Consider the following 57,671-nt stretch of genomic DNA (forward strand, 5'->3'; position numbering starts at 1 on the left):
ATAAATTTAAGCCGCGTTATGTTTAGACAGCGCCCCGCCAAAATATCTAAAAGGCGGGGCGCTTGTGGTTTTTCGTGTGGAAAATGGCGCAGCTCCACACGAACTAGAACAAAAGCCCTTTTAAGCGTAGCGGTTCTAGCCCGTAACATAATGGGATTTATGGGTGGTATTTTCTTTGATTGTTGTAACTTTATTCAAAGTGTGTATACTTTAAGAATAATGTAACGTTAATCAAAGGTGTTTTTATGAAAACTACAGTTAAGGAAAAATCAAAAAGAGGTGGTAAACGTGTCGGCGCTGGTAGACCAAAAACCGTTTTTGATGAAAAAAAGGCTGTTAGAATAGACTCAAGAGAGGAATTGCTCATTAATCTTGTTCGCTCAAATGGCAATTTGGAGTCTCTGATTGATGAAAATAATTCTATTTTTATTCACAATATTAAAAATCGTTCGTCTTAACTTGGCGACAGCCGATAGCGAAGCGGAAACCCAACCCATCTAAATTATATTGATATTGTTTTGGCTGCACTGGCTAAATCAATATCACCAAATTAAAATCGCCCCTCTGATAAACCCCTCCGAAAATTGAAATAAAAAATCATGTTTCCGTATTGGTACAGGTTGAGAGTCCACATACTTTAATAGTGGACTCTTGTCCCATTTTGAGACTATTAAGGTTAATCCTTCCTTTTGTTTTTCAGATCTTTTACAGCGTCACTTAGATAGTTATCAATCAAATGTTGAACAATTGTTGATGTTTTAATTGTCTCTCTCGTTGCTATTGTTATTTCTACTGCTGCGTCCTGCAATGACTCTTTTCGCTCTCCATTAATAGCTATAGTGGTGTCTTTGCGCTTTTTCATTTTTAAATTTCTCAATAAATATTCATGCAACTATACAACATTTAAAAAATAATTATGAAATATGTTTACATGTAATAAATATTGAGCCTATACTTAGCCAAATTATTTATTTCGTGTTTACATGTAATGATAGACCTCTTAAGAATAAAGATACCATTTGTTGAATCTATAGTTGCTATATCTCCTGATGGAACTAGCGGGCTTATAGATTTGCGCGAGTGTCAAAAAAGAGGATGTAGAATGGAAGCTGGCGATGTTACTTTTACTGCTAATGATTATCGTCTTGATGCAGAAAATATTTGTATTGCTGAGGTTTCCGCTTTACGTCATCCATTTGAGGCACTTCCCAGCTCTTGGTCTACTTTGAGTTTTAAAGTTTATTCAGGTGGTCAAAATTATTACCCGTTCATCGAATTAAAAGCTAGTCCGGCTAAGTTACTCCAAGGTCATAACGTATTTGGTACGTGTAATGTAATGTTGTGCATTGATTCTTTGCTAACAGCATTTTGCTATGCAATGCCAGATATGGCGGATATTTTGGAATTTAATAACGCTGAATTAGCTCAGATAGATTGTACTTTTACCGCCCATTTGGATACCGAATCAGATAGTCGAAACGTAATTCATGCATTACGCAACATATCAAACGGCCAAACAAAGGGCGCTAAAAGTGCATTTGATACTACTGCATATTTTGGTAAAGGCTCACGCCATAAAAGATTAAAAGCTTATTTGAAACAGTTTGAGTTACAAGACCAAACCGCAAAGGCACAAGCTAAATACGACAAGACAAAAGACCAAGTTTACTTAAATCAATTAAACGCTATGACAGCGCCAGAAGTACAAGAATTCGCTACTAACGCATTAAGACTTGAAGCTAGTGTAATGCCAAGAATGTTAAATCGTCTTGGTATACCTACTAACATTTGGTCATTTGAAGAATACAGCGAAAAATTTGAAGGCTGCTTAATACAGGAATTATGGAATAAATCTTGGTCAGACATTTTTAAAACATTCGAAGGTGCAACCATGCGTACTTTTTCAGACGAAGAGATACAAACTAATTTGAGACAGCATTTTAAAACTGAGACAAAAAAAGGTTTTAGTTTTGCTAAAGCTGATCGCCTCTTTCGCACCTTTAGAATGATTAAACATGAGGGCTACGAGGAAGTTAAAGCAACGACTCCTAAGGCTACTTTTTACCGCACTGTTGAAGAGCTAACAAAAGTTGTTCCTAAAGCTTACCTACAAAATTTACAGGCTACAGCGTCAAACGTTGTCCCTCTAATTAGATTTGTTAACGTTGATTTTTCACGTCAACACCCTTTGAACTGGGTAGAACCGACCCGACTTTCTGAACAATTACAAACAGGTTTAAGACTTGTTTCTTAACTTTTATATTAAGGATTTATCATGCTAGTACGAGTATTAGATACAAATAATGCACACATACCTGAGCCACGCACTTTCCCAGCTAAAGGCGATAGACCTTCACGCACAGTGTATGAACAAAAAGTTTATGCTGATATGGGGGGCATTTTCCCCGTTATGTTTAAGATTTCGCATGATGACCATAATGCAGCATATCCAGTAGGTGAATATGAACTTGCACCATCAAGTTTCAAGATTAACCAATACGACCAACTTGAGTTAGACCGTTACAATATTCGTCTAACTCCATTAAGTAAAAAAGCGGGTTAACAATGGCTGCTAATTACGAATATATCGTAATTTGTCCCGTTGAACCTGTTGAAAAACAGTGTCCAGTGGAATTGGAAGTTGTACACCAACCTCTACCGATTCCGCTAGATTACGAGACATTTCAAAACGAAGTGCTCCCGTCAATCATCGTTGTCCTTCTTACCTGTTATGGGTGGAAGAAATTAAGAAAAATGGTTTTTTAACTTAAGGAATATAACCATGAAAAAATTAACTGCTTTAAAAACAGGCGTTCTAGTTTCTCTTGCCGCTGTTGCTGGCGGTGCTCATGCTGAAGCTGATGCAGGTGTTACTGCTGCAACAACAGGCTTCCAAACATTCTTTACCGATAACGCTAATATTATTGGTGCTGTTTTCTTAACTGCTGGTTTTGTTGCTATCGGTTGGAAATGGTTAAAAGGTATGCTGTTCGGTTAATGTTCATCACATTAGACACAGTGCTAATTGTCTCTGGACTCTTAGCACTTTATATACTTTTCGATGATTAAAACAAGGCGCTCCGATGCGATTACTAATATATATATTGGCGCTAATGAGCGCTTTTTTTGTTTCTGCTGTTGTTATTGATGATGAAAACAGTCCTTATAATGGCTATGAATATATAACAGCAGATTCACAGGAAGGGACACTTTATATTGATGGAACATACGGTACAAGTTGGCCTTCTCCAAAAGCAGGTTTTGATAATTATTTTGATTATGATGCTTTTTCAGCTGGTCTATTAGAGGTCAATGTATTAATTGAACGTGTGAATGTTTCGGGTAGGTATCATTCTTATTATATAAAATATGAAACTTATTCTAACTGTTCAGGTTCTCCATGTAATAGAAACGAACGTGCTTTTACACGACAATTTACTACAGCAGACGGAACTGTTTACTCTTGCCCAGATAGTTATCCAGTCGGCCCTATCGAAATTTCAGGCTCTCACCTTTGTTTGCGTGAAGCCCAGCCGAAAGACTGCCCTGCGGGTTATCACTCTAAAGCTGTTTCTGCTCAAATTGGCGGTACTGAATGTGTTCCTAAAGAATGCCCTCCTGCTGGTTCTGGCGAAAATTTATCTTCTAGTCCTGCGACTGGCGGTGTTCCTTTTTCTGGCGGTGGTATGTATTGCAATGATGGTTGTGCTTATAGCGTACCCTCTTCAAATATCACTTCTCAGGGTTACGCATCTGGAACTTCCCAAGGTGTTTCTTGTGGCGATAAACCATATGATAATAAAAAATTAGCTGACGAAGGTAATGAGGGCGGTTGTAAAACTACAACTGATGAAAGTGGCGTTTCTGTTATGACCTGCGATACCCCAGCAGACCAACCAGAAGGAGAAGGTACTGATGTTGATAATGGTGAAAGCAAAACTGATGATACTCCAACCCCTAAAAAGCCTTTAGAGGATTGTGCTGTAGATGATACTGCTTGTTTACTTCGTAATCTTCAAACCTCCTCTGAGAATAATAATCAAGATGCTATAGATAATGATAATTTGCTCCATAATAAATTAATTGATGCCATTACCAATAATACGAATGTTATCAAAAACTCAGTTGAAAATTTAGATACAACTGTTTACTTGGCTCAGCAAGAGAGCGCTAGAAATGACACTATAAAAATCCAGAAATTAGACGGGATTATTGATGCTATTAGAGGGATAGAAATTACAGGCGGTGGGGGTGGTGGCACTGGTTCTGGTGGCACTGGTTCTGGTGGTGATGATTGCGAAGGTTCAGCAGATGATTGTGTACCTATTCCAGATTCAGAACTACAAGTTGAACAAATTAATTTAGACCAATATGCAGACAAATATGATGACTGGTTACCGAATGCCGAACTCCCACAAGAGAAATGTATAACTCTTACCACTGGCAACACAATGTGTTTAAGCTTTGAATTTTGGATAGTCCTTTTCCAAGCTATTTCGGGTTTAATGGTCATAACTGCACTTTTACATAGCGCAAAAATCATAACAGGAGCGGTCTAACATGCCCTATTTAATACAAGCTTTCTTTGCGGCTTTAGCTGCTTTATTACCTACACTTGTTTCAAAAGTTCTAGTAGGGTTAGGTTTTGGTTATGTCACCTACGAACTAGGCTCTTTTGGAATTGACTATGTTTATCAGCTAATTGCATCTAATGCAGCTGGGTTACCAGTTGAAATAATAGCCGTTCTAAAATACGCAAAAACAGATGTAGCGGTAGGCATTATGCTTGGTTCTTACGCTGCCGCTTTAACTATTAGAGGTTTAACAAGTGCTGGTTCAGTAACTAAATTAGGTGTGAGGTCTGCACCATGATTTATTTAAGAACGGGAGTTCCTGGCGCGGGAAAAACTTTAAATTCACTTAAAGAAATTTGTAATGACCCAGCAGTTACACAAAAGCAAAAGTTTTATAATAATATAAAAGCTTTCCTTCTTGATTTAGATTTTTGTAACAGTTTTCAAGGTTTCTTTTATGGTTCTTATTATCCAACCATACAAGGAACCCCAAAGGCGCAAAGGTATACAAAAATAATTAAAGAAGTACATGCACAGGCGCGAATGATAGAAATAGCAGATGTTCCTTGGCTAGCTCCTAACTATGGCCGTTTTTCTGAAACTGATGTTATAAATCTTTTTGTTAATTGGTGTCGTAAGTGTTACCCAAAATCAAACTTAAAAGCTCTTGATGTATTCTTAGAAGAATCTGAAAATCCAACGGTTGAATCTATCCGTTTATTAAACTATCACTGGACGCATACAGATGATCCAACACGGTGGCCTGAATTACCAAATGGTTCTATAGCTTTATTTGATGAGTGCCAAGATTATTTCCCCCCAATGGCCAATAGTGCTAAACGCCCGTTTTATTACACGCAGTTTCAAAAGCACAGGCATAGCGGGGTAGATATACACTTAGTAACACAACATTACACATTCTTAGATAATGTAATCCAAAAATGTACGGGTATGCACGTACATTATTTTAGGCCGATGGGTGGCGCTGTAATAACAAGATTTCAAAGAGATAAACAGTTCAGTACAGACTACCAAGGTGATTTAGAAAAATGCTCTACCACTACCATAAAACGAGATTCCAACTTCTATGGTGTGTATTGGTCAGCAGATGACCATACAGCTAAATTCAAGTTGCCGCCAAAACTGTATTTAGTATTGTTTGCTATACCATTGGCTATTTATCTTTTTTATACGCTTTTACTTAGTCTTGGCATTGTTGGGGATGAAAGTCCCCAAGGGACAGAAAAAAAATTAGAAGTTATTGAAACAGCAGTTTCACCTACGCAGATAAAACAAATTGAAGATTTGGTTTATAAGCCAAAAAAATTTACACATCCATTAAACGAGATGTGTATAGATTATGAGTATGGTGGTTATGAAATTAAAAAGAAAAATGGGGTTGTATCTGTAGAGCATTTTATTAATTGTGTTACAGGCCAGCAGCTAGACAAGCAAAAAGAATCTTCTTTTCTTACAAGTGAAGGCGAAGAGCAAACACGTTCTGAGGATATACAAGAACCTGAAACAATCTTGCTAAGTTCAAATTACTTAGAAAAGCTAGGTTATTACATCTACCTAAATGAAAATTTACCTATATTGAGATTTAAAGACACAAAAATATATTTACATCAATTCTAGCCCCAGCCAACAGAGAGAGAGAAGGGCGAGCCCCGAGCCCCTCACTCTCTGTGCTGGGCTTTTAACATTAATTTAGTCCACCACTAACAACCCATAAATTACGTTATGTTAAATTGGTTGAGTTTTAATAAAGCGAGCGTGATTATACAAACCAGCTCGCTTTTAGGAGAGTAATTTGGTGGTTAATTAAGCTCTGAATCAACCCAAAACTTAGTTCCTTTTAATACAGCTTGTAGTGCAAGGCCATTTTCGGTTACAGAATATACAGTAACTTGATCTGCAATCGCTTCGGCAACCAATGCACCGCCTTTATCTTCATATTTTGCTGCTGCATCAGCGTTTCCGCCAAATGCCCAACCATGTTCAATAAATCTGTTTAATGCAGCTTGATTATGAAAAACCATTACAACGTTAAAATCTTTAACGCCTAAGCCAAGTCCTAAACCGGCTTCGCCCATATTCATGTAAGTCGATTTACCTGTAAGATTATTTCTAACAACACCGTAACCACCGCCAAAGCTAGCAAGCACTACATTTACATTCGCATTATCGAATACAGCATAACCAGCAGAGTTAGCAATTTGTTTTTTAACATCAGGTTTTTCAGCGTATAATTTATCTAATGTGTTTGCTTTCATACTTTGTACAAGTGAACGTTTTTCGCTTGGTGATGCACTACCTGTAGTAGCACACCCAGTTAATGCAACTGTTAAAGCAAGTACGCTTAGTATAATTAGTTTTTTCATAATGTTTTCCTTAATAAGATATAGCAACCAACAACCATAGAATAATCACGGTATTAAAATAATTAGAGCTTTACTATGTCCAATACTAGACAGTATCGGACTTTAACGTTATTCTGTAAGTCTATTATTTAATTGAATATTTATACATTATGCTTGTTGCTTTGGTTGATACGTTAAAACAATTAAGATATCAAATTGCCCATCTAGATGACGGTACTCTCAATTCAGAATACCCAGAACTTGCATCCTTTATACAGGAAATTGGCTTGACTGTAACTGAATCAAAAGCCGATCTGACATTCTTGTATCAGTTTTTATATGTTTATGGCCGAAAATCAGAAGCCACTTATAGTCGTTTTCGAAATGAGCTTGAACGCTTTTATTTATGGTCATGGTTAATCGCAGAAAAATCAGTATTCGATTTAAAACGTGAAGATATTGAAGCTTACGTTGATTTTATGGTTGAACCCGATAAAGCATGGGCTGCAACTTCAGTGCAATGGCGTTATAAAGATGAACAAGGAATTCGTCGATTAAACCAAAACTGGCGCCCTTTTATGCTTAAAGAATCCATTGCTAGTCAGCAAACTTTATCGTCTATGTTTACAGCATTAAATGTGTTTTATAAGTTTGCCTTACTAGAAGAAAAAACATTTGCTAACTTTGTCCCTGTTGTTAAAAAAAATAGTCCGTACTTAGTTGTTCAATCACAAATTCAAATTCCAGACACATTAAGCGATATTCAATGGGAATACGTTTTTGGTGTAACGCGTGATTTATGCGAACATAACCCTGATTTAGAGCGAAACTTATTTACGCTTGCCTGCTTAAAAGGTCTTTATTTACGAATCTCAGAATTATCTGAGCGCCCACAGTGGTCGCCGGTGATGTCTCATTTTTGGCAAGATAATGATGGTTTCTGGTTTTTACGTATTATGGGCAAAGGTAATAAATTACGAGATGTAACCTTAAGCGATGATTTTGTTGAATATTTAAAACGTTATAGACTATACAGAGGTTTACCTGCCCTTCCCCGTGTTGATGAATCAGATCCCTTGGTTCATAAAATTCGCGGGCAAGGTGGTATGACCGTAAGGCAAATTAGGCGTTTAGTTCAACAAAGTTTTGATTATGCACAGCAATCATTACTTGATGATGGTTTTAAAGATGATGCTGAACAACTTGGCGCTGCAACTGCGCATTGGCTTCGCCATACTGGTGCCACACATGATGCGCAAACCAGACCGCTTAAACATTTGTCAGAAGATTTAGGTCATTCTAAAATTGCGACTACCGATCAAATTTATATTCAAACAAATATTAAAGAGCGAGCAAAGTCAGGACTTAAAAGGAAAATTTAATGGAGTATTTAGTAATAGCATTTATAGGCGGATTATTTTTAATTTATTCTTTAACACTTCGCCAGTTAGAAAAAACAGAAGTAACAGGCCCAATGTTTTTTGTTGTTGGCGGAATATGTTTAGCTTCAATGCTACCCAACGAAGGGCATAAAATAAAAGAAGGCGTTGATCTTTTATTACCATTTATAGAGCTTACGCTAAGTATATTTTTATTTTCTGATGCAGCTAAATCAAAGCTAAGTGTATTAAGGCATAGTTTTCAGTATCCTAGTTTACTGTTGTTTGTTGCCCTACCCTTAACTTTATTACTCGGTATTGCTGTTGCTTTATTTTTCTTTGCTGAGCTTTCACTTATTCAAGCGGCTTTGCTCGCTATTATTTTAACGCCTACCGATGCAGCTTTAAGTAAAGGGCTATTAGCAAGTACACAAGTACCTGAAAAAATACGCGAAGGAATAAATACTGAAAGTGGTTTGAACGATGGATTATGCGTACCCATATTTTTAATATTTATATTACTCGCTAAAAATCCTGATTCAGCTATTACCGCAACACAAACATTAAGTGTGTTTGGACGAGAGCTTGGCTTGGCTTTATTAATAGCTATTACAAGTATTGCTGTTTTTATACCGAGTTTAAACTTTGCAATGAAACGTCATTACTTTGCACAAAATACCAGTCCATTTTTATTACTCGGTTTTGCAATGGCTGTATTTTCTGTCACTCAGTATTTTCATGGCAGTGGTTTTATTGCGGTGTTTATTGCAGGCTTATTATTTGATAAATTTTCGACCGAAGAAGTTAGAACAGAATTAATTGAAGACTCAGAGCACATAGCAGATTTCACATCGTTAATGATTTGGTGCTTGTTCGGGTTTGTTTGTGCTTACTTAGTTATTCCTAAATTAAATACTGAAATTATAATTTACGCTTTGTTAAGTACAACATTGATTAGAATAATTCCAGTTATGCTGTCTCTGCAGTTTACGGCATTGAGTATTAAAGAGCGTTTTACATTTGCGTGGTTTGGGCCAAGAGGATTAGCATCAATTGTTTTTACATTGATGGTGATAGATACGCAAATAGAAAACAAATATCAAATAGCGACAATAGCAATGACGACTATTCTGTTTAGTGTATTTATACATGGTATTAGCACTAAACCTATTGCTGATAGTTTTGTAAAAAAATAATTATTTAAACTAGGTAAATTAAGAATACGTATTAAAAAAGGCGTAACGGTTATTTTCATCACTGATGAAGTTAATCGTTGCGCCTTTTTTTATTTAATAAATAATTTACCAATTTGTATTTAGATAAAAATATTTAAGTACTCTTATATAAGTGATCTTATTTAAGCACTCTTATTTTATAAAGTTATTTAAGAACCTGTGCTAGTAATTCAATTGGGTGTTTTGGTTTAAACTTTTCAAAACGTTTAACTTGGCTACGACAAGAAAATCCCGTAGATAAAAGTTGCTCAGGTTTATTTTTATCTACAATTGGTTTCCAGCTCATTTCGTAAAGCGCACGTGAGTTATCTTGATTTTGTGCTTCGTGGCCATAAGTTCCCGCCATTCCACAACAACCTGTATTTGTTGTTTTTAATGTTAAACCAATATCATTGAAAATTGTTTGCCATACATTTGCTGCTTTTGGCAGCGCAGTTGTTTCAGTACAATGACTCAGTAATGTAAATTCGGTATCTGTATTTTGCTTTGCGCTTAGTGATTTAAACGATTGTGTTTCTAGCCATTCATGAGCAAGCTGCACATTAAATTCGCCACGGTTATTTTCTAAAATTGTATTATATTCATCGCGATAACACATAACGAGTGACGCATCTAAACCGACTAACGGTGCATTAATATCATTTAATTTATTTAAAAACTCGGCTGCATTTTTAGCTGTAACTTTAAATTCATGCAAAAAACCTTTTACGTGTTGCGGTTTACCATTTGGTTTAAAAGGTAATAGCATTGCTTTTTTGCCAAGTTGGGTTATTAAAGTAATAAAACTTTCTACTAGTTCCGCTTCGTAAAAGCTCGTAAATGGGTCTTGTACTATTAATACGTATTCACTTTGTTGCTCTGCATTTAATTTATTTAATAAATCAAAATCAAATTTTTGTGCTTTAGTAATACGCTTCGAAAGCGCAGGAATACTTAACTGTGGTGTATCAACATAGCCAACCGTTTTTTTAATAACATTACTTACTAATGATGTTTTAACAATTGGGTTTATAACTTTTGCAAACTTTGCCATTAATGGCGCGCTGTTTTCTATGTTACCAACAAGGTAATCTTTTAGCGGACGCGCATAATAACTATGATAATAATTTAAAAAGCGTGAACGAAAAGTAGGAACATCTACTTTTATTGGGCAGGCAGTTGTACATGCTTTACACGCTAGACATTCATCCATTGATGCTTTTACTTCGTGAGAAAAATCGTAAATACCTTTGCGTTTTTCGCGACTATGAACAAAACGTTCCCACCAGGTGATTACTTCACCTTTGTTAAGTTGCTTTTCTACTTCGAGTAAATCAACATTTTTTGACTCTTGTAATCGAAGCCATTCGCGCATTAAACTTGCGCGTCCTTTTGGTGAATTACGACGATCGCCAGTTACTTTATACGATGGACACATAGGTGAATTTTCATCGTAATTAAAGCATATGCCATTACCATTACAGGTCATTGCATTGTTAAAACTGGTTTTAACTTCTATTGATATTTGCTTATCGAAGTGAGATCTTTTTTGTCCATCAACACTAACTAGTGAGTCTTCACTATCGATAGGAGTACATATTTTACCAGGGTTAATACGGTTATTAGGATCGAAAGCTGTTTTTATTTTACGAAGTTGAGTATATAAATGTTCACCAAAAAATTCAGGGCTATATTCACTTCGGTAACCTTTACCGTGTTCGCCCCACATTAAACCGCCGTACTTAGCGGTTAGTTTTACTACCTGATCTGAAATAGTTCTAAGTAGTTTTTCTTGTTCTGGGTCACACATATCAAGTGCTGGGCGTACATGTAAAACCCCTGCATCAACATGGCCAAACATACCATACTGTAAATTGTGGCTGTCGAGTAATGCTCTAAATTCGACAATATAATCTGCTAAATTTTCAGGCGGTACTGCGGTGTCTTCTGCAAAGGCGAGCGGTTTTTGGCTGCCTTTTACATTACCTAATAAACCCACTGACTTTTTACGCATTGCGTAAATTTTTAGTATATCGCTTTTATCACTGGTTAACTGATAACCAATAACGCCATTAGTTTGATTTATTACGCATTCGTCTAGAAGCTTGCAAAGCGTGTCTACTTTGTCTTTTATATCATCGTTAGATACTGCATTAAACTCGACCATGTTAAGGCCTTGCATATCTTTATTTGGTACGTCAGTTATTAAGTCCGATACTAAATTCCAAATGATATCTTCACGCGCTAAGTTTAAAACTTTGCTATCAACGGTTTCTACCGATGTTGCGCGTGCATCGACTAAAAATGGTGAATGGCGAAGTGCTGAGTCAAAACTATCGTACTTAATATTAATAAGCGTTTTAAATTCGGCAATAGGCGTTAGGTTTAATTTAGCTTCAGTTACTATACCTAATGAGCCTTCTGAACCCGTTATTAGTCGGCTCATGTCAAAAGTAAGTAAGTCATCACTTATCACATGCTCTAGGTCGTAGCCGGTTAAAAAACGATTTAACCGTGGAAACTTAGCTAAAATAGCAGCGCGTTCATTAACTGATATATCTAAAACTGTTTTATATAAACTACCAATTAGTGAGTCTTGATTAGCTATAATTTGTGCTTTGTCGATGTCTATTGGGGAGGTACACATAGGTGTGCCATCAACTAAATAAGTTGTTAGCCCTAAAACATGATCGCTCGTTTTACCGTAAACTAACGAGCCTTGCCCCGATGCGTCAGTACTTATCATGCCACCAATAGTTGCCCTGTTACTGGTAGATAAATCGGGTGAGAAGAAAAAACCATAAGGCTTTAAAAAGTCATTAAGTTGATCTTTTATTACGCCGGTTTGAACGCGTACCCAGCCTTCCTCTACATTTATTTCGAGGATTTCGCGCATATAGCGAGACAAATCTACAACAATACCAGGTGTTAACGATTGTCCGTTAGTGCCTGTTCCACCGCCACGAGGACCAAAAGTTAATGATAAAAACGGGTCGCGAGATGCTGTTTGCAATGCGAGCTGAATATCTTTTTCACTTTTTGGAAAAATAACACCTTGCGGTATTTGCTGATACACACTGTTATCGGTTGAAGCGGTAATACGCGTTGCATAACTTGCGTCGGCATCTCCGGTAAAACCTTGGTTTGCAATGGTATTTAGGTAGTTTGCGACAAGTTCTGTCGCGGCATCTTGCTGTGTAATTGTTGCTATCATGACGGCGATATTTTAGGGCATTTGACTAATTATATCATGGTGATGGCGAATAGAAATTGAAGATTTTACAGTTTGTAACACTCTTTTAGTCGATTTTAATGCAGCTTAAATTATACTCATACTAACAAGTAATGAGGTGTTTTATATGAAAAAATTACTATTACAGATCAGTGGCGTGTTATTTATTTTGCTAGGATTATTTTTTGCGATCGTCCCTGGCCCATCGCTTATATTTTTTATGGCGGGTTTATTGTGTTTTTCGTTTTACTATCCTAAGGCGCGACATTACTTATCATTTTGTCAAAAGGCGTTAACTAAATCATGTGCCTATTTAGATAAAAAATTAGCCCGTTAATTTACTTTTAATTGAGTATAAAAAAATGCCAGCAATAAATTGCTGGCATTTTTATAGCTTACCTATTTATAGCTTACATATTTATTACTTTGCTAATTTTTTAGCTAGGTATAACCATGTTTCTATTACTGTATCTGGATTTAGTGAAACAGAGTCAATACCCTGCTCTACTAACCATGCAGCAAAATCTTCGTGATCTGAAGGACCTTGGCCACAAATACCTACGTACTTTCCTTTTGCTTTAGCTGTTTTAATTGCCATAGAAAGTAGCTTTTTAATTGCAGGGTCACGCTCATCAAATAAATGTGCGATTAAACCAGAATCACGGTCAAGACCAAGCGTTAACTGTGTTAAATCGTTAGAGCCGATAGAAAAACCATCAAACATTTCTAAAAATTCATCTGCAAGTAATGCATTTGAAGGTAGCTCACACATCATGATTACTTTAAGACCATTATCGCCGCGTTTAAGGCCATGTTCTTCTAGTAATTCAATTACGCGTTTGCCTTCTTCAAGGGTACGTACGAATGGGATCATGATTTCGATGTTAGCCATATCCATGTCGTTTCTTACGCGTTTTATAGCTTCACATTCTAGTGCAAAACAATCGCGGAAGTCTTCAGAGATATAACGGGCTGCACCACGAAAACCAATCATTGGGTTTTCTTCTTCTGGCTCGTATTGCTGACCGCCAACTAGGTTTGCGTATTCGTTTGATTTAAAATCAGACATACGAACAATTACACGCTCTGGTGCAAATGCACACCCTAGAGTAGAAATACCTTCAACCAGTTTTGTTATGTAAAACTCTACTGGTGATTCGTAACCGGCAATCATGTCAGTAATTTCTGCTTTTAATGCATCTGTTTGAGCATCAAAATTTAATAACGCTTTAGGATGAACGCCAATCATACGGTTGATAATAAATTCAACTCGCGCTAGGCCAACACCTGCATGCGGTAAGCGTGCAAAGTCAAATGCACGATCGGGGTTACCCACGTTCATCATAACTTTCATTGGTAGTTCTGGCATTTTATCAACGCGTGACGTTAGTATTTCAAAATCTAAAATACCTTCGTAAATAAAGCCGGTATCGCCTTCGGCGCACGATACTGTTACTTCTTGTCCCGCTTTAATTAAATCAGTTGCATTACCACAACCTACAACAGCTGGAATACCAAGTTCGCGTGCAATGATTGCCGCGTGACACGTACGTCCACCACGATTTGTAACAATCGCTGCTGCACGTTTCATGATTGGTTCCCAATCAGGGTCGGTCATATCGGTTACTAAAATGTCGCCTACTTGTACCTGATCCATTTCTTTGATTGAATCAAGAACACGAACAACACCGCTACCAATTTTGTGACCAATTGCACGGCCTTCAACAAGTACATTACTTGTGCCATTTAATTGAAAACGTTCCATTACGTTTGAGTCTTCGTTTGAGCGTACAGTTTCTGGACGTGCTTGAACTATATATAGTTTGCCGTCGTTACCGTCTTTTGCCCATTCGATGTCCATAGGACGACCATAATGTTTTTCGATGATTACAGCTTGCTTGGCAAGTTCTTGCACTTCTTCATCTGTAATCGAAAATTTATTTGAAAGCTCAGGGGCAACATCAACGATGTCTACTTGCTTACCGTGTGCTTTATCTTCTGAGTAAATCATTTGAATGGCTTTAGAACCAATGTTACGACGTACTACTGAAGGTTTATTTTTAAGGAGTGTTGGTTTATGAACATAAAACTCATCAGGGTTAACTGCGCCCTGTACAACCATTTCACCTAAGCCGTAGCTTGATGTAATAAATACAACGTCTTCAAAACCAGACTCTGTATCAATGCTAAACATTACGCCAGATGCTGATTTATCTGAACGTACCATGCGCTGAATACCAGCCGATAACGCCACACCACGGTGATCGTAACCTTGGTGAACTCGATATGAGATTGCACGGTCGTTAAATAATGAAGCAAATACGTGTTTAATAGCGACCATGACTGAATCGATACCAACAACGTTAAGGAAAGTTTCTTGCTGGCCTGCGAATGATGCATCTGGCATATCTTCAGCGGTAGCTGATGAACGTACTGCGAATGATACATCTGCTGCAGTATCGCCATGAAGTTGGCTATATGCGTCGCGAATGGCTTGATCTAGGTTTGGTTGGAATGGTGTGTCGATTATCCATTGGCGGATGTCGGCACCGACTTTAGCGAGTGTATTAACATCATCAACATCGAGTGTATCTAGAATGTTGTGAATTTTTGCTGTGAGTCCTGATTGATCTAAAAACTCATTAAAAGCATCTGCGGTAGTTGCGAAACCACCCGGTACTTGTACACCAGCGTTTGCTAGGTTTGAAATCATTTCGCCAAGTGAAGCGTTTTTACCGCCAACTCGAGGAACATCTTGCATACCAAGCTCTTGATACCAGAGAACGTATTCTTGCACGGATCTTTCTCCAAAAAAAACAAATTGTAGGTCTAACTGTGAGAGTTAAGAAAGAAAACCTTTTATAAAGGTCATCATCATTCTACACTGGCAATAGTCCTCACGTAAACCGTGAGAAACCCATTTTAGGGATTTAAACGCAATAAAAAGGTTAATTATGAGAACTGCTTTTTATATATCAGATGGAACCGCTATTACTTCAGAGGTGTTTGGGCATGCGACTTTGTCGTTGTTTCCTATCGATTTTAATCATAAAACAATTCCATTTGTAGAAACTGAAGAAAAAGCGCACGAAATTAAAGCATTAATTAATGCAACCGCTGCAAAAACAGGCGAAAAGCCATTTGTTTTTTTTACTTTTGTTAACCACAATTTAAGTGAAATTATAAAATCGGCTGATGCAGTCACGTATGACTTTTTAACTACATATAGCGAAAAAATAGAAAAAGAACTCAATGTAGCCCCAGTTCCTAAAATGCATCGTACGCATTCCATCCACGAAAAAAGTTATGACTTTAGAATTGATGCCGTTAATTATGCTCTTATGAATGATGATGGCGGAAATATTAAAAACTTTTCTGAAGCAGACATCATTTTAATTGGCGTTAGTAGAAGTGGTAAAACACCCACAAGCTTATACTTAGCACTGCAGTACGGCATCAAAGCGGCTAACTACCCTATTACAGAAGAAGATTTAGATAATGAAGGTTTGCCTAAGTGTTTAGTCCCTTATAAACATAAGCTATTTGGACTTACGATTGACCCTGAGAGACTTGCGGCTATTAGGCATCGACGTATGGCGAACTCTAAGTATGCTTCAATTAAACAGTGTCGTATTGAGGTGCGCGAAGTGGAAATGTTGTATAAGCGTCATAAAATTGCTTACTTTAATTCTACGCATCATTCTGTTGAAGAAATATCTGCAAAAATATTGATAGAAACAGACTTGGAGCGACGTAAGTACTAACTTACTCATCAAAGAAATAAAAAAACCGCAACTAAGCGGTTTTTTTTGTATCAATAAATATTATTTACGTGCGTCTTTTAGTAAATCAGCTACTAAAAAGCCCAACTCTAATACTTGGTCGGCGTTAAGGCGTGGGTCACACTGCGTTTTGTAACGCTGTGCTAGGTCATCGTCAGATAAACCGTAAGCCCCGCCTGTACACTCTGTAACGTGCTGGCCTGTCATCTCTAGGTGAACACCACCTGCGTATGAACCTTCAGCTTTGTGTACAGCGAAGAACTGACTGATCTCGCGCATAATATTGTCGAAGTTACGTGTTTTGTAACCTGATGTCGCTTTTTCAGTGTTACCGTGCATTGGATCTGAGCTCCAAATTACTTTACGGCCTTCTTGTTGAACTCTTCTTACTAGCGCTGGAAGTTTTTCAGGAAGTATATCTGCACCCATACGCGTAATTAGCGTTAAACGACCAGGAATGTTATCTGGGTTTAATGCATCAATTAAACGAATTAGGTCATCTGGGTCCATACCTGGGCCAACTTTAACACCAATTGGGTTTTTGATGCCTTTGAAAAACTCAATATGTGCATGGTCTAGTTGACGAGTACGTTCACCAATCCAAACAAAGTGAGCAGAACAATCGTACCAATCACCAGATAAGTGGTCGCGACGAGTAAGCGCCTCTTCGTAACCAAGTAATAACGCTTCGTGAGAAGTGTATAAATCGGTTTCTTTTAAGCTTGGCGCAATTGTAGAGTTAATTCCGCACACTTCCATAAACTCTAGTGCGTCTTGAATTTTATCAGCAAGTTGTTGGTATTTTTCTTTAAGTGGATTTGCAGCAACAAAGCCCATGTTCCAACGATTTACCTGGTGAAGATCGGCAAGGCCACCTTGTGCAAAAGCACGTAATAAGTTTAACGTAGCGGCACTATGATGGTATGCAGTCATTAACCGTTGTGGATCGGGTATACGTGCTTCTTCTGTAAACTCGATATTATTAATAATGTCGCCACGGTAAGATGGTAAAGACACGCCATTAATTGTTTCTAAGTCTGCTGAACGAGGTTTAGCGTATTGACCAGCCATGCGCGCTATTTTAACTACAGGGCATTTACCGCCGTAAGTTAATACAACAGCCATCTGTAAGATTGTTTTGAATGTATCGCGAATGTTAGCGGCATTAAAATCGCTAAATGATTCTGCACAGTCACCACCTTGAAGTAAAAAAGCTCGACCTTCGCACACATCTTCAAGCTGTTTGAATAGGCTTCTTGTTTCTTCAGCAAAAACTAAAGGCGGTGCCGTTTTTAATTGGCTTTCTACTGATTTAAGTATTTCTTGATCCGGGTACTGTGGCTGCTGCAGTATTGGCAGCTCTCTCCAGCTATTTGGGTTCCACGATTGCATAATTTTTCCTCATTCCTACATTACCTGATAAGAAGAAATTAACGTATGCAGGCCCCTATGTTCAAGGACTAAATTCACTATTTTCCAATTATTTAGTTATGAGTTAAGTATAAAAGTAATCTTACTTAACCTAGGTGGTTATATAACATACACTTTAGTTTTATTTCGAAGAAACTAAAGTGTTTAAATACATGCGTTTAGAGCTAACTATATACAATTTTAACGCATTGAGAATAAATAGTACATAAGGGTATGTTATACGTAATTTAGATAGGAACACATCATACTTAAATAGCAACTTATGTAATCTTAACTTTACGCGGGTAATTAATTAAAGCTTTCAAGTACTATGTGCAGAGCTTAATGTATGATATGAGCGTTTGTGGTAATCATTTATCTGCGCTTTAAAACCTAGACGCATAGTCTTGTATAGCACTCGTATGCTGGACTATATTCACAAGTGCTACAACTCAAAGGTGTGGTAGGCCATTAAGTTTTCTCTTCAAAGTGATAGTGTTACTTAACAGTTCACCATGATTAAAGCCCCCACTGCTAGAAGTATCTTTAAAGAGGAACTGATATCAAAAAGCATTTGTAGTCATTGTAACCTTTAGCGTGTCACCATACTGCCAACACGGTGTAATATGAGTCAGTAATTATAAATAATAATGAATGCTAAGACGGTTAGATAAATATATGAAATTATATAACTCCGCTTAACTCATTTTTCTAAACTTAGTTTTACCACCTACTACTTAGATAATCTAGCACTTGGCGTATTAGCCTTTTTATATACGACAAAGTAAATACTCCAATGTCATATGAATTAGTAAGGAGTTTCAATCGTTCTTCCTATATATATTTCCACTTCAAAGAACACATCATACTTAATTTAATTATAATGTTACTATGAGCCTCGAGTACTATTTATTATTTATTTAGACAAAGCAAAGTGCATGTAATAATATAAAGCTAGTAAGATGTGTTCTTTGAGGTGTGTAATGGTAACTAAGGTACAAATTAGAAGTCAGTTTGATTTAATGAACGAATTAACTTTGAGGTTGATTGAAGAACTAAAAGAGTGTGAATTCTCCAAAGCGGAATATTATCAATTACCAGATGTAAGTAGTCTCGATGAGAGTAAAGTTCCAGAATCTATACTTGTTTCTAAAATCACTGGAGTACCTGCTCAAAAAGCAATCCTAAACTCTTTTTCAGACATGTATAAAAAATCAGGATTAAGCAGTCGTGTTTTAAAAAGACACCCTGGTTTGCTCGTCATTAAAAATGCAGATAAACAAGCTTTAAATAATCGTATAGCTCAAGTAAATAAAGCTAAAACTACGTTTAAAGAATGTATTTTAGCTATTGATAGCAACGATGCTCGATTTGAAGCAGTTCACAATGCTATACCAAATTTAATAACTCTTGCTGCATATCGTAAAATTCATAGTGAAAGCGAATCGCCATTTTCGGTTAGGTTTACTTGGATGCACAAACACGCAACTAAAACGCTGACTAAAAAAATGGCTCTCGAAATGCTCGACAAATCGGCCAGTTATCGAAATCCAAGAATGATAGATCAACAAAAATGGCAATCACTTGTAGCTCAAGAACAATTACGGGTTGCTAGTTTAGGCGAAAAGGAAAAACTTAGAATTCGCCGCCCTACTCGAGTGAGTCCACAGGTAAATGTGAGATATACGGCGCAAAATCGCTATCATGTGAGTGCTGCATTACCCTTTATTCTGATTAATCCAGAACCAGACGTAAAATTAGGTATATTACCTGATTATCAAAAACCCGAAACTCACCCTCGTAAGCGCGAGTATGATTTTTTGGTTGATAGGTTATATTTAGAACAGGTTGAGCGGTAGTCATTATGTTAAAAAGGCCACATAGTGTGGCCTTTTTAGTTATGCGTACAGTTATGCGTACAGTATTTAAAATAACGGTTATTATTTTTCTACTATTTCTTCAATTTTATCTTCATCAATCAGCACGGCATTTTCAACAATGCGTTTACCGCCTTGGATTTCAATGCGTTTGTTGTGTTTGTTCAATGTAAGTATTTCATCGCAAAACTGATCAGACGGGTGCATTTCGTATGTGTAATCGATAATGTTACCGGTTTTGTCATCTTTAACGTTTGTAATGCTGTATTCTGATATTGCACCTTTTTCAATCAAATCTTTCATTGTGGTGGTCATATCACGACGAAGTGCTTTTAATTTATTTTCGGTAATATCATCAGTTGAATAAATAGATCCGTATTTTTCCATAATAGAAAGTAATCTAAAATGGTACGTTTTACCTGGTGCTGCATAACGCCAAAGGTGATACAAACGAAGCATCATCCAACGCGATAATCCACGTTTTAATTCTTGAGCGCTATTAAAGTAATACCCTTTGTATTCAAGGTTATCAATCATGTTATGAACAAATGCATTTAAACAGGCGACGCATTTTACATTGCCACCCTGACCTTTTTTGCCACTAAAATGCAGTGACGATAAAAAGTTCATGTTTGACTCGTAAAACGAATCATCTATATCAGAATTTTTAGTATCTGTTGCCGAATATTTAAATGAAAGTTTAGAACCTTGCAATGCTTCAAGTGACTCTTTTATTGCAGGATATGGCATTGACTGCCCTACTGCTTTGAGTTCTTGTGCTAATTCGTTCATAGAAAAAACAACCGCGTATTGAATACCGGATTTAAAATTAATTTTAACTATTTTGCCTTTAGAAGCTAAACGAATAAGTGCTCGCTCTACTTTTTCTTCTCTATCTGATGGCCAAACAAGGTATTCAACATCTTCGCCATCTTTGCGTGTACTTACAACAGCTGGCGTTATTTTTATTTCGCCATCGTACAAAATACCATCTACTTTTTCAGATATTTTACGCGTAATAATTGTTTTTTTAGGCGCTTCTTCAAGTGGCAATTTTTTATAGCCCGAGCGAACAAAGCGTCCCCACAAATCATAGTGATTAAACGTGTTTGAATATGCACGTAATCCATGTGCTGCATTTTCAATAGAAATTCGCACGTCTTTGTTGTCTGTAAATAGTGCTAAACTTTCGTTATCTATTGCACTTTCCACCCCGTGGATTTGGCCCCTAAGTGTATCGGGCAAGTTATCTACCGAGATGTTGACCTTTCGGCTCATTGTTCTTATTTCCATTTTTATTGCGACAGCTAATAACAACACATTAAGCAACAAAAGTTAAATGTTTAAGTTAGTATAAAAGTGATCTGACTTTAAATAAAACGTTTGGATCACTATTATACTAAGTGATGTACATTACTTACGATTTCAGATCATATTTATACTAACTGGACTATCACAAATCTAATTTTTACTAACTCAGCTGTTATTTTGTCCATTACAATGGCTTAATTTTAAAATTAAGCACGACAAATACACCAAAAAATATATTCCCCTGTGGATAAAGCCTTACCGAGTTAGAATAGATCTGATCTGTACCAAGTACAGATCAGATCTATACTAATTAAAAGCGTATTTTTATGTTGCGACTAGTGCATAACTTTATAATTCACTTAGTAAAAAACTGATCTGCAGGGCTCTTTTTGTTCATAACTTCATGCGTAACCTGTGCATAACTCTATATTTAAAATTGACCTTAGTAAAAAGCTGATCCGCAGGTAGATAAAGATCTGATCTTAACCAAGTATAAACCTGATCTGCTTTTTTAAACATTATTCATATAAATCATAATGTTATGTGATGATTTTACACCCTTAATCTTTATTACCTTATATATTTAACCACCTTTAAACTTCTTTATTTATACTAAGCAATATTAAAGGTGTAAAAATATTTTTAGATGTCTTGTTTTTAAAATGCATGTCGTCTTAAATAGTTGTTTACAGCTATTTGAATGGACATTATACTAACTGCCTAACTTTGAGGAAGAAAGTATGTCTATCAACAATAACGCATTAAGTACCTATCGGCTTTTGAAAGCCACAGCTGAAGTTGCTGAAAAATCATTAGAAGGACGTATTCAGCACTACCGTGCTCATCTTAAATCAGAAGAAAAAGAATTAAGAACGTATACACAAAAAGCAGCTGCTGATTTATTAGGTTGTAATAATCGTACTTTAAAAAGACGTCATGATAATGGCGACTTCGATGATTTAAACATAAAACGCGGTGCTAACGGTCACTATGCTTACACATTAGTAAATATTTTTGCTATGGCCGATATTATGGACATTAAACCAGATCATCGTACTGGTGATGACAAACTGCAAGTTATTGTAATTAATTCTCTCAAAGGCGGCTGCGGTAAAACTACCAGTATGGTTAATATAGCGGCAGCGCTTGCAACTACAAATATTAAACGTTATCGCATTGGTATTATAGATTTAGACCCACAAGGCTCTTCTTCAAGCTTTTTTCCTTCAAGTGAGCACGACCCGATTACTGTTGGTGATTTAATGCGTGATTGCATAGATTTAGACGAGGGTGAAACATGGCCTGAATTTGTGTCTAACTCATTTTTACCAACGCATATCCCAAATATTCGTGTATTACCATCGGGTATGGATGACTTTTACTTTGAGCACGAAACGGCAACATTGCTCAAAGATACCTCAAATTATGAGCAAACTCGCCATTACCACAAGTTACTTGAGAAAGTAATTGATCCCGTTAAAGACGAATTTGATATTATCTTAATTGACACAGCACCTACCCTTAACTTTATGTTTTATAATGCATTAATGGCCTCTACTGCGATGCTTATTCCTGTTCATCCAGAAGCTGTAGATTTTGATGCTAATAACAAATATTTAAAACGACTAGGTGAGATTTACCATACAGTTGCAGCACTTGGCCATGAGGGCTGGGACTTTATGCAATTTTTAGTGACCAACTATGTGAAAGGTAATCACTCACAGCGCGATATCGTTAAAGATGTTCGTAGTGCATTTGGCCGCCAAGTAATGAGCTACCCAATCAATCACAGCTCCGCGATTACCGCTAGTTCATCGTCTTTCAACACTATTTTTGATCAAAAAGCATCAGACAGCTTAGCAAGTCGTGAGTCATTAATGCGCGCTCAAGAAAATATTAAAGATGTGGTCGATGAGCTAGAAATGCTTATTCGTTCAAATTGGCAGTCCACTCAATCAACACTCAATACTCCTAAGTAAGGATGTTAAATAAAAATGGCTAAAAAACGTAAAAATGACACCCGCTTAGATCCATTTGCAACTGCTGTAGGCAGCAGTAGTCTTGATGCATTACTAGAACAAGCGAATGCTGGCGATGTAATTAGAATGCCTGCACCGAGCGACCCTGCTCGTCAAATTACGCTTGTTTGTAAAGTGATCGCACATGCTGATATTGAATCTACCACTGGTGTATATGGCAAAAATCGTCGTGTACAGGCACTTCTAAACGAAAAGTCAGTATCAGACATACTTCCTGCAATTCGTGAGGATGGCCGAAATCAACATCCTGCCCTACTTTGGGATCAAGGTGACAAAAGTTTAGTTCTGGCAGGTTCACGTCGTCGTATGGCCTGTATTTTAGGTAACGCAGATTATTTAGTACTTAGTTCAAGCGATTTTACTGATCAAGATGCAAAAATTTTAGCGGTATCTTCAGATCAATACATTGCTCCTAGTTTATGGGAGCTTGGCCAAGCATACCAACAAACTAAAAATGAACTTATTGAGCAAGGTAAAAAAGGATCTTACAGAGAGATTGCCGCGGTAGAAGGTGTATCGCATACTGCAATTGCAGATGCAATTAAAGCTTATGAGCAAATTCCTGCTGATGTCATTGCGCTTTACCCTACTGCTAATCACGTAGGTCGCGAAGTCGCTAAAAAGCTTGTTAACGCAAAGGAGCGAGACGAAGAGGCGTTTAATCAACTTGTTAGTGCCCTTGCTAGTGATGAAGAGTTAAATGCGATTACAAGCGACGACAAGCGTGCAATGGCGATCACTAAATGCCTAACTTCAGAGCCACAAGTAGCTGTTAAGCGCGAAGCTGTACTAGAAAATAACTTTATATCGGTTCAACGCAATTTAAAAAGCGGTGATGTCTCTATCAAAATTGATAATAAAGTAATGACAGACAAGCGCTTAGAGCAATTAACTAAGTTATTAAGTGCCTTTAATTAGTTAGTTAAATAATGATCTGTCAGGCATATTTACTTAGTTAAATAGTGATCTGGCAGATTGTTTTGTTAGTAAAAATCTGATCTTTACTGGCCTATTTCCTCTTTAAATAATCATATTCCTTCTTCAAGATCACTTTTTTACTAACTAATCTCCTCTTTTTAGCTACATTCCTTCATTTATTATTATTGTTAGTAAAATCGTGATCTGTAATGCCTACTTTTATGTTTCTAACTATATGTAACTTCTACCATTGCAGTTGTTTTAAATATTATTTTGTAAAATTGGATGCTTATTTTTACTTACAAACCGATTTTTTACTAAGTTATCAGCTCCAACCAGTTTATATCTTGTTAATAGTGCTTTAGCTCAGAGCACATAAGGCATATACTGGCAGGATTATTTTTAAAATTTAATGCTTAGAGTGACATGTCTGCTAACTTATCAAAAAATGATTTAATGGCTATTTTTGAAGAAATTAAAAATGAGCAGGCTACCCAGTTTCCTCTGTCTGAACGCTTTATTAAAAAACTTTTCCGTGAAAATGTTTTAGATAAAGGAAAAGAATATTACAAGAAAGGTCAAATTACTTGGCTAGAACACACCCCTAATTTTTCTGTAGTCGACTCTACTGTACAAGTGGATAATGGATCATCGTTTAACCAACGTATTGAGATCAGTAAAGTACCAACTGGTTATTCTGTTGATACGCATTGTACGTGTAATGCAAAAACTAAATGCCGACACTTAGCTGCTATTTTATTTAAGCTCAAAATAGAGCACTCTGGTGAATATGGCGAAGATTACTTTATCAATGACTGGTTTAGCGAATTAAGCGCACTTAAAAGTGGTGATCAAAACACGCCATCGCAAGTATTATTATTTGTATTAGATATTGAAAATAACAAAGTATTCTTAACACCTAAAATAGCGAATGTTGAGACTAAAAAGAATTACACGCTAGGTCGAAACCTGACCGAGCAGCAGTTAAATAGTTTTGTAACGCCGAGTGACTTACTCGAAAGTGATTTTAGATTATTTAGTTGGATACGCTCACAAAATGCAGTGGGAAGTATTGAGCTAAAAGGCCAGTGGGGTTTTAGTGCCTTACAACAGTTGATAGCTACAGAGCGCCTGTTTTTCCAGCGTTCTCGAGTGCCAATTAAGGCGCAATCGGGTCAAGCATTAAGTTTTAGTTGGGAGCAAGATAAAGATATCTCACAATTAGTTATTAAGCTTGAGCAAACACAAAACTGGGCTTTATTAAAAACAACACCACCTACTTACCTCGATTTAGATCATTTAAAAGCGGGCCGTCTTCGCACCCCATTGAGTGCAGACGAAATAGCACATTTACAAACTATGCCTGCTTTGCATGACGCTAATTTTGATAGAATATACAAGCAGCTTGCCGATAACTTTGGTGCAGGTGTAATACCCCACCCTACTAATTTACAGCCAACATTGCCTAAAATCTCTAGTAATGCTGTTTTAAAAGTAACTATGGGCGATCAAGGTTTATCTCTTTCGTTGTTATTTAAGTATAAAAATAAAAACTATTTAGCAGGTGCTGCACCTGCAAGTACGATTAATAGTGCATTTGAAAATACTGTAACTAACGAACTAATTAACTTAGGATTTGAATTTTGTAAAGGGGGTTTACAAAGTGAACTGGTATTTACAAAGCAGTCTTCAATCCATTTGCATTGGCTAATATACGAAGTATTCCCTGGCTTTAAGCAACGTGGTTGGCAAGTAAGTGTAAGTAAAGTAACGAGTCCTAATCCGCAGTGTGAAGTTAGTTTACATGTACACCGCGCAGCAGGGCATCAAATGCACTGCAAAGTATTGCTATGTGATGCTAAAGCATCGCTGTTGTTTACTAATACTGACCCGCTATATCAGTCATTAAATCGCCAAAGTGAACTATTTTACTACTATCCGCTTGGTCGTGAGTTTGGGGTTATCAATAAGTCAGCAATTAACTTATTAAATGAATTTAAAGAGCGTTTTGAATTTGTAAAAACACGAGACGAATTTAATATTCCGCTTTCGTATTTACCTGAATTAGTAAAGCACACTGCTATAAACGTAGAGCTTCACGACGACTCATTAGAGCTATACTTACAAGAGCTAAATAGTCCCGATAAAGCAATTACTAAGGTTTCATTACATGGCTTAAATGACTCAGTAACACTTCGTGAGTACCAACAGCAAGGTGTTGACTGGCTTAGTTTTTTAAAACGTCACCAATTAGGTGGTATTTTAGCTGATGACATGGGCCTGGGTAAAACCTTGCAAGTTATTGCATTTTTAGCCAGTACATTTAACCGCCCGCAAGCGGGCCCTACACTTATAGTGTGTCCAACTAGTTTGGTGAGTAACTGGAAAAACGAAATTATTAAGTTTGCTAAAAGCTTAAAAGTCACCACTATTTTTGGTTCAAATCGTAACGATCCTTTACAGCACTTAGCGCAAGCGCAGTGTATACTTACTACATATCCACTTTTAAAGCGTGATATTGCATATTATTCGCCATTATATTTTGAAAATATAATCCTCGACGAAGCACAATACATTAAAAACGATACCGCACAGGTTTCGCGATTAGTTAAACGCTTAAATGCCGACTTTAAACTTTGTTTAAGTGGTACTCCAATCGAGAATAATTTACTTGAGCTTAAATCGTTACTCGATTTTGCTATGCCATCGTTACTTGGGTCTCAAGCCCACTTTAAGCAGCACTTTCAAACGCCTATTGAGCGTGAAGCTGATATGGAGAGAGCTGAGCAGTTAAAAGCGTTAATTATGCCTTTTATAATGCGCCGCACTAAAGCACAAGTAGCGCAAGAGCTGCCTGAAAAAACAGAGCTAACTAAAGAGTTTGAGTTTGAGCCTAAGCAAAAAGAAATGTATCAAGGTATTACACGTTCATTAGAAGAGAAGCTAATAGACTTATTTGCCGAACAAGGCGCACAAAAAAGTAAACTTGCATTTTTAGAGGCACTTTTAAAGTTAAGGCAAATTTGTTGCCACCCTAAATTAATAGATCCAGACACTCAAGCAGGCTCTGCTAAGCTTGAATGGTTAACAACACACTTACCGCTTATGTTAAGTCTCGGTCGTAAAATTATTATATTTAGTCAGTTCACATCGGCACTTGATTTAATAGCCCAACGCCTCGAAGAAATAAACATTAACTTTAGTATGCTTACAGGCCAAACGCGCCACCGCGATAAAGTAATCGACGAGTTTACCAGTGGTAAAACATCAGTGTTTTTAATTAGCTTAAAAGCTGGCGGTACAGGCCTTAACCTTACACAAGCCGATACAGTTATTCACTTTGATCCATGGTGGAACCCTGCTGTAGAAAAACAAGCGACTGATAGAGCTTACCGTATTGGCCAAACTAACCCTGTATTTGTGTATAAGCTCATAATGAGTAATTCAATAGAGCAAAAAGTATTTAAAATGCAACAAGATAAACAAGCCCTTGTAGATGCGTTATTTACTGATAAATCAATGAGCTTTACAAAGTTTGATGAACAACAAATGTTATCGCTAATTAAAAACTAAATTGATTTAAAAAGTTTTGATCTTTTTATGAACTTAATTAAAAAGCGGACGTCTACTATTACGCTTGTTGGTTAATTGCAGTTAGCACAAGCATCATGTTGATTCCCCATTTAGTTACTAATTTTAGTAATGATTAAGCCAGCCCATTTTGAGTTGGCTTTTTTTATGCCTAAAATTTAGCGTTCGGCACTTATTTTAAAAGTTTTTACTTTTTTTTGAACTTAATTAAAAAACGGACGTCTACTATTATGCTTGTTGATTAATTGCAGTTAATACAAGTTTTCATGTTGATTCCCCCCATTTAGTTACTAATTTTAGTAATGATTGAGCCAGCCCATTTTGAGTTGGCTTTTTTTATGTCCAAAATTTAGTGTGCAGTACTTATTTTAAAAGTTTTTATTTTTTTATGAACTTAATTAAAAAAGTGGCGTCTATTATTATGCTTGTTGATTAATTGCAGTTAATACAAGTTTTCATGTTGATTCCCCCCATTTAGTTACTAATTTTAGTAATGATTGAGCCAGCCCATTTTGAGTTGGCTTTTTTTATGTCCAAAATTTAGCATTCAATTTTTATTTTAAAAGTTTTGATCTTTTTATGAACTTAATTCAAAGAGCGGCGTCTACTATTATGCTTGTTGATTAATTGCAGTTAATACAGGTTTTATGTTGATTTCCCCCTATTTGATTACTAATTTTAGTAATGATTAAGCCAGTTCATTTTGAACTGGCTTTTTTTATGCCTATAATTTGATTTGTTTAAATCAACCCGAATAAAAATAAATGATCTTTCGTAAATTAATTTGAATTAATTATTTTGTTTTCCGGTCTACTCTAATGCCTGTTGTTATATAGCCTCACCCAGTAATATTAGTTATTTTGGTGATTATGTATTTAAGTTGCAGCTTACTCGGGCACATGTTGATTTTCCCTTTGATTACTTAATTTAGTAATACTTGACCAGCTTATTTTGAGCTGGTTTTTTTATGTCTGTAATTTCTTTGCTCCCCTACTTCTATTGCGTGTTATTGGTTATGATGGCATGTCTCTAAATTTTATAAGTTTATTTTATGCTCACTCAAGTACTCACTAATATTGATTGGCTAAGCGCCGGTGCTGGTGTTGCGTTAGGCGTTGTATTTTACGGCGTTGTATCAACACAGCTTCGCAAAAAGCTACATCTACAAATAAGCGAACAGCAGCAACAGCTTTCCCTATTACAAAATCAATTTGATAATAAAGAGCTGCAATATAGCGCCTTGCAAGAAGATCACGAACTGCTAGAACATACTCACCAAGAACAGCGCGATGAAGCCCAGCATTTTAAAACGCGTTTTAGCGAACAAGAAAAACAAAGCATTCAATACAATCACTTTTGGCGTAAAGCCGAAGGCGAGCTTGCAGCGCTTCGTGAGCAATATAATCAACGCGATGTTGAATATAATAATATGCGCACCACCCTTGAGCAAAAACAACAAAGCTTTACCGAGCAACTTGCGCAAATTGAGCAAAGTAAAAATATGCTCAAAAAAGAATTTGAAAACCTAGCCAATAAGATTCTAGAAGAAAAATCACAAAGCTTTAAAACCTTAAATCAAGAAAGCATTGAACAATTATTAAAACCGGTTCAAGGAGAGCTAAAAGGCTTTAGAGAAAAAATGGAATCAATACATGTTGAAGACATAAAACAACGAACCGCGCTTAAAACCGAGCTATTGCATTTGCAAGCTAAAAGCCAAGCTATAACAGATCAAGCCGACAAGCTCAGCAACGCGCTACAAGGGCAAAAGAAAACCCAAGGTAATTGGGGCGAACTCATGCTCGAAAACGTCTTAGATAGCGCTGGCTTACGTGCTGGCGTTGATTATAAGCGCGAAGTGTCGTTTAACACTGAAGATGGCCGCTTGCGCCCTGATGTAGTTGTTTACTTACCACAAGGCCGACACTTAGTCATTGATGCTAAAACATCATTAAATGCTTATACACGCTATGTGAACGCTGAAAATGAGCTAGATGCTAATCAAGCAATTAAAGAGCATGTAAACGCCGTTACAGCACGTATTAATGAGCTTGCGAGTAAATCGTACGACCGTTTACCAGGGCTTAATTCGCCTGAAGTTGTGGTTATGTTTGTACCAATAGAATCAGCTTTTGTAGAAGCACTTAAATATCAAAGTGATATTTACCAACAAGCAATCGAAAAAAATATACTGGTAGCTACACCTACTACCCTGCTTACTAGTTTAAATATTGTTAAACAGCTTTGGCGTTTTGAAGAGCAAACCAAATACTCAAAAGAGCTGGCAAATCGGGCTGAGCGTTTTTATAACAAGCTCAATGGTTTTTTATTAAGTATGGAAGGCGTAGGTAAGCAGCTTGATAAAGCGAAAGAAAGTTACGACAAAGCGTTCTCGCAATTATACCGCGGTAAAGGTAATTTAATTAAACAAGCATCAGAGTTTAAAGAGCTTGGTGTATCAGTACAAAAAGAGTTACCTAGTGAGAGCGTTGAACGTGCGCAACTAGAGCTTGATTAGATTTATTAAGTGTTTTCAATTAAGTATGTTAAATAATGTACGTTAGAAACCAGAGGTGTTTATGAATAATAAGATTATAGGTATTGTTTTAATCGTTATAGGTATCGCTTTAATTATGTGGGGATATGACGTTTATGAGGCGGCGGCTTCGCAGTTAAGCCGTGCATTTAGTGGTGATACACCAATAGAAGCATGGGCGGGTATTATTGGCGGTGCCATCTGTGTGTTAATTGGCATTAAAAAGCTTAAGTAACATAAATAAAATACAGCTTACTGGGGCTTGTTGACCTCTCAGGATAAAATTTGTTCAATCTAGGGGCTATTTAATCGCGGCGCGAGGTTTGTAATTTAGTGGGCTCGATAACTGCTCCTGCGTTATTCTAATGGCTTACATCCATGTAATAATAAGTAAAAACCGAGCTACAAAGAGTAAATTGCCCCTAGGCAGAACCCTTAGGGCAACGCATGTTTGGCATTTATACTACGTTATCGTCTGTTTATGGGAAATAACCACACTATATAGACTCTGCCTTGCCTAAATACCAAACAGTCTGCTGCAAATTTAACCTCAAAAGATAAACAGGCCCTGAATAAGCTGTATTAGTTTATTTGTAATCCATCACTTCTAGTAATTCATTTAATTTACTTTCTGGCAGGCATTCGCCTTTATCCCAATAAGAGTTTAGTAACGCAGTTAAACTGCCAATACGCTGTGACTTTTTCTGCATTTGCTCAATCAAAATGTCAGCTTCTTTTTGTTTTTTTTCTAAACGCTCGATTATTATTGTGTGGTTTAGCTCGCCGTTTTCGTTACGTAATAAAGGTATTTCGTTGAGTGAAAAACCCAAGCTTTGTGAAAATTTAATTAATTGCAGTTTTTCTAAGTTTTGTTGGGTGTACAGCCTATAACCATTAGCACTGCGAGTGGTTGGTGCTAATAACCCTTTGCTTTCGTAAAAACGAATAGTGCTGGCAGGTATGTTGGTAAGTTTTGCAAGTTCGCCTATTTTCATAACTAATAATAACTCCACTTTACATAAACTTAGTAGGTTGACCTTCAAGCTAACTTTAAGGTTATAGTTGTTTTAATGTCAATTTAATTAGCCAATAATTATGCGCAACCCTGTGTTTACCTCCTTTACCTTGCCAAGTGGTTTAGTATTAAAAAATCGTATTGCCAAAGCCGCTATGGAAGAAAACCTAGCACAAGAGGACCAAACGCCCTCCCAAGCACTTAAAAACGTTTATAGCGCATGGGCTAAAGGCGGTACAGGGCTAATTATTACCGGCAATGTAATGGTTGATCATTTAGCGATGACAGGCCCTGGTGGCCTTGTGCTTGAGCAAAGTACCGATATTACTGCCTTTGCAGAGCTTGCTCGTTTATCAAAGCAAAATAATTGCAAAGTGGTGATGCAAATTAATCACCCTGGTAGGCAAGTATTTAAAAAAATGGGTGGAAAGGCTATATCAGCGTCAAGTGTTGCACTTAATATGGGTAAGCACTCGCACTTATTTGGCGTACCAAAGGCAATGACGCAAACCGACATTGACGATGTTATTACCCGCTTTACACAAACTGCACTACAAGCCGAAAAAGCCGGTTTTAATGGCGTACAAATACATGCAGCGCATGGCTATTTACTTGCCCAGTTTTTATCGCCACTTACCAATAAGCGCGACGATAAATGGGGGGGAAGTTTACAAAATAGAGCCCGTTTACTTCTCGAAATAACCCGCAGTATTAAAGCAGCTTGCTCCCACACCCTTTCGGTTTCGGTAAAGTTAAACTCTGCAGATTTTCAACGTGGTGGGTTCGAACCCAGTGACGCGCAAGTTGTAGTGGATTTATTGGATGAACTCAATGTTGATTTTGTAGAGCTTTCGGGTGGTAGTTACGAAGCCCCTGCCATGCAAGGTAAAACAGGTGACGAACGCACACTTGCCCGCGAAGCATACTTTTTAGAGTTTGCAAAAGCGATTAGCCAGCGCTCATCAATCCCAATAATGACCACCGGCGGCATTAGTCGCTTATCTATTGCCAACAACGTGATTGAAAGTGGAGTGGCCCTCGTGGGTATTGCCACTGCGCTTGCATACCAACCAAATTTACCAAACAAATGGCAAAATGAGCCACTGCAACTAGCCGTATTACCCAGTGTTACTTGGCAAGATAAAACCCTTGCAGGCCTTGCCACTATGGCACTGGTAAAAAGGCAAATACGCCGTTTAGGCCAAGGTAAACCTGTAAAAACAAACGCTTCACCAATATTTACTTTAATTAGCGACCAGCTACGTTCGATTAAATTAATTAAGCGTTACCGCAATCGCTTTGCTAGTGAGATTAACTAAGCTTTGGTATTCACTCTTTTTATACATTTCGGTTTTGTTTACTAATTTTTACACTTGAATAAATGTAACCATTTTTATGTTGTGTAAATGAGTATTAAGGCGTGCACCAATTTGGAAGTTTGCTTTTTTATCAAGCTATTAAAGTGCACTATTTTGTGCATATTAAAGTACTGTACGAGTAAAGAAAATAATCATTCTAAAATGTTAATTAAAGTGCGCGTTCAGCGTTTGTTAATTTAACCATCTTATTGAAATTATTGATATTTATTGTTTTTCTCCCGCTTGAGTTTGGTTGGTATTTATACTAGTTTATAGCGTAGATATTTAACCTTACTCAAGGAGAATAGTTACATGGTATCTCGCAGAAATTTTATTAAAGCAGGCGCTGCTTTAAGTTTAGGCTCTATTTTTAGTGCTTCAGCTTTGGCTGAACAATTAAAAGTAAAAATGTCTAACGGCAGTGTTATGCAAACTAAAGGAGCAATAGATAAAAGCGCTGCTCTGCCCACAAACGATGTTACTAACGCTAAGCATTACCGGCCTGAATCCAGAATGGGCTTAGGCGGTCTTGCCGCTGGGAATGGCTTTAATACTATATCAAGCGATGCAGAAATTTTAACAATGCTAAATGCAGCATGGGATTCTGGTATTCGTCATTTTGATACGTCACCTTTTTACGGCTTGAGTTTAAGTGAAAGGCGCTTCGGTGATTTACTTCGAAACAAAAAGCGTGAAGATTATGTTTTATCCTCAAAAGTAGGTCGCCTTCTTACCCCTTCAGCAGAGCCTCTAGAAAATAGTTGGCATTGGGCTGATCACTCACCTTTTCATTATAAATATGATTACTCTGCATCAGGTACGCGCCGTTCAATAGAAGACACGTTGCATCGTATTGGAGTAGCTTCACTCGATATTGTTTATATTCACGATTTATCACCGCAAAATAGTGATATGGGAGATGATTGGCTTAAGTATTTTGATCAGGCAGCAAAAGGGGCTATTCCTGAGTTAACTAAAATGCGTGATGAAGGAATAATTAAAGGCTGGGGTTTTGGAGTAAATACACCTCATGCTATTTATAAAGCGCTTGATATGTCAGACCCTGATATTTGCTTACTAGCGCTGCAATATTCAATTTTAGATCATAAGCAGGCACTTGATAAAACCTTTCCTATGCTTGATAAACGAGGTGTTTCAGCAGTCATTGGTGCTCCGCTCAATGGTGGTTTTTTAGCCGGGCGTAATCGCTTTAATTATTCACCTAAAATTCCTGGGCCTATGCAGCAGAAATTTAATGCAATAAGCGACATTGCATCTAAACATGGGATTGATATTAAAACAGCTGCACTGCAATTCGCAGAGGCGCCTTCAACGGTATCCTCAATTATTCCTGGCGCACGCACGGCAGATCAAATTAAAGCTAATGTAGCCTCAATGAAAGTTACCATACCAAGCGAATTTTGGAGTGAATTGAAATCTAAACAGCTTATTGCAGAAAACGCCCCCATACCCACATAACAAAATAGGTGTGCCATTTGCTTGGCACACCTCGTTATAGCTAATGAGGTTGATTTTCAAGCAACGCTTAGTAGTAAGTACATTGATTGTTGGGCATTTGTATAAGCGCAGCTTGCTGGTGTTTAAAAACGAAGTTTTTAAACTTAGTTATTAGGTAGTCAAAAGCATTATTACGTGCCTATTACATATTACGCGTATCGGTATCATGCTGCGCTTTATCCTAGTGGTGAGAGCGTGTGGAACATATTGAAAGGGCTAAATATATAAAGCAAAAAGTTACTGTAAACCCCCATTACAGTTAGCCGGTAAATAGTACAAATAGTAAATTAGCACTACTTAGTCAATTGAGCAGTGCTAATTGGTTTAATTAAAAGCCACATTTACCGTTATTTATTGCCATTGCGCTTTTGCCAAAACGATCTCAATACTCCACAACGTTGCTTTTATAAACTTAAAAATATCAAGCACATTGCGATTTATTAACCCATCTTTTGTAAGGTTGGTACTTATCGTACAACACATTAAAAATATACGTGTATATGAGTATAAAAACTAAAAAGCCAGCTTCTAATGCTGTAGCGGCTAGCCATGTAATATTTAAATACCAAGCAAGTATTGGCAGCGTTATAACCACCATACCCAGCTCAAAGCCACATGCATGCGTAATGCGGGTTACTAAACCTCGCTCGATTCGGTTATGCCCAACTATTTTATCAAACACTATGTTGTAAATGTAATTCCAAAGCATGGCGAAGACTGATAAACCAACACCTACTATTGCCATTTTTCCTGTTGCAAACCCACCAAAATAAACTGATGCAGGTACAACAAAAGATAATGCTATCATCTCAAATATTAGTGCCTGAAAAATACGTTCTGCTGTGTTCATATATAAATAACTTCTTAAGTTGATGACGATGGCTGTATTTTCATTCATTATAAAGATATGTGTTAGTTACTTAGTATCGGGAAAAGCGATATGTTTAGTATTGAACAGCTTCAAGCATTTGTGGCTACCGTTGAAGCTGGATCGTTTTCAGCTGCTGCGCGCGGTTTAAGTAAAGCGCAGTCGGTAATAAGCCAGCATATTATTAATTTAGAAATAGACTGTAATGCGACATTATTTGAGCGCACAGGGCGCTATCCACAATTAACCGAAGCCGGTAAACAGTTACTACCCCAGGCTAAGGCCGTGCTTAATCAACACCAGCGATTAACAAACTCTGCATTAGCACTAAACGAAAAAACACCAACCGAAATCACTATCGCACTTGACGAAGGGATCCCGTTTAAAACTATCGCGAGTATTATTAGCAAGCTGCAAAGTAAGTATCCTTACGTATCGCTTGAGTTTTTAAGTGCATCCAGCCATGACATAATTGACATGCTAAACAGCGAAAAGCCTATAACGGGTATTATTTTTAGTGAATTAAATATACCGAGTTACTTAGACTATGAATGTATTGGATCAGTAAAATTTGATTTATATGTTGCTAAATCGCACCCTTTAGCGGGGATCAGATGTGAAAATATGGATGGCCTTCGGCTACATCGACAACTTCTTCTTCGTTCGCGCAATACGCAAACAAGTAGCTTTCAGCTAAAAATTAGCCCAGAGATTTGGTATGCCGATAATTACTTTGTATTACTCGAGCTAGCAATACAAGGTAACGGGTGGTGCTTATTACCAAACCATGTAGCTGTAGATGCAGTACAAAGTGGTGAGCTGGTTAAACTTCCTCTTGAGTTTGAAGAAATGGGTTGGTTGGCTAATGTTGATGTATTACAGCATCAGCAACACAGTAATCAAGAGGTGTTTAAAGTACTAAGAAATTTACTACGGAATTTTTTAAAAATTTAGCTTTTTATATAATGCCTGTTAGGCGGTTTACTTTTTATTACGCTAAATCCCAGTAAGGTGTATCGCCATAATAGCCACTTGCAAAATCAACAAAAGCACGTACTTTACTGGGTAAAAACTGTCTGTTTGCATACACCATGTAAAGCCCCATTGGCTCGGGTTCATAGTCTTTTAAAATGCGCACTATTTTGCCTTGAGCCAGCGCTTCGCCAGCAATAAATGTGGGCTGCATAGCAATACCACCTCCAGCAATGGCTGTATTTAGTAGCAAATCACCATTGTTAGCCACAAAGTTACTTTCAAGCTTTAGCTCGCTTTTTAACTCATTAACCCCAAATAATCGTTTTGTGGGCTCGCTGTGGGAATAGCGTAAATAATTATGTGATTGTAAATCTAGCAGTGTTTGTGGCGTGCCATGGCGTTTTAAATAATCGGGTGACGCAAACACCGCTAGGTTTATAGGTGCAATTTTTTTAGCTATCAACGTTGAATTTTTTAATACGCCAATGCGCAGAGCAATATCAATACCCTGCTCTACTATATCTACATATTGGTCTGTGAGCCGTAAATCTAACTTTAAATTTGGATACTGCTTTTGAAAATCAACCAACAAACCTGCTAAATGCTTAGTACCAAACGACATAGGCGCACTAATACTAAGCACACCCGATACATTTTCGCTTAAGTTGTTTAGTGAGTTTTCCATGTCTTCAATATCAATAACCACCTGCTGACAACGCTGATAATACTGATTTCCAGCCTCTGTAACACTTACTTTTCGCGTTGTACGGTGTAATAAACGCGTGCGTAGATTATCTTCCAATGCAGAAATATATTTGCTGACTAACTGCGGCGAAATATCGAGTTTATCGGCCGCTTTTGAAAACGATCCTTCTTGCACAACGGCTAAAAAGGTCTTCATGGTGGTGAGCTTATCCATTTTTTAACAATGCTTTGTTGATAATGTATAAATAAGTATCATATTTATCGTCAAAATAGAAACTTATATAGTGTTTATAACGCATCTACTTGTTTAAGGTTTTAGTATGACTCAGCCTGCTTTATTTATATCTCACGGCTCGCCAATGATGGCTGTTCAGCAATCGGCTACGTCAGATTTTCTTGCATCATTAGCTCAAACGCTTAGCAAGCCTCGTGCTATTGTGGTGTTTTCTGCCCACTTTGATGAAGCGCACGATATAGTTATTACATCAGGAGATGCGCCGCATACTATTCACGACTTTTATAACTTCCCCAAGCCCCTGTATGAAATTCAATACCCCGCACCAGGGGACCCTAAGCTTGCTAATGCGATTAGTGAGTACTTTTACAAAGCGGGTATTAAAACGGTGAAAAGTGCAGATCAAGGGTGGGATCATGGTGTGTGGATCCCGCTGCGCTTAATGTACCCAGCAGCTAATATTCCCATTGTTCAGGTGTCTATTAACACGCGTTTAGGCGCTCAGGCGATGTATAAATACGGGCAGTTACTTGCACCACTGCGCAGCGATAACATATTAATTATTGGCTCCGGCGGTATTAGTCACAATCTACGTGAAATATTTAAAAGCCCTGCTACACCTAATCGTGTTCAAATGGTTAATGAGTTTACTCATTGGGTTGAGCAAAAATTAATAGCGCAAAACACCCAAGCGTTACTTAACTATTTAAATGAAGCACCCCATGCTTTATTTAATCACCCTACCCAGGAGCACTTTTTACCTCTTTTTGCAGCGCTTGGAAGTAATGACGGTAAAGTTGAAAAAATACATGAAGATATAGAAATGGATATTTTAGCACTCGATGCTTATAAGTTTTATTAATTTGAGCGTTCGTTCAAATTAAGTTAAGCTGTAAGCAAGTACTCTAAAACCAACTTAATTTATTTTATTGCGGAGCAAACATGGCAACTACACTTGCATTTGACGTATACGGTACGCTAATAAACACTCACGGCGTACTGTCCTTACTCGACGACATGATTGGCGATAACGCCCAAGCATTTTCAAATACATGGCGCGAAAAGCAATTAGAGTATTCATTTAGACGTGGATTAATGCAAAATTATATTCCTTTCTCGCTATGTACAAAACACGCACTCGATTACGCCTGCTTAGCGCACAAAACCGAGCTAAGTGAAGATCAAAAGGGGCAACTGCTAGAGCTTTATAAAACGCTTCCTGCATTCGACGATGTAAAAGCAGGCCTTGAGCAATTAAAAGCGAAGGATTACCGTTTGTTTGCATTTTCAAACGGCGCTGCCGACGCAGTTCATACCTTATTAGAAACCGCTGGCATTAGTGAGCTTTTTGAAGGGGTAGTAAGTGCCGACGACGTTAAAACCTTTAAACCAAACCCTGGGGTTTATAGCCACTTTTTACGCGAAACCAATTCAACAGGCGCAAACACGTGGCTTGTATCAAGCAACCCGTTTGATGTAACCGGTGCCATATCGCACGGCATGCGCGCGGCGTGGATTCAACGATCTAAAGACTCAATCTTCGATCCGTGGGAAATACAGCCAAATACTATTGCAACCGATTTACTCGATTTAAAAGCAAAATTAGAAAGCGTTAACTAATTTTCTATTCCCCCTTTTGCTTATGGTATTAAGTGCCGTGGGTGTAAAGGGGGTTTACGTTTTAACTATTTACTCCCGCCTTTATTAGCTCAATCACTGTATTCATACGTTTTGCCAACGGCCTATTTCGATGATGGCACACATAAATAGATTCACTAACCGGACATTCTAAATGATGCGTTTTAATAAGCGCGGGCTTATTGAATGCGCCAACAGCATGAGCAGGTAATACCGTAAAACCCAGCCCTAAGCTTACAGGTTCTAGTATCAAACTAATTTGGTTAGAAAATCCCGTACGTCTTATTTGGTCAATATGCTCAAACTCACTGTAGTTTTCGCTTAGTAGTAGCTGCGCATGATGGCTTGCATCGGGATGAGCAATAAACCCTAGCTCACACAGGGTTTGCCAATTAGGCATGTTTATACCTGCAGGCGTTACAAGTAGTAGTGGCTCTTGGCTTATTTTATGGCTGGTTAGTTCGCTAAATGTTGGAGCTTGAGTTAAAAACCCGATGTCGGCACTGTGGTTTGCTACAGCTTGTTCAACACTTACATTGGGCGCAAAGCGGTAATCAATAATCAGCTCTTTATGCTCAGATTGCAGTGCTAATAATTGATTATAAAACTTTAAACCACAACTGCCCGGTGATTGAATCTTTACCGCTCCGCTGTACGGCGAATCATCTTTTAATTGTTGTTCTAAAAACTGCCAATCTTTAAGAAGCAGGCTGCCCTGCTGATATAAGTTTTGACCCTGAGGGGTGAGCGAAAACTGCTTACCATGGCGCTCAAGCAAAGCGCAGTTAACTTGTTGCTCTAGCTTTTTAATGTGCTGACTTACACCAGATTGGGTCATATAAAGGCGCTCAGCGGTTTGGGTAAAATGATTTACCTCAACCAAAGTACAAAACGTATTTAACCATGTTGGATTTATCATTACAAAACGTACTCAAAATGATGATTAATGATAATTTTACTTAATGTTGGTCGATTCGTAAACTAACTCCATCAACTAGTCACAAGATAAGTCACAAGTTAAAGAGGAAGCATTATGAGTCATACATATCCACGTAGTTTTTCGCACATTGGTATTTCGGTTCCCGACGTTGAAAAAGCAGTCGAGTTTTACACTAAGGTTATGGGTTGGTACACCATAATGGAACCCACTTTAATTACCGAAGACAAAAGCCCAATTGGCGAAATGTGCACAGAAGTATTTGGCGAAAAGTGGGAAAAATTCAAAATAGCACACCTATCTACAGGGGATCGTATTGGTGTCGAAATATTCGAATTTAAAAACCAAGAAAACCCAAAAGACAATTTTGAATACTGGAAAACAGGCATCTTTCATTTTTGTGTTCAAGACCCTGATGTAGAAGGTTTAGCTGAGCGTATTGTAGAAGCTGGCGGTAAAAAACGTATGGAAGCCCCTCGTTATTACTACCCGGGTGAAAAGCCGTACCGCATGATCTACATGGAAGACCCGTTTGGTAACATCCTTGAGATTTACAGCCACAGCTACGAGCTTATTTACAGCGCAGGCGCTTACTAAATAGCACTTAGCTAAAAACAAAGACCGCAGTATTTATTACTGCGGCCTTTTTGTTTCAGTTATAGAGTTTTTAAATACACTTCACCGTCTTCTTATTCTCTATAACTTGTTTTTGCTTAGCTTGTGCAGCATGTTTTGCCCTGAGTTGAAAATATTATCAACCTCGAGAAAAACACTACCAATCGAACTGTGTCCTAGTGAATTTATGAACGACATAATGTATTTGTCAGGAGCTTTTGCTCTTATCCACAAACAGGCTACATGTCAGTACCGCTGAGATTAAAAAACAAAACATTACGCTTAATGTAAATAATATAAAGTTTTCATTTTTTGATATAGCTGCTCCTTTAAGGAGTATTTCACCGCTATTAAGTGCATCTACTCCTACATAGATCATCAACGGAATTACAAAAAATGCATTGCTGAGCTTAATAAGTAAGTCCTTTGATGAAAGACTTACTAATTGAGAAGCATTATGCTCTTCCTCGTCTCTATTTAATAGTTCGGCTTTTAATAGCTCAAAGCGTTCAGGGTACAAAGCCCTATCAATAGACGTGATAGCTTCTTGCAATTCAGTAATAGAATATTCTGAATAATTTGGTTCCATCTATTAAACCTTCTCCAGTGCCTAACGCTTACATAAGCGGAAAAATATAGTTGACCAAAATGGTTTTAGGAACAAAAAACAGCCAACTATAATTTTTTCATTTGATATTTACGTTAGGTTTTTTAGTTAACTGTATATAAAACAAGTATATATAGCTAATGGGCCAAAGTAAGAATATGGAAGCTACTAGTTTAAAATGTCCATTTTTATCTGAATGTGCTTGTGCTGAAAACCAACTTAATAAAGCTCCAATTACACATAAAATCTTAAGAATGTTACCAAACCAGTGTTCATTAAGGAAACTCATAAAACTGGTGTTTTGACTTGCAAATATAAATAACAAAAGAGCTGAGGTACCAAATAAGAGACAGCTTCTTGATTCTGAAAATTTTAGTAAGAATAGGCTAAAACCATCTTCCATGTTTTCACTAAAAAGTGGATGCTTCATAGAACTCCATTTAACATCTAACAATTTTACAGGCCGCGAATCGAGCATACTTCTACCGATGTCACGCTCATTTTCTACTTTACACAGTTTTAACAAATTACCTAAGATATTGCTATCAAAAGCTATTTAATATTTACAAGCAAAGTTAAGGCATATAAATGCGCGTTTCGCTCATTTCCTTGATTATGTAAGTAAGCAGCAGTTTGGCTGGCTTAATAGGTATTATAAGTATATGATATTGATAATTATTTGCATTAAAGGGTTTTGAAGGTGTGTATGAAAAAGTCTATGTTAACTCTGGCGTTAGTTACGGGTTTGAGTGGTTGTAGCACAACAGCCACGGTGCCTGATAAAAGCTCATCATTATATTACTCAGCGCTTTATAATGCACAAGCAAAGCCTGTTAGCTCTGTATTATTAGAGCCCAAGCTATTAAATGCCGATGTGGTTTTAGTAGGTGAATGGCATACGCACCCGGGTGTGCATTTATTTCAGGCTGAGTTATTTGAGCAATTAAGCAAAAGTAATAAACACACTGCCCTTTCGCTTGAACAATTTAGCCGCGCCGATCAGCTTACTTTAAACCAGTATGTTAAAGGTGAAATTGGTGAGCAATACTTAATTGACAACACCCAAGCGTGGCCAAATTACAAAAGTGATTACCGTGCGCTGGTAGAGCTGGCAAAAATGAACAATAGCGATGTAATAGCTGCAAATGCCCCTAAAAATATAGTCACCTGTATTGGCAGGCAAGGCATAAGTTACCTAAGTAAACTTGATGAAACACAGCAGAGCTATATTGCAGCCACTATTGATACATCCCCCAGTGATTATAAACAACGTTTTATGACCTCAATGCACCATGGCACGCCAAGTCAAAACGAAAATTATTATGCTGCGCAAGTTACCTGGGATGAAACCATGGCAGAGTCTATCGTTAACTATTTAAATAATCATAAAGATGCGCAGGTAATGCATATAGCGGGCGATTTTCATGTGAAAAATGGCGAAGGTATAGCGCGCGTTATTAAGCGTTTAGCGCCAGAGCTAAATGTTGTGTGGATATCGCCGGTTACAAGTGTGCAAGCTAACCAAACAGGGTATCAGTTGCAAGTTAACCCTTTGCCACCCCGTTATGTACAAAAAGAACATCAGCAAGCCGCTTTTAAAGCGTTAGCCAAACGAGGCGAGCAAACAGCTTGCTTATAAATAACGACATAGTTAGTGAATCTCTTAACCAGGGCTCAGGTTAACTATGTCGTCATGTATTTAGTTTAGTTACTACGAGCTTGGTTGGTTAGCTCAACCATCGCTTTACGTATCTCTAACGGGTTGTTGCACTGGGCTTTAAAGTTAATAAAGTAATTACGCTTTTGGCTTTGTATATAAAAGCCAGTGGGTAATAGGCCGCTCATTATTGGGGTGTTATCAGCTACGCTGTAGTGCTGCATTAATATGAGCGACATAGCATCTTGATGGTCATCGTTCATGTGACTTATCATGCTTTGCTGCTGGTTTTCATCCCAGTTTTTTACCTCATCCTGCCATTCGTTTTGCTCAAGCCAAAATATTTTGCCAAAGCCACCAATATAGCGCACACGAATTACGTCTAATTGCCATAATTGAAAGTCGTGCGCATTGCGATAGCTAGCGGCTTCGGGGTATAGGGCAATATAGTTATCAAGTAAAGTGTGTGCTTGCTCACTTGGCACAACAGAGCCATCGCCTACAAGCGTTACTCGCCCGTGCTCGTTTTGATCGCCGTAGTCGGCGGCGTCAAATACGGTAAGGCTCATACGTGAGTCGTGCTTTAGATTTTTAGTGTGCTGGGCTATATCGCTAATAAAAAAGTAAACACGGCCTTGTTCGTCGCACATATAGGGGGTTACTGAGCCAAACGGGTAGCCGCGTAAATTATTAGAAATAGTCGACATGACACCCGCATTGGTTTTGTAAACCAAGGTGCGTGTATCGTTTAATGCTTGCTCTCTCATAAAAACTCCTGACGTTGAGAAAAAACCATGGGTGCATCGTTATAAGGATGAGGATTTACGTGCAGTTTCATGGCGTACATTTGTTGTAAGTTTTGTTCTGTTAATACGGTGTTTATAGGCCCACTTTGCAACACTTTTTTGCTGTGCAGTAAAATAGCATCTGTTGCATAAAGGCTGGCTAAATTTAGATCGTGTATTGCAATAATGGCGCTGTTGCCTTGTTCTACAAAGGTTTTAACGCAGCTGAGCAAAGCATGTTGGTGGCGCATATCAAGTGCTGATGTAGGCTCATCGAGCAGCATTAGTTTTGGCTCGGCCGATTGTGTAAAGGCATCGAGCTGCGCTAAAGTACGCGCCATATGCACTCGTTGTTGCTCTCCGCCCGAAAGCGCACTTACGCGGCGAGTTAAATACTGGTTTAAATCCATAATAGCGGCGTATTTATGTACTTTTTCGCTTTGCATTTTTAATGACTCTACATACGGATAGCGACCCATTGCAATAAGCTCAAATACATTAAAATCAAACCCTACGTGGTTAGCTTGCATCATAACTGCGCGCTGTGTTGCAAGGCGTTTTTTAGCGTGAGAGGCCAGCGGCTTAGCATTAAAAAGTACACTGCCTGTAAAGGAGTGCATACCTGCTAAGGTATGCAGCAAGGTAGATTTACCTGCGCCATTTTCACCAAGTAGTGCTACAAGTTGCCCTTGTTTAGCGCTGCCATTAATAGCGTTTAAAACGCTGTGATTATCAAAGCCAACGCTTAGGTTGTTAAACGTGATCATGACCAACCTCGCTTATTTTTCACTATTAAATAAATAAACAATGGCGCACCCAATAACGCAGTAATAATGCCAATGGGTAGCTCTGATGGCATGATCACAATGCGTGCTAGCCAGTCAGAAAGTAGCAATACCACTACGCCAATTAGCATACAAAGCGGCAGCATATTACGTAAATGCGGCCCCACCATTAAGCGGGCAATATGCGGGACTACCAAGCCAACAAACCCTATTAAACCGGTAAGCGCTACAACCGCACCTACCCCTAATGCAACGAGTATAATGACATACAATTTAAGCTTATTAGTGTCTACTCCTAGGTACTGAGCTTGTGACTCGCCAATAAGGAGTAAGTTCATGGGGTTTTTTAACCGCCACAGGCCAATTAGGCTGATAAATAGTAACGGCGCAGCTTGAATAATCGTGATCCAGCTTGCTCCGCCTAATGAGCCCATGGTCCAATAATTTATTAATCGTAGCGCGCTATCGTCGGCAAAAAAACTCAGTAGCCCAATAACAGCGAATGCTAACGCGTTAATAGCGACTCCTACCAATATAAGTGTGGTGATATTAATTTGCCCCTGCTGCTTGGCAATAAAATATACCAGCGAGGTAACACCAAGCGCCCCTAAAAACGACGCATAAGGTAAATACAACTGAGCGTTAAAATTAAACTGCGCGCTAAGTGCAATAAACGCCACTGCAACCATTGCCGCACCTGCACTAATGCCAATAATAGATGGGTCGGCCAACGGGTTACGGCAAAGCGCTTGGGTTGCCGCCCCTGTTTGGGCAAGTACCAACCCTACTAATACAGCAAGCACAAAACGCGGCAAACGTATTTGCATTACGACATTTATTTGCAGCGCATCAAACTGATTAAAGTACTCGGGTGCAAGCCAGGCAATAGCTAAACGCCAATCCCATCCTGCAGGGCCGTACCCAATGCTTAGTAGCGCCAAAGCAAAAATACAAACAGAGGCTAATAGCATCCACTTATGAGTTTGGCTAAGTGTTATGGGCACAAAGCGGCTCAATGTTAGGGTATTCATAAGCGGGTTTTATACTCGTTAAGCTCATTAATTGCTGTGGTAATACGTGGCGACATGCCAAGCGAAAGCAGGCTATCCATAACAAGTAAGTTACAGCTTTGCGCAGCTTTTAATAAGCGTAGGTTCGGTTGCTTACAAAAAGCCTGCTTGCCGCCAATGCTTTGTACAACATGCTTTGGCGCAACTAAAAAGTCAGGCTGATTTACAGCAAGTACTTCGGTATTAATTACTTTAAAGCCTGAATGTGTAGCGCCTATATTAGTAATGCCCGCATAGCTAAATAATAAATTAGGGACGGTTTCTTGCCCTGCGGCAACAAGCCCGCGCTCATTAGCTGAGAGTAAAAATAGTGCACTGTGCGTTTGTTGTTTTGCTTTTACAGGTAATGAGTTTGTAATGTGCGTAATGAGTGATTGCGCTTTTTGCTTGGCGTTTAAGTCGGTACCAAGGCGTTTAATTAGCTCAAGTAGCTCATTAACTGAGGTCGGCTTTTTATAATGAATTAGTTTAACCCCAGTTGCCTCAATTTGTTTAAGTGCTTGGCTTCGCCCTGCGCCTTCAAGCGCTAATAAGGTGGTTGGGCGCATAGAAAGCACGCCTTCTGCCGCTAAATCACGGTAATAACCCACTTGTGGTAATTGCGTAGCTTGCTGTGGGTACATACTAGATTGATCAACCGCTACAAGGGTACTTTGTTTGCCCAGCGCATAAATTATTTCTGTAAGGGTGCCGCCAGCACTAATAACGCGCTCCTGTGCAAGTGCAGGTTGAGCGACTAAAGCAAACAATATAAATAGGTATTTCATTACAAACTCCGGCTTTTATTTTTCGGCTATTATAACTAGTTAAATCTAAATGAAAATGATTATCATAATTAATTGATCTTAATTTGACTTAGTTGTAACATCCTCGCCATAAATAATAACTATTATCATTTGGAGTTAAAATGAAGCCCTCTGCATTTAAATTTACTGCTATAGCAACCTTATTACTCGGATCGGGCACTGCATTTGCCGAAAACATAATTGACGATCATATTGTTGTGAGTGGCTCGCGTTTTGAACAAAAGCTTAAAGATGTAACAGGCTCAGTAACTGTTATTACCGAGCAAGATATAGAGCGCCAGCTAGCTGTAGATTTACAAACCATGTTTAAATACGATTCAAGCATTGCAACCACAGGCAGTGGCGCAGGCGCGCAAACACTCACCGTACGTGGTGTTGGTGGTAACCGTGTTGTATTTATAAAAGATGGCCGACGCACCAACGATGGTTATGCAGGCGGAGGGGGCTATTTAGTTGGCCGCAATTACTTTGATGTAGCAGGCGTAAAACAAGTAGAAGTAGCCAAAGGTGCTGCATCGTCTTTATATGGCTCTGACGCACTCGGTGGCATTGTGGTTATAACCACTAAAGATCCAAGCGATTATTTAAAAAATAACAGCAGCTATGTAAAAATGGCACTGGGGTATCAAGGTCAAAGTAACCAAATTGCTGCTGATATTACCGGTGCAAAAGACTTAGGCGACTTTGCAGTAAGCGCAGTTTATAGCCATCGCGACAGCGAAGAAGTACAAAACTATGACGAAAACTTACCCGGTTATGATGCAAAGTCGGACGCTTTAATAGTTAAATTTGAGCAACAGCTTGATGAAAAACGCACACTTAAATACACCCTTGATTATTTTAATCAAACAATTGAGCAAGTTATAACCCCCGCGGTTCAAGAAACCGATGAAGACGACACGAGTTGGTCACTGGCGCTAGATTACCATTCAGAGGTAGCTACAGCTGCGTTTGATAAATGGTACGGGCAAGTATCTTATAGTAGTTACGAGCAGCAAAGCGATGCAATTAGTGGCGCAAGCACCTACACCGATTATAACGACTATCGTTTTGAACAAAATATCTTAGGTTTAAAAGCGGTATTTAATAAAGGATTTAACGCAGAGAGTGCCGATCACGAAGTGGTATACGGGATTGATATCGATTTATACGACACCACTCGGCCACGTTTAAAAACGCGTGTTTTAGCTGATGGCACCGTTGATTTTACAGACCAAAAACAAAAAGCGTTTCCGGGGGCTGACACCTCTTTAATTGGCGCCTATGTACAAGACAGTATTTCGTTTAAAAACAGTGCATGGTCGGTTATTGCGGGCGTGCGATATGATTACTACACCCTTGAAGCTAAAAATGATGAGCTATACGCTGATGCGCAGCTTGACGATATTACCGAGTCTGCTTTTTCGCCTAAGCTAGGTGTTATATACCAAGTGGATGATAACTTATCGTGGTACGGGCAATACGTACGAGGCTTTAAAATACCACCACACGACCAAGCCTATCAAAGCCACGGCGTTGAGCCGTTTTATCAAATATTACCAAACGCCGATTTAGACCCTGAAAGCAGTGATTCGTTTGAGCTTGGGCTAAGATACGCCAGCAGCGATATTAGCGTAAACTTAAGTGCTTTTTATGCAGCATTCGATGATTTTATTGAAACTGCAGTAGTGGGTGTTGAGCCAACGTACATTCCTAGCGTAAACAAAACTCTGTATCAATATCAAAATATTAGCGAAACACAAATAAGCGGTGTAGAAGCAGGAATTGCCATGTATGTCGCTGAAAATATACTGCTTGAGGCAAACGTAGCCTACGTTGATGGTGAAAATAAAGAAACCGATCAGCCACTTACCAGTATTAGCCCGTTAAATGGCTCAATATTGTTAAGTACAGAGCTGGGTAATATTAACTGGACCGCTGCGTTGCGTTTAGCTAAATCGCAATCGGATGTAGTACTTGATGCAAACGATGATAAAACTACGCAAGGGCATGGCTACGGCGCTGTTGATTTATACGCAAACTACGAATGGCAAGCGTGGCAGCTAAATGTAGGTGTACTTAACTTGCTCGATAAAGAATATGTACCTTTTGAGTTGATTGCAGGTCAATCGCAAAGTGCTGATTTTAGCCAATACACCCAACCTGGGCGTAACTTTTCAGCAAGGGTAAGCTATCAGTTTTAATTAGGGCTAAACAAATGGCAATAAACGCTGCATGGGTATGCAGCGTTTGCCTGCCACATATTTACTCAATTTAAATTACTTAATGACAAGTATGTTTAAGTAAATTTATACACACTTAATGCGAACTAACACTTTATAAAACCAGCGCTTTTAAAGCTAAAAAGCGATGGCTATTTATAAATTAATTAACCGATAAATCTTTTGTCTCTAGATAGCTTGGTACGGTTTTAAAACATGCCGTTAGCTTACTTGCAAGCGTTGTATTTATTGCGCTGTCGCATTCTAATTCCCCGTTATACTCCCCCTTAGTAAGCGGCTCTAATCTTAACGAGTCATAGCTTGGTTTACTTTGTATTTTATGAATTACCAAGCCTTGCTGCTGCGTTAGTTTTACTAATGAAAATGCATTTTTTGTGTTTTATTTTTCATTAGCTTTTCAACATATAACGGATTTTAAAAGGTTAGTTTAGTAGTGAAATTGCTTTGGGATTAGCGTATTTACCTAACTTTGTGATTGACGATTTAGGGCTTACAAAATAACTGTAAAGGGGGTTAACAGTCACTATAGCAAAGGCATAGTAATGATTTACAAGCCATCAAAAGCAGATGGCTGGCTTAATAAACTCATGCACTCTGTGTAAAGTATTTATCAATTTAAGGTAATAAAGAGTATTACTTAACAAAGCTGTGGTTAGCTAATATCGGCCACTACGCATCGGTTACGACCATGCTCTTTAGCATGATATAGCGCCTTATCGGCACATTTATATACTTGGGCAATATCAGTACTATGCTCAGGCCAGGTCGCAATACCTATAGAAATAGTGATTTTTCCAATGGTGGTTATTTCTGTCGATTCTACTGTTTTACGTAAACGCTCTGCTATTTTATAGGCACTTTGGCTGTTTTCATTTGGTAGCACAAGAACAAATTCTTCACCGCCGATTCTTGATACTATGTCGTCTCTTCTTGATAGTTTTTTAATTATATTTGTTAGCGAAACTAAAGTTTCGTCGCCTTTATTATGTCCAAAAGTATCGTTAACACGTTTAAAAAAGTCGATATCAATTTCTAATATAGCGAATGGGGTTTGCTTTAGCATAAGCTGGTTAAGTAGGCCGTTTAAGCTTCTTCTGTTATGCGTATCTGTTAAGGGATCTGTTTGTGAGTCATGGCGTAGCACACCTATTTGTGCTTGTAATAAAGTAACCTCTCTTAACATCGCTAACTTCAGTTTTTGACTTTCAAAATACCACGACTTCACGCTTTTAAGTTTTTCTAAGCTTTTTGGATCATCGAGTGTATTTGCGTTATCGGCTAATCGCTTTAGCGGCCTTGCTATAAAGTGTGCGAATAAACCAATAAAAATAAATGTGACTAATGCCATAGGTATTGTTTGTTCAATGACTTCAATAGTTAATGTATCTAGCGAAGAGAGCGTTGATTCTAATGGTCTTTGCGCCACTATTCCCCATTTAGATAAAGTAATGGGTGCGTAGCCTGCGAGCATCGGCTTATTTAAGCTATTAATAACCGTTGAAGTGCCTATTTCGCCATCTATAACAGCGTCAATCACAGCATTGTTAGCAATAACGTTGCCGATTCTGGCAGGTTCTGGGTGATATAAAATGCGCTTATTTGAGCTAACAACATAAAGGTACGAACCACCTTTGTAGTAATGTTGTTCTAAAAGCTCATTTAAAATATTTTTCTCTTTTAAATAAAGAGAGCCCCCAATATAACCTAAATACTTATCTTCAGAATCAAATAGCGGGTGCGAAATAAAAACAATTAAATTATCAGCTGCCGATAAATAAGGCTCACTAATTAATGGGCGTTTTTCTTTTAGTGCTTCTATTGCTCCTGGAGACTGTATTTGTTGGCCTATTAAACTTTCAAAGTGAGGCGACGTCGCTGCAACTACACCATGTAAATTAATCACAACAGAGTTAAAGCTATCCGTTTGATGATTTAAACGAATGGCTTCATCGTTTAATAATTTGGAGTTATTTGGTGATTGCTCAATAATTTTAGCTGAGTATTCAAGCTGCTGAAGCGCAGACTTTAAAAAGTTATCAGTTGCGGAGGCTAATTTTTGTGCATAGGCTAAATTACTTTTTAGCGTATATGATGTTAACTGCTCTTTTTGAACCTGATAGGTAGAATAAAAACTCCCTACCAATGTGCTCAGTGCTGCAGAGAATGCGAGTAGCAATATAAGAAATCTTAAATTTAAAGCGGGTAGTAATTTATATAGCAAAGCTGCATTCCAAAGCACTCAAATTCAGCGCGTATTATACGAAGTTAGATATTATACCCGTTTAAGTGTTTTTAATTAAGTTGGTTTGTTCAATTTAGCGACTATGCGTTAGGGTATGGCGTGATAAATAATAATTACAGCGTTGCCATTTTTTATCCTTTAATCAGTAAAACTCTAGCCAACTAAGTGAACGCACCGAGGTTGTTTATTAAGCTTTAAGATATAAGTTGTTGATGTCGTATAAAAAGGCAATATGACTAATAGATAAGTCAAAGTGTATGGCCATGAAAAAGTTAATATGAGGTCAGAACTAAAAACATCACACTAAGTTTATAAAAAAGGCCAGAAGCAAAAGCTACTGGCCTTTCATTAAAGCCGTCATGTGTTTAGAGACGACGGGATGTTATTTAAACTTATTTACTAACGTTTTTACGACGTCTATTAAACCATACTAATGGAGTAAGTAATAAAGCTATAAAGCCAAAACTACCACCACCGCTAGATTTTGCTTCTGTTACAGGCACTGTTGCTACCGCTTCATTTTTTACCATTACAGTACTTTGTTGAGTCACAGTTGTTACACCATCACTTACGGCAACTTCAAAAACAAGCTCTTCATCTGCAGTAATAGCTGCAGGTGTGAAGCTCAAAGTTGCTGTATCAGTACCAGTGAGCGTAGCATCACTACCGCTAACCTGAGTCCAAGCATAAGTTAGTGTTTGACCATTGCGATCTGACGCTGTTGCTGTAATTGTTCCTGTAGCAGATTCAGTAATTTCCGCTGATGCGCTTTCGACTAAAACAAGTGGAGCTGCGTTATCACATGCTAGTGAATCACCCGCTACAAGTTCTGAAAATACAGGAGATAAAACGTTAGACATAGTTAGGTTATCAATCCACCAACCTAAATCACTTACTGCGCCATCTGATGAAATTCTAAAACGTACTTTTACTAAGTTGCCGTTTAGAGCATCACCAAAGTTGATAGTTTCATAATTACCATACGCGCCACTATCTTGTACGTTATTACCTGTGTATGTTTCACGTTCTTGAAGCTCTTGAGAATCGTTTTCGATTAGAACAGCGTCATAGCCAACATCAAATGTGCCGCCAATTTCAGTAGCATCAACCCAGTCACCACCATTAACACTAACTTCTACAACACCACCATCCCAGTTTTCCTCGATACTATAGAAATGCCAGAATGAAATTTCAAAGTCGCCAGAGTAACCGACTTCGAATGACTTGCTCTCTACTGCTACATCCGATTGGAAGCCATTATTTACAAGGCGCATTGCTTGTGTGCCTAGCCCAAAGCCACCTTGTTCAAAGAATGCAATATTACTACTATTATCCATTACTTGAGTGCCAGCAGCTAAATCACCACCAAACATTACGTTTTCTTTTAAATCTAATAGTGATGAACTTGCTACTTCCATATCATCTGAAACTACAGCTCCAACAGGCGTTTCTGATTTAAAGCCCATATTTACTTCAAACGTAAGTGTTTGATCAAGCGCTTCAACGATATCATCATCCGTTTCAATTTCAGGGAATGTGACTTCAATTTCTAGTGTTTCAGCTGTACCCGCTTCGTTCAAAGTAACTTTAATATCGTTACTTGTTATTGCTTCGTACGGTTGAACTTCACCAAAAGTAAGTAGGCCATCATTTTCAAATGTTACATCATGATCGCTTATAACTGTCAGTTGTGCTGTTGTACCACTAAGTACTTCACTACCACGGTTAGTAATTGTTACGCTAACCGTACTCGTTTCGCCTTTATCTAAAATATTGTCGTTAGTACAAAAACCAAGCTCTGTACCATTGTACATGTTGTTTAAGTCAGCACTTGCAAAAGCATAGCTAGAAAGCTGTGTTTTATCTGATTCAACTACACCAGTAAGGTCTTCACTGAAACGATCTGGCGATACTGCGCCAAGACCCATACCACGTTTAGCAAATGCGCCTACCATTAACTTGTAATCAGCAGGGTCTACTGCATAGGCAGCAGCTAAAATAGCATCACGTGCTTCAGTGTAGGTTGGTGCTATAGGTGTTAATTTGTAACCTGCAACTAAGTAATCTGCCATTCGAGTTTGTGCTTCATTAAAGCCATGCTCGTTAATAAGCGTTACGTAGTTTTCCCATAATACAGTTGCCCAAATTTCGCCGGCAGCATGAGGAGAAGCCACGCTTGTTGGTGAAATACCAATATCAGCACCAGCATTTTCAGTAATATGTCGGAACGATAATGCATTTACATCTGTATCAGTTGAATAAGGAAGACGACGAATACCGAAGTAGAAGTCTTCTACAAATGTGCCGCTACCATATGCTTTTTGGAACTTATCGTTACCTGTGATATTTATATCGCTTTCTTTAGCGATAAACATTAATGAGTGGAAATCGCCCCAGCCTTCGCCCATTGCGCGGCCTTGGAAGTTAATAAGGCCTGATGAATTACCGACTAAGCGGTTACTAATGTAGTGACCCCATTCATGAGCAATAATACCATTATCAAACGTACCATCTTTTAATGTTGCTTTGGTAAACATGTTAACAGTAACAACTTCACGAGCATCAATTAGGTCATACATTGCATGACCATCAGCGTAATTTAAACCCATATTTGGAATGGTTACAGTATCGTCTTCACCGCCCATTGGTGCCGGTTCTGCCGTATCTGGGTCATTATTAACAACGATAGTTGCTATTGCACCTGCATCTTGTGCATTTTTTACTTTAATTGTAAATGAGCATGAGCCACGGTCTACAATTGCAATTTTACCCGCTAGTTCAGCTGCATTTATAGCAGGCTCACAACCATCATTCACGCTTGTTGAATCTACTGTATTTCCATCATCTAAACGAACAACTTCTGCAGCCACATCACTGAATTGGTATTTACCAAAGCCAGATTCTTTTGTTGAAGCTAAAAGGCCTAAAGAGTCATGTGAAGTTACAGTAATACCAAAATCTACACCAACAACGGCATCTTTACTGTTGTACAAGTACATTTGCATACGTGGGCTAGCACCATCAGCTGGCGTAGACATATTTGCGTTATTACGACCTGAGTTATCTTGAGCCTGTGCTTCAATCGGGTCACCTTCTACGCCGCCACGACCAAAGTTAGATACTTGAGCTACATTTGACGTTTCATCAAAACCATGATCATAGAAAAAATCATGTAAAAAGTTATTCATATAAAACAAGTTAACAATAGCCGCTTTACGGTTTGCGTAGCTATTTGCAACTTCATCTACTTTATAAGGGTAGTCAAATGTGAAGTCTGCTGTTGTTTCAGCAGTAAAGTCACCTTCACTAAAGTCTTGAGGTGCAACCACATCTGCGTAAGCAAATACGTTATTACCTGATGTTGTCGTTGCATCATCAGCTAACCATGGGTCCATTGTGCTTAGTTTACTGTAGTAAGATAGAGATACCATTGGCGCGTCTAAAATCTCAGTCTCGTCTACTTGCCCTGGGCCATCTGCAGGAATTACGTCACCGTGCGGGCTTTCCATTGGGTAGCCATCTTGGTTAGCGTAAACACGGTAATTAAAGTCAGCTGCATGAGATTTCAAATCTTTCGCAAAATATACTTTGCTGTTATTCGAATCTACTACATAACTAAAGTAGTCACTTTCTAAAGAGCCAACTTCTGCTACTTCTACTTCAATGTAGTAAGCAGATTTAAGCTCGCCTGCAACTTCAAAAAACACTTCTTTTGCACGTGGTGTACCTAAAACAATCTTAGAGTCATCTAATGATTTAGCCTCATACTTTGCATATCCACCTTCATTACCAATTTTACGAAGTGAGACATCAATATTTGCTAATTCACTAAATGCTTTTTTTATACTTTGCTCAGAGCTTACAAAACCCGTTAATGCAGCAAGTTTATTTTTAGATGACGACGTATCAGCAAAATAACCCGAGCTTGCTACTAGGTTGTACTCTTTATCCATTAACAAGTTGTATTCGCGGTTAAAAACTTCTACACCGTTTACTTGTTGTTTATATTTAGCACTAATAGAACCACGTTTTTGCTCTGATAAATCAACCATAACAGCAGAAGATGCTGTTGTTTTACGATTACTAATACCTGTTAAAGTTTCAATATAAAAGTCAGCAGCATATTGATTACGGTTATCAGCTGCGATTAAAGCCATGTCAGGCTTACGCTGACCTATTGCTTGCCATAAAAATGTTGCTTTACCCATTTGTGCATCGTAAATAGATTTTTGACCCGATACAGTGGCGCGTTCGGCTAAGGTTCTCTGCTGAACAGCAGCTAAAGAAGTACCCTGAGTAACTGCATTTGTAGCACTTACATCATAAAATCGAGTTTGTTCAGCGGCGGTTAGCTCACCTGCTGCTAATGTTGATGCTACAACCATGGCAATAGTTGTTAATTTAAATTGAGACATGTATCCACCTGTTTGTATTTATTATATTAAAACACTTAATGTTTTTTAATTGATTATTTTATGTAAACGCATAGTTAAGTTGTTAATATACATACTTGAATGAAGCTGAATAGCTTTAAATTTAGAGAAAAGTAAACAAAGGTAAACGAATGCAAAAAATAATTATTACAAGTTCAGTGCCAATAATTGCAGCATTATTACTATCTGCATGTAATAACAGTGAAAAAACAGAGGTTAACAACTCTCAGGCGCTACCTAAAACAGCAGAAATCATTATAAAAGAACCATCTAAGAACCAGAAAACTGACACTATTTTCCCTAAAAAAGAAAGCAGTCAAGGTATTATGAAAAAAGCATCTAAAAGCATAAATTCATCTGGTGATAAGCTTATTTTTAACTCTGAGCAGTTATTTAAAGGCGACGTTATTTATAATCAGAACTTAAAGCAAAAAGGTGTAGTAACAGGTACTCTTACCATTACATTAAATACCGATTCTTTGCCTGATGAGTTAAAAAATAATTATGAGTTAGTTAAGTCGACAGCTCACAATTACACATTACTTGTTGAAAAGGATGTTGATATTGCAGGATTATCTAAAGATCTAAACAACTATAGCTCAGTGAGCAATGTAGAAGTTGCAATTGATTACTCACCTATCGAAACACATTTTTAATCAGCAACAATGCACTTATCACTACCATATTATTAACATGGTAAAGTACTTTGTCAGCACATTTGTAGACTTGGTCTATTTCGTTACTATGCTCAGACCAAGTTGCAATGCCAATAGGAGTTATTATAAATCCAATAGTTTACGTATTTATAGACTCAACGGCTTGACGCAATCGCTCTGCTATGTTTGCGCGCACTTTGCTGTTATTAGGTAAAAAATACAAACTCTTCTCTACCTAAACGCGCCACAATATTGTCTTTTCAAGATGATTTTTAGTTGAATAGGCAGGTTATTGCATTGCTGATTCTAAAGAGTATAAGTTGTTGATGCTAGTTTATTAGCGCAGGCATAGTTATTTTTAGTGTACGTTTTTAACTGCTCCTTTTGTGCTTGGTAGGTAGAATAAAAGCTACTTACTAAAGTACTAATAAAGGCTGTAATCGTTAAATGAAAAATAAGAAATCGAAGATTAAGGCTATTAATAATTCTTTCGAAAATGAATGCCATCCTAAGTATGAGGCATTCAATACTTGCACCTATAATTGAGCATAAAGCCTGCAATTACACCCTATTAAATATTTATTACCTAATATCAATAAAACCAGAAAAAATATAACTTTTCACTAAGTTCAAAACTATAATTTTTCTTCAATTTTTACAATACGTTAATGGTTTTTGTAAAGAAAACCTTCTTTTGCAGTTACTTTAAAAAGTAGTTAAGCTGCATGCATTTATCTACTTTTTAGCCTTGGAGTGTGTTTTGCTAAATAAGTGTATTGTACCGTCTATCGTTTTTTTATCTGGGTGTTTAATGCCATTACAATCCTCGTTTGCTAAACCCGTGCTTTCTCTTGAACAACAACTTGGGCAAAAGTTAATACTCGACTTTCGCTACTTTTGCCAGCAAGGAGCAAGTAATAAATGCCGAACTCCAATGACCGAGTTACCTAATGAGCTCGCTACCGCTATTGCTAAATACGATATTGGTGGGGTTATTTTATTTTCTGAAAATACCCAATCGATAGAGCAAACCATTACGCTTAATAGCCAATTGCAAACAGCTGCAAGTAAATCCAGTAGTAAGCTGCCGCTATTTATATCAATAGATCAAGAAGGCGGACGTGTAGCGCGTTTACCACGCGATGTTGCTACATCATTTACCGGTAATATGTCGATTGGCGCAACCTACAAAAAACACGGTACGAGCTTTGCGACAAAAACAGCAACTGTTATAGCTAAAGAACTAAACTCGCTGGGTATCAATGTAAACTACGCGCCCACGGTTGATGTAAACATGAACCCCGATAACCCTGTTATTAATGTACGCTCGTTTGGTGAAAACCCAGCATTAGTGAGTAAATTGGGCGCCGCACAGGTTGCAGGATTTGAGAACAACGGCGTTATTACCTCGTTAAAGCACTTTCCAGGTCATGGTGATACAAACGTAGATAGCCATACAGGTTTACCTAAAGTAAACCATGCAAAAGAAGTTATTTACGAGCAAGACCTAGCACCTTTTAAACACATTATCGCCAAGCAAAACCCAGGCATGATAATGACGGCGCATATTCAATACCCTGCCCTCGATAGCACAACGTTCATAAGTGTTAATGGCAAAACTATGATAAAACCGGCAACAATGTCGCGTGCAATCATTACTGATATTTTACGTGGTGAGCTTAATTACCAAGGTGTTGTAGTAACTGATGCGCTTGATATGGCTGGCATTAGTAACTTTTTCACATCAACTCAAGCGGTAATAAATACGTTTGCGGCTGGGGCTGACATTGCCCTAATGCCCGTTGAAATTAGAACGCCGGATGATTTAAACAAGCTCGATGACCTTATTAAAGAGCTTGTTGCAGCGGTTAAATCAAACCAACTTGACGAGCAAGAAGTAGCACAATCAGCGATGCGTATAATTACGCTTAAAAATAAATTTAGATTAAGCACTAATTTTGACCCTATTACCGCGCTCATAAATGCAAAGCAAACAATCGGCAGTGCAGCACATCGCGAAATAGAAGCGCAGCTTGCTGTAGAGGCAATAACGCAGGTTAAAAATAATAACAGTACTTTGCCACTTAATTTAAAAGCAGGAAGTAATGTTCATATTATTATGCCCGACACGCGTAAATGTATGGCAATGCAGCAAGCGATTGAAGCTACCAGCCAGCAAAAACTAAACTATAGCTGTAGCAGCCTACAAGGGTTTAACCCTGCACAAGCTAAAACACAAATACACGCTGCTGATGTAGTTATAGCCGGCAATGCAACGCCTAATCAAAGTGCGGTAGAAATTGGCGGTATGGATGATT

The 57,671-nt window shown here is 38.0% G+C and carries 46 protein-coding genes (1 of these 46 running past the window's edge); 27 read left to right on the forward strand and 19 right to left on the reverse strand.

Features of this window, described 5'->3' with window-relative positions:
• The first annotated feature begins 245 nt into the window (after positions 1 to 245).
• Positions 246 to 458, forward strand: coding sequence for a hypothetical protein (locus GQR45_RS18790; protein ID WP_165725544.1), 213 nt, complete (start codon positions 246 to 248; stop codon positions 456 to 458).
• Positions 459 to 676: 218 nt separating this feature from the next.
• On the opposite strand, the gene GQR45_RS18795 is transcribed toward GQR45_RS18790, so the two are convergent.
• Positions 677 to 862 (reverse strand): hypothetical protein, encoded by a 186-nt coding sequence (locus tag GQR45_RS18795; RefSeq protein ID WP_165725545.1) that lies wholly within the window; start codon positions 860 to 862, stop codon positions 677 to 679.
• A 126-nt stretch (positions 863 to 988) separates the two neighbouring features.
• Between GQR45_RS18795 and GQR45_RS18800 the strand changes: the two genes are divergently transcribed.
• The 6 genes from GQR45_RS18800 (at position 989) to GQR45_RS18825 (ending at position 6,212) form a co-directional block, all read left to right on the forward strand.
• Entirely contained in the window at positions 989 to 2,254 is a 1,266-nt protein-coding gene (locus GQR45_RS18800) for a phage/plasmid replication protein, II/X family (protein ID WP_165725546.1), read from the forward strand.
• Between the two features lie 21 nt (positions 2,255 to 2,275).
• Entirely contained in the window at positions 2,276 to 2,563 is a 288-nt protein-coding gene (locus tag GQR45_RS18805; RefSeq protein ID WP_165725547.1) for a single-stranded DNA-binding protein, read from the forward strand.
• 219 nt (positions 2,564 to 2,782) lie between these two features.
• The gene (locus GQR45_RS18810) at positions 2,783 to 2,998 is read left to right on the forward strand and encodes a hypothetical protein (protein ID WP_165725548.1); all 216 of its coding nucleotides are present in this window, start codon (positions 2,783 to 2,785) and stop codon (positions 2,996 to 2,998) included.
• Between the two features lie 85 nt (positions 2,999 to 3,083).
• Positions 3,084 to 4,559 carry a hypothetical protein gene (locus tag GQR45_RS18815; protein WP_165725549.1) on the forward strand — a complete coding sequence of 492 codons (1,476 nt, stop codon included), beginning with the start codon at positions 3,084 to 3,086 and terminating at the stop codon, positions 4,557 to 4,559.
• A gap of 1 nt (position 4,560) precedes the next feature.
• Positions 4,561 to 4,872 carry a DUF2523 family protein gene (locus GQR45_RS18820; protein WP_165725550.1) on the forward strand — a complete coding sequence of 104 codons (312 nt, stop codon included), beginning with the start codon at positions 4,561 to 4,563 and terminating at the stop codon, positions 4,870 to 4,872.
• Positions 4,869 to 6,212, forward strand: a complete 1,344-nt coding sequence (locus GQR45_RS18825) for a zonular occludens toxin domain-containing protein (RefSeq protein ID WP_165725551.1) — start codon at positions 4,869 to 4,871, stop codon at positions 6,210 to 6,212. Before GQR45_RS18820 ends, GQR45_RS18825 begins: the two co-directional genes overlap by 4 nt.
• A 182-nt stretch (positions 6,213 to 6,394) precedes the next feature.
• On the opposite strand, the gene GQR45_RS18830 is transcribed toward GQR45_RS18825, so the two are convergent.
• Positions 6,395 to 6,958 (reverse strand): YSC84-related protein, encoded by a 564-nt coding sequence (locus GQR45_RS18830; RefSeq protein ID WP_007583197.1) that lies wholly within the window; start codon positions 6,956 to 6,958, stop codon positions 6,395 to 6,397.
• Between the two features lie 149 nt (positions 6,959 to 7,107).
• Between GQR45_RS18830 and GQR45_RS18835 the strand changes: the two genes are divergently transcribed.
• Together GQR45_RS18835 and GQR45_RS18840 are read left to right on the forward strand one after the other, a co-directional pair.
• Positions 7,108 to 8,319 carry a tyrosine-type recombinase/integrase gene (locus GQR45_RS18835; RefSeq protein ID WP_007583195.1) on the forward strand — a complete coding sequence of 404 codons (1,212 nt, stop codon included), beginning with the start codon at positions 7,108 to 7,110 and terminating at the stop codon, positions 8,317 to 8,319.
• Complete coding sequence (locus GQR45_RS18840; RefSeq protein ID WP_002962135.1) at positions 8,319 to 9,512, forward strand: cation:proton antiporter; 1,194 nt, start codon at positions 8,319 to 8,321, stop codon at positions 9,510 to 9,512. The genes GQR45_RS18835 and GQR45_RS18840 overlap by 1 nt, the downstream gene beginning before the upstream one ends.
• 184 nt (positions 9,513 to 9,696) lie before the next feature.
• On the opposite strand, the gene GQR45_RS18845 is transcribed toward GQR45_RS18840, so the two are convergent.
• Positions 9,697 to 12,744, reverse strand: a complete 3,048-nt coding sequence (locus tag GQR45_RS18845) for an FAD-binding and (Fe-S)-binding domain-containing protein (protein ID WP_165726738.1) — start codon at positions 12,742 to 12,744, stop codon at positions 9,697 to 9,699.
• A 145-nt stretch (positions 12,745 to 12,889) separates the two neighbouring features.
• On the opposite strand from GQR45_RS18845, the gene GQR45_RS18850 reads away from it, so the two are divergent.
• Entirely contained in the window at positions 12,890 to 13,099 is a 210-nt protein-coding gene (locus GQR45_RS18850) for a PGPGW domain-containing protein (RefSeq protein ID WP_007583189.1), read from the forward strand.
• An 84-nt stretch (positions 13,100 to 13,183) separates the two neighbouring features.
• Here GQR45_RS18850 and ppsA read toward each other — a convergent pair whose 3' ends face one another.
• Entirely contained in the window at positions 13,184 to 15,559 is a 2,376-nt protein-coding gene (gene ppsA / locus GQR45_RS18855) for a phosphoenolpyruvate synthase (RefSeq protein ID WP_165726739.1), read from the reverse strand.
• 157 nt (positions 15,560 to 15,716) lie between these two features.
• Here ppsA and GQR45_RS18860 point away from each other — a divergent pair, with 157 nt between their 5' ends.
• Positions 15,717 to 16,526 (forward strand): pyruvate, water dikinase regulatory protein, encoded by an 810-nt coding sequence (locus GQR45_RS18860; RefSeq protein ID WP_007583184.1) that lies wholly within the window; start codon positions 15,717 to 15,719, stop codon positions 16,524 to 16,526.
• Between the two features lie 60 nt (positions 16,527 to 16,586).
• Here GQR45_RS18860 and GQR45_RS18865 read toward each other — a convergent pair whose 3' ends face one another.
• The gene (locus GQR45_RS18865) at positions 16,587 to 17,936 is read right to left on the reverse strand and encodes a 3-deoxy-7-phosphoheptulonate synthase class II (RefSeq protein WP_008167282.1); all 1,350 of its coding nucleotides are present in this window, start codon (positions 17,934 to 17,936) and stop codon (positions 16,587 to 16,589) included.
• Between the two features lie 1,001 nt (positions 17,937 to 18,937).
• On the opposite strand from GQR45_RS18865, the gene GQR45_RS18870 reads away from it, so the two are divergent.
• Entirely contained in the window at positions 18,938 to 19,813 is an 876-nt protein-coding gene (locus GQR45_RS18870) for a DNA replication terminus site-binding protein (protein WP_165726740.1), read from the forward strand.
• 81 nt (positions 19,814 to 19,894) lie between these two features.
• Here the strand turns inward: GQR45_RS18870 and GQR45_RS18875 are convergent, their stop codons facing one another.
• Entirely contained in the window at positions 19,895 to 21,109 is a 1,215-nt protein-coding gene (locus tag GQR45_RS18875) for a hypothetical protein (RefSeq protein ID WP_024591590.1), read from the reverse strand.
• Positions 21,110 to 21,882: 773 nt separating this feature from the next.
• On the opposite strand from GQR45_RS18875, the gene GQR45_RS18880 reads away from it, so the two are divergent.
• The 5 genes from GQR45_RS18880 (at position 21,883) to GQR45_RS18900 (ending at position 30,461) form a co-directional block, all read left to right on the forward strand.
• Positions 21,883 to 23,121, forward strand: coding sequence for an AAA family ATPase (locus GQR45_RS18880; protein WP_007583176.1), 1,239 nt, complete (start codon positions 21,883 to 21,885; stop codon positions 23,119 to 23,121).
• Positions 23,122 to 23,136: 15 nt separating this feature from the next.
• Positions 23,137 to 24,099: a transcriptional regulator gene (locus GQR45_RS18885; RefSeq protein WP_165722004.1), complete on the forward strand. Its 963-nt coding sequence runs from the start codon at positions 23,137 to 23,139 to the stop codon at positions 24,097 to 24,099.
• A gap of 426 nt (positions 24,100 to 24,525) precedes the next feature.
• Positions 24,526 to 27,672, forward strand: a complete 3,147-nt coding sequence (locus tag GQR45_RS18890) for a DEAD/DEAH box helicase (RefSeq protein ID WP_165726741.1) — start codon at positions 24,526 to 24,528, stop codon at positions 27,670 to 27,672.
• Positions 27,673 to 28,741: 1,069 nt separating this feature from the next.
• On the forward strand, positions 28,742 to 30,208 hold the full coding sequence (gene rmuC / locus GQR45_RS18895; protein WP_007583680.1) for a DNA recombination protein RmuC: 1,467 nt from the start codon (positions 28,742 to 28,744) through the stop codon (positions 30,206 to 30,208).
• Between the two features lie 61 nt (positions 30,209 to 30,269).
• Positions 30,270 to 30,461 (forward strand): DUF3185 family protein, encoded by a 192-nt coding sequence (locus GQR45_RS18900; RefSeq protein WP_165726742.1) that lies wholly within the window; start codon positions 30,270 to 30,272, stop codon positions 30,459 to 30,461.
• Between the two features lie 352 nt (positions 30,462 to 30,813).
• Here the strand turns inward: GQR45_RS18900 and GQR45_RS18905 are convergent, their stop codons facing one another.
• Entirely contained in the window at positions 30,814 to 31,221 is a 408-nt protein-coding gene (locus GQR45_RS18905; protein ID WP_165726743.1) for a MerR family transcriptional regulator, read from the reverse strand.
• A 100-nt stretch (positions 31,222 to 31,321) separates the two neighbouring features.
• Here GQR45_RS18905 and GQR45_RS18910 point away from each other — a divergent pair, with 100 nt between their 5' ends.
• Together GQR45_RS18910 and GQR45_RS18915 are read left to right on the forward strand one after the other, a co-directional pair.
• Positions 31,322 to 32,560, forward strand: a complete 1,239-nt coding sequence (locus tag GQR45_RS18910) for an NADH:flavin oxidoreductase/NADH oxidase family protein (RefSeq protein WP_165726744.1) — start codon at positions 31,322 to 31,324, stop codon at positions 32,558 to 32,560.
• 351 nt (positions 32,561 to 32,911) lie between these two features.
• Complete coding sequence (locus tag GQR45_RS18915) at positions 32,912 to 34,078, forward strand: aldo/keto reductase (protein WP_165726745.1); 1,167 nt, start codon at positions 32,912 to 32,914, stop codon at positions 34,076 to 34,078.
• Between the two features lie 460 nt (positions 34,079 to 34,538).
• On the opposite strand, the gene GQR45_RS18920 is transcribed toward GQR45_RS18915, so the two are convergent.
• On the reverse strand, positions 34,539 to 34,967 hold the full coding sequence (locus tag GQR45_RS18920) for a PACE efflux transporter (protein ID WP_007583667.1): 429 nt from the start codon (positions 34,965 to 34,967) through the stop codon (positions 34,539 to 34,541).
• Between the two features lie 90 nt (positions 34,968 to 35,057).
• Between GQR45_RS18920 and GQR45_RS18925 the strand changes: the two genes are divergently transcribed.
• Complete coding sequence (locus GQR45_RS18925; RefSeq protein ID WP_007583664.1) at positions 35,058 to 35,939, forward strand: LysR family transcriptional regulator; 882 nt, start codon at positions 35,058 to 35,060, stop codon at positions 35,937 to 35,939.
• A gap of 37 nt (positions 35,940 to 35,976) precedes the next feature.
• Here the strand turns inward: GQR45_RS18925 and GQR45_RS18930 are convergent, their stop codons facing one another.
• Positions 35,977 to 36,879, reverse strand: coding sequence for a LysR family transcriptional regulator (locus GQR45_RS18930; RefSeq protein WP_165726746.1), 903 nt, complete (start codon positions 36,877 to 36,879; stop codon positions 35,977 to 35,979).
• Between the two features lie 106 nt (positions 36,880 to 36,985).
• Between GQR45_RS18930 and GQR45_RS18935 the strand changes: the two genes are divergently transcribed.
• A complete protein-coding gene (locus GQR45_RS18935; protein WP_165726747.1) occupies positions 36,986 to 37,762 on the forward strand; it encodes a class III extradiol ring-cleavage dioxygenase in 777 nt (258 codons plus the stop codon).
• An 80-nt stretch (positions 37,763 to 37,842) separates the two neighbouring features.
• Complete coding sequence (locus GQR45_RS18940) at positions 37,843 to 38,520, forward strand: haloacid dehalogenase type II (protein ID WP_024591580.1); 678 nt, start codon at positions 37,843 to 37,845, stop codon at positions 38,518 to 38,520.
• A gap of 61 nt (positions 38,521 to 38,581) precedes the next feature.
• Here GQR45_RS18940 and GQR45_RS18945 read toward each other — a convergent pair whose 3' ends face one another.
• Positions 38,582 to 39,457: a LysR family transcriptional regulator gene (locus GQR45_RS18945; RefSeq protein WP_010552899.1), complete on the reverse strand. Its 876-nt coding sequence runs from the start codon at positions 39,455 to 39,457 to the stop codon at positions 38,582 to 38,584.
• A 114-nt stretch (positions 39,458 to 39,571) separates the two neighbouring features.
• On the opposite strand from GQR45_RS18945, the gene GQR45_RS18950 reads away from it, so the two are divergent.
• The gene (locus GQR45_RS18950) at positions 39,572 to 40,072 is read left to right on the forward strand and encodes a lactoylglutathione lyase family protein (protein ID WP_002959229.1); all 501 of its coding nucleotides are present in this window, start codon (positions 39,572 to 39,574) and stop codon (positions 40,070 to 40,072) included.
• Positions 40,073 to 40,298: 226 nt separating this feature from the next.
• On the opposite strand, the gene GQR45_RS18955 is transcribed toward GQR45_RS18950, so the two are convergent.
• On the reverse strand, positions 40,299 to 40,679 hold the full coding sequence (locus tag GQR45_RS18955) for a hypothetical protein (RefSeq protein ID WP_010552898.1): 381 nt from the start codon (positions 40,677 to 40,679) through the stop codon (positions 40,299 to 40,301).
• 97 nt (positions 40,680 to 40,776) lie between these two features.
• A complete protein-coding gene (locus GQR45_RS18960; protein ID WP_165726748.1) occupies positions 40,777 to 41,127 on the reverse strand; it encodes a hypothetical protein in 351 nt (116 codons plus the stop codon).
• A gap of 276 nt (positions 41,128 to 41,403) precedes the next feature.
• On the opposite strand from GQR45_RS18960, the gene GQR45_RS18965 reads away from it, so the two are divergent.
• Positions 41,404 to 42,336 (forward strand): ChaN family lipoprotein, encoded by a 933-nt coding sequence (locus GQR45_RS18965; protein ID WP_165726749.1) that lies wholly within the window; start codon positions 41,404 to 41,406, stop codon positions 42,334 to 42,336.
• A 65-nt stretch (positions 42,337 to 42,401) separates the two neighbouring features.
• Here the strand turns inward: GQR45_RS18965 and GQR45_RS18970 are convergent, their stop codons facing one another.
• The 4 genes from GQR45_RS18970 to GQR45_RS18985 are packed head-to-tail and all read right to left on the reverse strand — an operon-like array spanning position 42,402 to position 45,761.
• A complete protein-coding gene (locus GQR45_RS18970; protein WP_165726750.1) occupies positions 42,402 to 43,121 on the reverse strand; it encodes a DUF2470 domain-containing protein in 720 nt (239 codons plus the stop codon).
• Positions 43,118 to 43,906 (reverse strand): heme ABC transporter ATP-binding protein, encoded by a 789-nt coding sequence (locus tag GQR45_RS18975; protein ID WP_165726751.1) that lies wholly within the window; start codon positions 43,904 to 43,906, stop codon positions 43,118 to 43,120. The genes GQR45_RS18970 and GQR45_RS18975 overlap by 4 nt, the downstream gene beginning before the upstream one ends.
• The gene (locus GQR45_RS18980) at positions 43,903 to 44,955 is read right to left on the reverse strand and encodes an iron ABC transporter permease (protein WP_165726752.1); all 1,053 of its coding nucleotides are present in this window, start codon (positions 44,953 to 44,955) and stop codon (positions 43,903 to 43,905) included. Before GQR45_RS18980 ends, GQR45_RS18975 begins: the two co-directional genes overlap by 4 nt.
• On the reverse strand, positions 44,952 to 45,761 hold the full coding sequence (locus GQR45_RS18985; protein ID WP_165726753.1) for an ABC transporter substrate-binding protein: 810 nt from the start codon (positions 45,759 to 45,761) through the stop codon (positions 44,952 to 44,954). Before GQR45_RS18985 ends, GQR45_RS18980 begins: the two co-directional genes overlap by 4 nt.
• A gap of 140 nt (positions 45,762 to 45,901) precedes the next feature.
• Between GQR45_RS18985 and GQR45_RS18990 the strand changes: the two genes are divergently transcribed.
• Entirely contained in the window at positions 45,902 to 47,983 is a 2,082-nt protein-coding gene (locus GQR45_RS18990) for a TonB-dependent hemoglobin/transferrin/lactoferrin family receptor (RefSeq protein WP_165726754.1), read from the forward strand.
• A gap of 181 nt (positions 47,984 to 48,164) precedes the next feature.
• Here the strand turns inward: GQR45_RS18990 and GQR45_RS18995 are convergent, their stop codons facing one another.
• From GQR45_RS18995 to GQR45_RS19005, 3 genes are all read right to left on the reverse strand, one after another.
• Positions 48,165 to 48,353, reverse strand: a complete 189-nt coding sequence (locus GQR45_RS18995; RefSeq protein WP_165726755.1) for a hypothetical protein — start codon at positions 48,351 to 48,353, stop codon at positions 48,165 to 48,167.
• Between the two features lie 321 nt (positions 48,354 to 48,674).
• Positions 48,675 to 50,198, reverse strand: a complete 1,524-nt coding sequence (locus tag GQR45_RS19000) for a sensor domain-containing diguanylate cyclase (protein WP_165726760.1) — start codon at positions 50,196 to 50,198, stop codon at positions 48,675 to 48,677.
• Between the two features lie 458 nt (positions 50,199 to 50,656).
• Positions 50,657 to 54,679 (reverse strand): rhombosortase-dependent M36 family metallopeptidase, encoded by a 4,023-nt coding sequence (locus GQR45_RS19005; protein ID WP_165726756.1) that lies wholly within the window; start codon positions 54,677 to 54,679, stop codon positions 50,657 to 50,659.
• Between the two features lie 149 nt (positions 54,680 to 54,828).
• On the opposite strand from GQR45_RS19005, the gene GQR45_RS19010 reads away from it, so the two are divergent.
• Positions 54,829 to 55,353: a hypothetical protein gene (locus GQR45_RS19010; protein WP_165726757.1), complete on the forward strand. Its 525-nt coding sequence runs from the start codon at positions 54,829 to 54,831 to the stop codon at positions 55,351 to 55,353.
• An 811-nt stretch (positions 55,354 to 56,164) separates the two neighbouring features.
• On the forward strand, positions 56,165 to 57,671 hold the 5' portion of the coding sequence (locus GQR45_RS19015; protein WP_165726758.1) for a glycoside hydrolase family 3 protein. The gene runs 305 nt beyond the window's last position; only the first 1,507 of its 1,812 coding nucleotides appear in the window; the start codon lies at positions 56,165 to 56,167; its stop codon lies off the right edge, out of view.

The organism is Pseudoalteromonas sp. SA25 (genome assembly GCF_011378705.1).
In the GTDB taxonomy this organism is placed as follows: domain Bacteria; phylum Pseudomonadota; class Gammaproteobacteria; order Enterobacterales; family Alteromonadaceae; genus Pseudoalteromonas; species Pseudoalteromonas arctica.

Coding starts and splice junctions, on each gene's coding strand:
- GQR45_RS18790 (WP_165725544.1), top strand. CDS start 246: ATGAAAACTACAGTTAAGGAAAAATCAAAAAGAGGTGGTAAACGTGTC.
- GQR45_RS18795 (WP_165725545.1), bottom strand. CDS start 862: ATGAAAAAGCGCAAAGACACCACTATAGCTATTAATGGAGAGCGAAAA.
- GQR45_RS18800 (WP_165725546.1), top strand. CDS start 989: ATGATAGACCTCTTAAGAATAAAGATACCATTTGTTGAATCTATAGTT.
- GQR45_RS18805 (WP_165725547.1), top strand. CDS start 2,276: ATGCTAGTACGAGTATTAGATACAAATAATGCACACATACCTGAGCCA.
- GQR45_RS18810 (WP_165725548.1), top strand. CDS start 2,783: ATGAAAAAATTAACTGCTTTAAAAACAGGCGTTCTAGTTTCTCTTGCC.
- GQR45_RS18815 (WP_165725549.1), top strand. CDS start 3,084: ATGCGATTACTAATATATATATTGGCGCTAATGAGCGCTTTTTTTGTT.
- GQR45_RS18820 (WP_165725550.1), top strand. CDS start 4,561: ATGCCCTATTTAATACAAGCTTTCTTTGCGGCTTTAGCTGCTTTATTA.
- GQR45_RS18825 (WP_165725551.1), top strand. CDS start 4,869: ATGATTTATTTAAGAACGGGAGTTCCTGGCGCGGGAAAAACTTTAAAT.
- GQR45_RS18830 (WP_007583197.1), bottom strand. CDS start 6,958: ATGAAAAAACTAATTATACTAAGCGTACTTGCTTTAACAGTTGCATTA.
- GQR45_RS18835 (WP_007583195.1), top strand. CDS start 7,108: ATGCTTGTTGCTTTGGTTGATACGTTAAAACAATTAAGATATCAAATT.
- GQR45_RS18840 (WP_002962135.1), top strand. CDS start 8,319: ATGGAGTATTTAGTAATAGCATTTATAGGCGGATTATTTTTAATTTAT.
- GQR45_RS18845 (WP_165726738.1), bottom strand. CDS start 12,744: ATGATAGCAACAATTACACAGCAAGATGCCGCGACAGAACTTGTCGCA.
- GQR45_RS18850 (WP_007583189.1), top strand. CDS start 12,890: ATGAAAAAATTACTATTACAGATCAGTGGCGTGTTATTTATTTTGCTA.
- GQR45_RS18860 (WP_007583184.1), top strand. CDS start 15,717: ATGAGAACTGCTTTTTATATATCAGATGGAACCGCTATTACTTCAGAG.
- GQR45_RS18865 (WP_008167282.1), bottom strand. CDS start 17,936: ATGCAATCGTGGAACCCAAATAGCTGGAGAGAGCTGCCAATACTGCAG.
- GQR45_RS18870 (WP_165726740.1), top strand. CDS start 18,938: ATGGTAACTAAGGTACAAATTAGAAGTCAGTTTGATTTAATGAACGAA.
- GQR45_RS18875 (WP_024591590.1), bottom strand. CDS start 21,109: ATGAGCCGAAAGGTCAACATCTCGGTAGATAACTTGCCCGATACACTT.
- GQR45_RS18880 (WP_007583176.1), top strand. CDS start 21,883: ATGTCTATCAACAATAACGCATTAAGTACCTATCGGCTTTTGAAAGCC.
- GQR45_RS18885 (WP_165722004.1), top strand. CDS start 23,137: ATGGCTAAAAAACGTAAAAATGACACCCGCTTAGATCCATTTGCAACT.
- GQR45_RS18890 (WP_165726741.1), top strand. CDS start 24,526: ATGTCTGCTAACTTATCAAAAAATGATTTAATGGCTATTTTTGAAGAA.
- rmuC (WP_007583680.1), top strand. CDS start 28,742: ATGCTCACTCAAGTACTCACTAATATTGATTGGCTAAGCGCCGGTGCT.
- GQR45_RS18900 (WP_165726742.1), top strand. CDS start 30,270: ATGAATAATAAGATTATAGGTATTGTTTTAATCGTTATAGGTATCGCT.
- GQR45_RS18905 (WP_165726743.1), bottom strand. CDS start 31,221: ATGAAAATAGGCGAACTTGCAAAACTTACCAACATACCTGCCAGCACT.
- GQR45_RS18910 (WP_165726744.1), top strand. CDS start 31,322: ATGCGCAACCCTGTGTTTACCTCCTTTACCTTGCCAAGTGGTTTAGTA.
- GQR45_RS18915 (WP_165726745.1), top strand. CDS start 32,912: ATGGTATCTCGCAGAAATTTTATTAAAGCAGGCGCTGCTTTAAGTTTA.
- GQR45_RS18920 (WP_007583667.1), bottom strand. CDS start 34,967: ATGAACACAGCAGAACGTATTTTTCAGGCACTAATATTTGAGATGATA.
- GQR45_RS18925 (WP_007583664.1), top strand. CDS start 35,058: ATGTTTAGTATTGAACAGCTTCAAGCATTTGTGGCTACCGTTGAAGCT.
- GQR45_RS18930 (WP_165726746.1), bottom strand. CDS start 36,879: ATGGATAAGCTCACCACCATGAAGACCTTTTTAGCCGTTGTGCAAGAA.
- GQR45_RS18935 (WP_165726747.1), top strand. CDS start 36,986: ATGACTCAGCCTGCTTTATTTATATCTCACGGCTCGCCAATGATGGCT.
- GQR45_RS18940 (WP_024591580.1), top strand. CDS start 37,843: ATGGCAACTACACTTGCATTTGACGTATACGGTACGCTAATAAACACT.
- GQR45_RS18945 (WP_010552899.1), bottom strand. CDS start 39,457: ATGATAAATCCAACATGGTTAAATACGTTTTGTACTTTGGTTGAGGTA.
- GQR45_RS18950 (WP_002959229.1), top strand. CDS start 39,572: ATGAGTCATACATATCCACGTAGTTTTTCGCACATTGGTATTTCGGTT.
- GQR45_RS18955 (WP_010552898.1), bottom strand. CDS start 40,679: ATGGAACCAAATTATTCAGAATATTCTATTACTGAATTGCAAGAAGCT.
- GQR45_RS18960 (WP_165726748.1), bottom strand. CDS start 41,127: ATGAAGCATCCACTTTTTAGTGAAAACATGGAAGATGGTTTTAGCCTA.
- GQR45_RS18965 (WP_165726749.1), top strand. CDS start 41,404: ATGAAAAAGTCTATGTTAACTCTGGCGTTAGTTACGGGTTTGAGTGGT.
- GQR45_RS18970 (WP_165726750.1), bottom strand. CDS start 43,121: ATGAGAGAGCAAGCATTAAACGATACACGCACCTTGGTTTACAAAACC.
- GQR45_RS18975 (WP_165726751.1), bottom strand. CDS start 43,906: ATGATCACGTTTAACAACCTAAGCGTTGGCTTTGATAATCACAGCGTT.
- GQR45_RS18980 (WP_165726752.1), bottom strand. CDS start 44,955: ATGAATACCCTAACATTGAGCCGCTTTGTGCCCATAACACTTAGCCAA.
- GQR45_RS18985 (WP_165726753.1), bottom strand. CDS start 45,761: ATGAAATACCTATTTATATTGTTTGCTTTAGTCGCTCAACCTGCACTT.
- GQR45_RS18990 (WP_165726754.1), top strand. CDS start 45,902: ATGAAGCCCTCTGCATTTAAATTTACTGCTATAGCAACCTTATTACTC.
- GQR45_RS19005 (WP_165726756.1), bottom strand. CDS start 54,679: ATGTCTCAATTTAAATTAACAACTATTGCCATGGTTGTAGCATCAACA.
- GQR45_RS19010 (WP_165726757.1), top strand. CDS start 54,829: ATGCAAAAAATAATTATTACAAGTTCAGTGCCAATAATTGCAGCATTA.